Annotated in this window: 37 protein-coding genes and 2 pseudogenes; 15 read left to right on the top strand and 24 right to left on the bottom strand. The window is 65.4% G+C overall.

What is annotated here, in order from left to right:
* Positions 1–169: 169 nt before the first annotated feature.
* A pseudogene (locus ACFUEJ_RS21450) lies at positions 170–361 on the top strand (transposase); the annotation flags it as partial.
* A 157-nt stretch (positions 362–518) separates the two neighbouring features.
* Here the strand turns inward: ACFUEJ_RS21450 and ACFUEJ_RS21445 are convergent.
* From ACFUEJ_RS21445 to ACFUEJ_RS21430, 4 genes are all read right to left on the bottom strand, one after another.
* On the bottom strand, positions 519–1,649 hold the full coding sequence (locus ACFUEJ_RS21445; RefSeq protein WP_137809386.1) for a PIN-like domain-containing protein: 1,131 nt from the start codon (positions 1,647–1,649) through the stop codon (positions 519–521).
* Positions 1,650–1,707: 58 nt separating this feature from the next.
* Positions 1,708–2,739: a nucleotidyl transferase AbiEii/AbiGii toxin family protein gene (locus tag ACFUEJ_RS21440; protein ID WP_055476913.1), complete on the bottom strand. Its 1,032-nt coding sequence runs from the start codon at positions 2,737–2,739 to the stop codon at positions 1,708–1,710.
* Complete coding sequence (locus ACFUEJ_RS21435; protein ID WP_055476912.1) at positions 2,739–3,407, bottom strand: type IV toxin-antitoxin system AbiEi family antitoxin domain-containing protein; 669 nt, start codon at positions 3,405–3,407, stop codon at positions 2,739–2,741. Before ACFUEJ_RS21435 ends, ACFUEJ_RS21440 begins: the two co-directional genes overlap by 1 nt.
* Positions 3,408–3,532: 125 nt before the next feature.
* The gene (locus ACFUEJ_RS21430; RefSeq protein ID WP_388031707.1) at positions 3,533–5,302 is read right to left on the bottom strand and encodes a DNA cytosine methyltransferase; all 1,770 of its coding nucleotides are present in this window, start codon (positions 5,300–5,302) and stop codon (positions 3,533–3,535) included.
* A 105-nt stretch (positions 5,303–5,407) separates the two neighbouring features.
* Between ACFUEJ_RS21430 and ACFUEJ_RS21425 the strand changes: the two genes are divergently transcribed.
* Complete coding sequence (locus tag ACFUEJ_RS21425; RefSeq protein ID WP_277244805.1) at positions 5,408–5,785, top strand: hypothetical protein; 378 nt, start codon at positions 5,408–5,410, stop codon at positions 5,783–5,785.
* 125 nt (positions 5,786–5,910) lie between these two features.
* The gene (locus ACFUEJ_RS21420; RefSeq protein WP_084813133.1) at positions 5,911–6,147 is read left to right on the top strand and encodes a helix-turn-helix domain-containing protein; all 237 of its coding nucleotides are present in this window, start codon (positions 5,911–5,913) and stop codon (positions 6,145–6,147) included.
* A 464-nt stretch (positions 6,148–6,611) separates the two neighbouring features.
* On the opposite strand, the gene ACFUEJ_RS21415 is transcribed toward ACFUEJ_RS21420, so the two are convergent.
* Positions 6,612–6,764 carry a hypothetical protein gene (locus tag ACFUEJ_RS21415; RefSeq protein ID WP_187346440.1) on the bottom strand — a complete coding sequence of 51 codons (153 nt, stop codon included), beginning with the start codon at positions 6,762–6,764 and terminating at the stop codon, positions 6,612–6,614.
* Between the two features lie 491 nt (positions 6,765–7,255).
* Between ACFUEJ_RS21415 and ACFUEJ_RS21410 the strand changes: the two genes are divergently transcribed.
* The gene (locus ACFUEJ_RS21410; RefSeq protein WP_075862490.1) at positions 7,256–8,212 is read left to right on the top strand and encodes a M56 family metallopeptidase; all 957 of its coding nucleotides are present in this window, start codon (positions 7,256–7,258) and stop codon (positions 8,210–8,212) included.
* A gap of 57 nt (positions 8,213–8,269) precedes the next feature.
* On the opposite strand, the gene ACFUEJ_RS21405 is transcribed toward ACFUEJ_RS21410, so the two are convergent.
* The gene (locus ACFUEJ_RS21405; protein WP_075862491.1) at positions 8,270–8,938 is read right to left on the bottom strand and encodes a DUF305 domain-containing protein; all 669 of its coding nucleotides are present in this window, start codon (positions 8,936–8,938) and stop codon (positions 8,270–8,272) included.
* A gap of 282 nt (positions 8,939–9,220) precedes the next feature.
* On the opposite strand from ACFUEJ_RS21405, the gene ACFUEJ_RS21400 reads away from it, so the two are divergent.
* Positions 9,221–10,144: a M23 family metallopeptidase gene (locus ACFUEJ_RS21400; protein WP_075862500.1), complete on the top strand. Its 924-nt coding sequence runs from the start codon at positions 9,221–9,223 to the stop codon at positions 10,142–10,144.
* Between the two features lie 51 nt (positions 10,145–10,195).
* On the opposite strand, the gene ACFUEJ_RS21395 is transcribed toward ACFUEJ_RS21400, so the two are convergent.
* From ACFUEJ_RS21395 to ACFUEJ_RS21375, 5 genes are all read right to left on the bottom strand, one after another.
* A complete protein-coding gene (locus tag ACFUEJ_RS21395; RefSeq protein WP_035755503.1) occupies positions 10,196–10,519 on the bottom strand; it encodes a metal-sensitive transcriptional regulator in 324 nt (107 codons plus the stop codon).
* A 34-nt stretch (positions 10,520–10,553) separates the two neighbouring features.
* The gene (locus ACFUEJ_RS21390) at positions 10,554–12,764 is read right to left on the bottom strand and encodes a heavy metal translocating P-type ATPase (RefSeq protein WP_258325146.1); all 2,211 of its coding nucleotides are present in this window, start codon (positions 12,762–12,764) and stop codon (positions 10,554–10,556) included.
* Positions 12,761–15,106 (bottom strand): cation-translocating P-type ATPase, encoded by a 2,346-nt coding sequence (locus ACFUEJ_RS21385; protein WP_258325145.1) that lies wholly within the window; start codon positions 15,104–15,106, stop codon positions 12,761–12,763. Before ACFUEJ_RS21385 ends, ACFUEJ_RS21390 begins: the two co-directional genes overlap by 4 nt.
* Positions 15,107–15,152: 46 nt before the next feature.
* Entirely contained in the window at positions 15,153–16,112 is a 960-nt protein-coding gene (locus ACFUEJ_RS21380) for a hypothetical protein (protein ID WP_075863794.1), read from the bottom strand.
* 90 nt (positions 16,113–16,202) lie between these two features.
* The gene (locus tag ACFUEJ_RS21375; protein ID WP_075863793.1) at positions 16,203–16,409 is read right to left on the bottom strand and encodes a heavy-metal-associated domain-containing protein; all 207 of its coding nucleotides are present in this window, start codon (positions 16,407–16,409) and stop codon (positions 16,203–16,205) included.
* A gap of 432 nt (positions 16,410–16,841) precedes the next feature.
* On the opposite strand from ACFUEJ_RS21375, the gene ACFUEJ_RS21370 reads away from it, so the two are divergent.
* A complete protein-coding gene (locus tag ACFUEJ_RS21370) occupies positions 16,842–18,824 on the top strand; it encodes a cytochrome c oxidase assembly protein (protein WP_388031699.1) in 1,983 nt (660 codons plus the stop codon).
* Here the strand turns inward: ACFUEJ_RS21370 and ACFUEJ_RS21365 are convergent.
* A complete protein-coding gene (locus ACFUEJ_RS21365) occupies positions 18,762–20,507 on the bottom strand; it encodes a heavy metal translocating P-type ATPase (RefSeq protein WP_258325156.1) in 1,746 nt (581 codons plus the stop codon). The two genes, ACFUEJ_RS21370 and ACFUEJ_RS21365, sit on opposite strands and share 63 nt — an antisense overlap.
* Before the next feature lie 297 nt (positions 20,508–20,804).
* A pseudogene (locus ACFUEJ_RS21360) lies at positions 20,805–20,960 on the bottom strand (heavy metal-associated domain-containing protein); the annotation flags it as partial.
* A gap of 214 nt (positions 20,961–21,174) precedes the next feature.
* On the opposite strand from ACFUEJ_RS21360, the gene ACFUEJ_RS21355 reads away from it, so the two are divergent.
* Entirely contained in the window at positions 21,175–21,546 is a 372-nt protein-coding gene (locus ACFUEJ_RS21355) for a BlaI/MecI/CopY family transcriptional regulator (protein ID WP_388031696.1), read from the top strand.
* A 4-nt stretch (positions 21,547–21,550) separates the two neighbouring features.
* Positions 21,551–22,483: a M56 family metallopeptidase gene (locus ACFUEJ_RS21350; RefSeq protein ID WP_075863791.1), complete on the top strand. Its 933-nt coding sequence runs from the start codon at positions 21,551–21,553 to the stop codon at positions 22,481–22,483.
* A 316-nt stretch (positions 22,484–22,799) separates the two neighbouring features.
* Here the strand turns inward: ACFUEJ_RS21350 and ACFUEJ_RS21345 are convergent, their stop codons facing one another.
* The 3 genes from ACFUEJ_RS21345 to ACFUEJ_RS21335 all read right to left on the bottom strand — a co-directional run bounded on the left by ACFUEJ_RS21345 (position 22,800) and on the right by ACFUEJ_RS21335 (position 25,888).
* Complete coding sequence (locus tag ACFUEJ_RS21345; protein ID WP_211540770.1) at positions 22,800–23,075, bottom strand: hypothetical protein; 276 nt, start codon at positions 23,073–23,075, stop codon at positions 22,800–22,802.
* Positions 23,072–24,862, bottom strand: coding sequence for a cytochrome c oxidase subunit I (gene ctaD / locus ACFUEJ_RS21340; RefSeq protein WP_211540771.1), 1,791 nt, complete (start codon positions 24,860–24,862; stop codon positions 23,072–23,074). Before ctaD ends, ACFUEJ_RS21345 begins: the two co-directional genes overlap by 4 nt.
* A 231-nt stretch (positions 24,863–25,093) precedes the next feature.
* A complete protein-coding gene (locus tag ACFUEJ_RS21335; protein WP_258325144.1) occupies positions 25,094–25,888 on the bottom strand; it encodes a M23 family metallopeptidase in 795 nt (264 codons plus the stop codon).
* Positions 25,889–26,420: 532 nt separating this feature from the next.
* Here ACFUEJ_RS21335 and ACFUEJ_RS21330 point away from each other — a divergent pair.
* From ACFUEJ_RS21330 to ACFUEJ_RS21320, 3 genes are all read left to right on the top strand, one after another.
* Positions 26,421–27,041 (top strand): TlpA disulfide reductase family protein, encoded by a 621-nt coding sequence (locus ACFUEJ_RS21330; protein WP_084813247.1) that lies wholly within the window; start codon positions 26,421–26,423, stop codon positions 27,039–27,041.
* On the top strand, positions 27,038–27,850 hold the full coding sequence (locus ACFUEJ_RS21325; RefSeq protein ID WP_211540772.1) for a cytochrome c biogenesis CcdA family protein: 813 nt from the start codon (positions 27,038–27,040) through the stop codon (positions 27,848–27,850). The genes ACFUEJ_RS21330 and ACFUEJ_RS21325 overlap by 4 nt, the downstream gene beginning before the upstream one ends.
* A gap of 206 nt (positions 27,851–28,056) precedes the next feature.
* Positions 28,057–28,998, top strand: a complete 942-nt coding sequence (locus ACFUEJ_RS21320) for a cation diffusion facilitator family transporter (RefSeq protein WP_127964025.1) — start codon at positions 28,057–28,059, stop codon at positions 28,996–28,998.
* Between the two features lie 97 nt (positions 28,999–29,095).
* On the opposite strand, the gene ACFUEJ_RS21315 is transcribed toward ACFUEJ_RS21320, so the two are convergent.
* Together ACFUEJ_RS21315 and ACFUEJ_RS21310 are read right to left on the bottom strand one after the other, a co-directional pair.
* Positions 29,096–29,668 (bottom strand): vitamin K epoxide reductase family protein, encoded by a 573-nt coding sequence (locus tag ACFUEJ_RS21315; protein ID WP_211540803.1) that lies wholly within the window; start codon positions 29,666–29,668, stop codon positions 29,096–29,098.
* A 65-nt stretch (positions 29,669–29,733) separates the two neighbouring features.
* The gene (locus ACFUEJ_RS21310) at positions 29,734–30,378 is read right to left on the bottom strand and encodes a thioredoxin domain-containing protein (RefSeq protein ID WP_075863778.1); all 645 of its coding nucleotides are present in this window, start codon (positions 30,376–30,378) and stop codon (positions 29,734–29,736) included.
* Between the two features lie 217 nt (positions 30,379–30,595).
* Here ACFUEJ_RS21310 and lnt point away from each other — a divergent pair, with 217 nt between their 5' ends.
* Positions 30,596–32,098: an apolipoprotein N-acyltransferase gene (gene lnt / locus ACFUEJ_RS21305; RefSeq protein WP_211540778.1), complete on the top strand. Its 1,503-nt coding sequence runs from the start codon at positions 30,596–30,598 to the stop codon at positions 32,096–32,098.
* 16 nt (positions 32,099–32,114) lie between these two features.
* On the opposite strand, the gene ACFUEJ_RS21300 is transcribed toward lnt, so the two are convergent.
* The 4 genes from ACFUEJ_RS21300 to ACFUEJ_RS21285 all read right to left on the bottom strand — a co-directional run bounded on the left by ACFUEJ_RS21300 (position 32,115) and on the right by ACFUEJ_RS21285 (position 36,878).
* The gene (locus tag ACFUEJ_RS21300) at positions 32,115–34,307 is read right to left on the bottom strand and encodes a cation-translocating P-type ATPase (RefSeq protein WP_258325143.1); all 2,193 of its coding nucleotides are present in this window, start codon (positions 34,305–34,307) and stop codon (positions 32,115–32,117) included.
* Positions 34,300–34,716, bottom strand: a complete 417-nt coding sequence (locus ACFUEJ_RS21295) for a helix-turn-helix transcriptional regulator (RefSeq protein ID WP_258325142.1) — start codon at positions 34,714–34,716, stop codon at positions 34,300–34,302. The genes ACFUEJ_RS21300 and ACFUEJ_RS21295 overlap by 8 nt, the downstream gene beginning before the upstream one ends.
* Positions 34,717–34,830: 114 nt before the next feature.
* Positions 34,831–36,003, bottom strand: a complete 1,173-nt coding sequence (locus ACFUEJ_RS21290) for an Ig-like domain-containing protein (RefSeq protein WP_211540786.1) — start codon at positions 36,001–36,003, stop codon at positions 34,831–34,833.
* 284 nt (positions 36,004–36,287) lie between these two features.
* Complete coding sequence (locus ACFUEJ_RS21285) at positions 36,288–36,878, bottom strand: class I SAM-dependent methyltransferase (protein WP_307848128.1); 591 nt, start codon at positions 36,876–36,878, stop codon at positions 36,288–36,290.
* Positions 36,879–36,973: 95 nt separating this feature from the next.
* On the opposite strand from ACFUEJ_RS21285, the gene ACFUEJ_RS21280 reads away from it, so the two are divergent.
* Both ACFUEJ_RS21280 and lspA read left to right on the top strand, forming a co-directional pair.
* Positions 36,974–37,363: a metalloregulator ArsR/SmtB family transcription factor gene (locus ACFUEJ_RS21280; protein WP_249146435.1), complete on the top strand. Its 390-nt coding sequence runs from the start codon at positions 36,974–36,976 to the stop codon at positions 37,361–37,363.
* A gap of 50 nt (positions 37,364–37,413) precedes the next feature.
* Positions 37,414–37,857 carry a signal peptidase II gene (lspA, locus tag ACFUEJ_RS21275; protein WP_211540795.1) on the top strand — a complete coding sequence of 148 codons (444 nt, stop codon included), beginning with the start codon at positions 37,414–37,416 and terminating at the stop codon, positions 37,855–37,857.
* A 26-nt stretch (positions 37,858–37,883) separates the two neighbouring features.
* Here lspA and ACFUEJ_RS21270 read toward each other — a convergent pair whose 3' ends face one another.
* A complete protein-coding gene (locus ACFUEJ_RS21270) occupies positions 37,884–39,116 on the bottom strand; it encodes an Nramp family divalent metal transporter (protein ID WP_249146426.1) in 1,233 nt (410 codons plus the stop codon).
* Between the two features lie 390 nt (positions 39,117–39,506).
* Here ACFUEJ_RS21270 and ACFUEJ_RS21265 point away from each other — a divergent pair, with 390 nt between their 5' ends.
* Positions 39,507–41,162: a cytochrome c biogenesis protein ResB gene (locus ACFUEJ_RS21265; RefSeq protein WP_249146427.1), complete on the top strand. Its 1,656-nt coding sequence runs from the start codon at positions 39,507–39,509 to the stop codon at positions 41,160–41,162.
* 139 nt (positions 41,163–41,301) lie between these two features.
* On the opposite strand, the gene ACFUEJ_RS21260 is transcribed toward ACFUEJ_RS21265, so the two are convergent.
* A partial coding sequence (locus ACFUEJ_RS21260; protein WP_388031686.1) for a hypothetical protein occupies positions 41,302–41,500 on the bottom strand: 199 nt, incomplete at its 5' end.

The following is a 41,500-nucleotide window of genomic DNA, read 5'->3' as shown; positions in this document are numbered from 1 at the left end:
TCGACCATGCCCGAGGCCTCCAGCGCCTCGGCCACCTCCGCGGTCGAACGCGGCTCAGCCAACTCAGGCAGCTGCTGACCGTCGTCGTGCTGCTTATCGTCTAACGCCATGCTCATAGATTGTCCTCTCACTGATGAGCACTGGACTTACACAGACCATCTGACACCCCCTGCTCGCGTTCACCGATCACCCTGCTCGCCGGTGGGAACCCAAGCGACTGCGCCACCGCGTGTTCTCGATCGCGGCCAAGATCAGCCGCCACGCCCGGCGAACCCGCATGAAGCTGGCCACCCACGCTCCGCACGTCGATCTGCTACTCGACGGGCTAGCAAGGCTTGCAGCACTTCCAGCGCCGGCCTGACCACCAGGCCGACCAACCTTCGATCCAGAAAGGACATTCACACCTCGGGGCCGTGAAACCCGACGCACACCGACGCCTCGGACAACACCACACGGCCCACGCCCGAAATCCGGTCCTCAGACCACCCAACCGGGCCACTCAACAAGGGACCGCCACCTCACGAAACATCGAGGTTAGATGCCGGATTGCCTGGCCCGTACATAAACTTCTGGAACGACTTAGATGCGGGATTGTCTTCCCCGTACATGAAGTTCCGGAACGCCTCGGAGCGCAGCGTCGTGTCAAACGCCTCGTTGGTGCGAACCCATTCCCTCAGGCGCTCCATAGTCTCTTCGGGCAGAACGATCCTCGAACCAGAATCGGAGACAGAAATGCGTGCATTCTTGACCTCGTCGATCACATCGTTGTCCACATCGGCGTCGAGATAGGTGTTGAGGTCTTCGAGGAAGGTGTCCGAGTTCACGTGGTGGTATCGCTGGCCGGTTTCGTCAGCGAACTCACGCAGAAGGTCAGGTAGAGGCCCGAAGTCCTTGTCGTCAACGATCTGACGCCAGTCTGCCTTCATGTCGTCGCTCACAAACAGCACGTCCTGCTCGACAGCTCGGGCCAGGTCCATCATCTCCATCCAGATGAGTGGGTCACCGATCCCGCCGTCCCGCTTGGACTCATCGACTCCGGTCCCGGGGGGCATGGCAGCGGCGAGCCGAGCACGTGCCTGGTCCTCCCATGCCCGGAGGTCGGTCGATGTCCGCCGACGACCGATCTGACCGGCATCGGTGAACAGCTTCTCGATACGATCCCGGATTGGGTCATCTGTCTGAATTTGTTTGGGGTGGAGGATATTCGACTCACGCTCTGCCCGTATCGCTCCGTCGATGGTAGTCGCGGCTTCCTTGAATGCCGTGTCCGCCGCGTCGAGTAGTCGTTTCTGTACTCCGGTGTCCTTGACTTCCCTGATAGCCGCGCGAAGTTCCTGCAGGAGCTGACTATTGACGCCTTTGCCCTTGACTCCCGAGATGATGTTCGTCGCTCTGGTGTATTGCTTGGCGTGATCGGCTGCGACGGACAGTCGTTGACGGTGGTATTCGAAGCCGGCGCGGTAGGGAAGGAAGAGGCGCGGACGGATATCGTCCCGTTCGAGCTGGACGAGGATCTTCTCGCGGGACTCCTTCGATATCCGGTACAGGCCCAGCAGGACGTTGGCATCCAACGCGATTCTGGCCTTAGTGACGAAATCGCGGCGCTCATCGTCGCCATCGGAGTACCACTCACCGAACACATCACGCATCGCGTCCTCCTGCCTTCGCTGCGCCATTCCCGCTTTGCGGCGGGGCCGCTGGTCAAATCTAAAGCTCGGGTCCGTGGTCGCGGGAGCGTTCTGTGCTACGCGACGATGGCCGCGGGGAGGTCCCCGGTGCCGGTGTGCGCGGTGCCGCCTGTGCAGCACGGGTGTCGGCGAGCAGTTCTCCAATCGAACGTGGCCTGTCCGAAGTCCAGACACCGTCGTCGGGGTTCCACTGGCCGTTCTCTGTCGCGCCCGTCAGGATCGGTTCGATGAGGCTGTTGGCGGCCGTGAGCGCGGCGTCGGCCTGGTGCAGGTGCGCCGGCAAGCCGCTGTGCGCGGCGCGCTCTGGGTAGTCGCGCTCCCAGGTCGGGTTGGGCAGCACCAACGGCGCAGGGATCGTCAGGTCGCGGCGCTGTTCTTGGTGGCAGATCGCAGCATGCAGCTGCTCGGCGTCGAACGACTGGGTGCGGGCGAGGATGACGAGGTCGACCAGATCGTGGGCGCGGGTCGAGGGGCTGTCGCCGTGGGGGCCGTGCAGCTCGTAGAGGGCAGCGACTTTGTCGGCGACTGCCTCGGCGGCGGCCTGCATCCGGATCACGGGCATGGGGTCGAGTTCGTCGAGCGCGAGCACCGGGCGCGGGCTGATCGTCTCGGGCGGTAGCAGCATCTCCCGGTGGGTCGCGAGGTCGAGCGTGGCGTCGGAGAACCGTTGTCCGGCAAGGTTGTAACGGATACGCCCGGCGAACAAGCCCGGGCTACGAGTCGCGGTGATCGTGATGTCGAACTCGCCGAAGTCGCCGGGTCCGGGGTGGGCGGCCTGGCGCAGCGAGTGCTGCATGTGTTCGGCGTCGAGGCGGGTCGCCAGGTCGGCGTCGGCGGTGGGGCGGGCCTGGGTCGGCGCCCGGAATTGCAGGGCGGTGCCGCCGGTGAGGATCCACTGGTCGGCGTCGGGGGAGCGGAACAGCCGGGCCAGGAACAACTGGAGGGTCACGGTCTGAGCGAGCTCGTCACGGCTGAATCTGCTCGTCCGAGCCTCGGCGGACAGGCGGGCTTTCAGCCCGGCACGGAAGGCCTCTTCGGACGCATACGCCATCAGCCGACCAGCACCGGTTCGGCCGGCATCTGGGCCTGATCGAGCAACGAGGCGAACAGCTCAGCACCCGAGGCGTACTTCCAGCGCGGCGCGGCCCGATCACATGCCGCGATCAGCTCGTCGGCGTCGACCAGCGATTCGGTCAGGCAGGTGTGCAGCGCGGTCCCGATGTGCCCGCCGTCGCCGTGGGTGAGCAGCAGGTCGACCACGGTGCGCGCGGGTGTGGTCACCGGCAGTCCGTCGACGAGGTCCCAGTCGCGGCCGCGGTCACCGATCGGCCGGCGCCAGGTGCGCACCGACGGGTCGCGGACGTTGATGCGATGCGGGCTGCTCAGCTCGAGCCCGGATGCGGTGATCGTGCCCAGCCGAAGGACCTGGGCGGCGGCGGCGTGGCTCACCACGCTGTCAGGGTGGGTGCGGCGGTCCTCGATGTCAGCGGCGGGGTGCAGCGCCAACCACTGTGCCGCCCAGTCACCGAGCGTGGTCCAGGCCGAGGACTCGGGGACCTCGTAGACACCGTGGTGTACCCGGACGATGGCCTCACGGGAAGCGAGGCGAGCCAGGACATACGGCGCGACGCCGAGGTTGCGGGCCTGGGCGGTGGTGAACAGCCCGAACTGGCGATCCGCCAGGTCGCGGATCGCACCCCACCGGCCAGCGTCAATCATGCAGCAATAATAGCAACGGGCGTGATCGGTGAGGCTTTCCGAGCTGTCCGAGCGCGGCCCGTCCGTGTGGACTGGGCCGGATGCCCCGGCACAGTGGTCACGGTGTGCCGGGGCGGTCGACGTCATCATCCGCTGGTGGGGTGCAGGACTTCGCGTAGGCGGGTGCCGATCCACAGCGGGACGGGTGGGGTGACGGCGTTGCCGTAGCCGTCGATCTGGTCGCGGCCTTTGCCCCAGACGGTGAAGGTGCCTTTGTGGTCGCCGAAGTCGGGGTCGAATCCGCAGCCGCGGCCGACCTCGTGCGGGGTCATCATGCGGAAGAAGCAGTCTTCCAGCGGGATGTCGGCGAGGGCGTCGCGCCAGTGAGTGGCCAGCAGGGCGGTGGTGTCGCGGCTGGTCAGGGTGCCCAGCGGATCGGTGAGCGGGTGCGCGGCGGTCTCGGTGCCGGTGCTGCCGTTCTGTTTGAACCAGCCCGCGAGCAGCGCGGGGTCGCCGGTCGCGGTGAGCAGGCCCGGGGTCTGTTCGGCGGTGACCGTCGGCATGGCCTGGGCGTGGCTGGTCGGGGTGGTGTGCTTGCGGAAGGGCACCACACCCGAGGACACGACGCTCAGCGTTTCCGAACCGCCCTGGGTGGGCAGCGCCTCATCGAGGCCGCGTGGTGCGCCCTGGAAGTTGTTGATGGCCATCGCGACCGGGGGAGTGAGCAGGCCGGTGGCGTTGGTGGCGGGCTGGGTCCACAGCGGCTGCCCCAGGGTTCGGGTCCGGCACTGCGATCCGGGGCGCTCGAAGGTGTTTCCGGCCGCGACCATGATCGCGCCGGTACTGAGCAGCGCGGTCTCTTGCTGCGAGGTCTGGGTGGCCATCGGTTGCAGCGGATGACGTTCCACGCCGCGCTGGGCCTTGGCCGGCATCAGCACGGCGGGGAACTCGGCGAACTTCTGACGGCACCGCTCCGCGCGGGCCATGGTCGCCGGGGCCAGCGGCTTGGCCCGCTCGCCGATCCGGGTGCCCAGGTGGCTGAGGTCCAAGGCGGTCAGCGACGGTGTGGCGGTGGGGGAGACCTCACCGAAGCAGCGCGGGCAGCGGTAGTTGTACTGCTTGCCGTAGCGCACCGATCCGCTGGCGGGCACGCCGGTCTTCCACGCCCACATCGCCTCGACGGCCTCATCGCAGGGGCCGCACCACGCCTGGGGGCGATGGTCGAGGTCGGGGGCGGGCAGTGCGCGGTCCCAGAACACGATGTAGAGCCGGTCCCGGCTCTGGGGGACGCCGAAGAACATCGAGTTGAGGTAGAGCACCTTGTGCTCGTAGCCGAGCTTGGTGATCTCGCGCAGCCACCACCGATACGTCGACCCGTCGCCGACCTTGCGTCGCCCGGGCACCGCTGGACCCCAGGACTGCAACTCGGTGGTGCATTCGACCAGGATCAGCAGCGGGTGGTGCTGATCGGCGTAGTGCAGCACGCAGTTGGCCGTGGCGCGGTCCCGCTCGGACCGGGTGGCGCGTTCCTCGAACTCGGGGTCGTCGAGGTCGAACAACGTCAGACCCTGTTCGTAGGCGCGCTGGGTGTTGGCCTGGGAGTGGTTGGTGCAGGTCACCCCCGCGACCAGCAGGTCGGCCGCCGGGAGTTCACGCACCGAGTGGTAGGTGTCGGAGTCGGTGTTGATCAGATCAGCGATCCAGTGCTCGACGTGCGGGTGGTTGGCCTCGTGCACCTCGACCTTGTAGCGGTTGTGGTTGGCCCCGACGATGGTGTCGAATCCGGCGGCCTCGATGCCCTGGGTGAATCCGCCGAATCCCGAGAACAAGTCCAGCGCGGTCGGGTTGTCGTGGCGGAATCGTCTGCGGCGCAGCGCCGGACGGTGTTCCGCTGTCTTCGAGATGATGTGCCCCATGATCGTCGCTTCCTCGCTCATTCCATCCTTAGTGGTTGCCTATAGACTACCATTAGCGGTAGCCTATAAGCAACCATCAAGGCACGGAGCAAGAAGGAGCAGCACATGGCAACGACCACCGAAAACAACTGCGCGGCAACACCGATGAGTAGTCATGCGCGAGCGATCGCCGCAAGCATCGAGCAGTGGCGCCAAGCCTGCGACCTCGCAGGCAGTGTCGACGCTGAACATGACGCGGCCGCCGCCCTCGTCGGGCTGGTCGAGCAAGCGATGCCCGAGCTGGCGCGCACCGAGGTTGTCGAGCGGTCGTATCTGGTCCGCCGGGTGCAGCGCTACGTCGGCCCGCTGCCCGAGCAGTGGGCAGCGATGGACGATTCCGACCGCGACCAGTACGTCTGCGACCACTGGCTGGCCATCGAGGAGTTCGACGAGCACATCGACGACGACCAGCTGACCCTGACGATCGTGAAACCCGCGCAGTGAGCAGCTGTCCCGCGCCGACCGGGCGCACCGCCGTCGCACTGCCGTATGCGGCGACCTCGCCGGTAGGCTCAGCCACGCCGAGTGCGTCCGCCGACCTGGCGGGCGACAGGGGAGGAGGAGCCGTCATGGCCGTCGACATCGACGAACCCGCGTTGCTACGCGCTCTCGGAGAAGCGATCACGACCCGCCGCGAGGAACTGGGCCTCAGTCAGCGGGCCCTGGGTCTCGAGGCCGGCGTCGAGCGCAACATGCTGCGCGGAGTGGAAGACGGATCGCGCCGCGCGACGATCATCACCTTGGCACGTATCGCCAAAGCTCTGAAAATGCCGGTCTCGCAGCTACTACACCAGATCGGGCACTGACCTTCCCTGCATGGGGTGACACGCGGCCTCGGAGCCAGGACGGAGGGGAGAGGGGCTGCACAGTAGGGGGTCTCACCGCCCTCCCCTCCGATCCTGTGAGAAACGGCCTTCGGCTGAGTGTGGCAACTCAGAAGAACGCGTCGCCACATTAGCAAACCGGATCTTTGCTGTAGTCGACAACTGGGCAAGCATGTTCGCGGCGCGCGAGCCAGCTGCGGTCAGACGCAGTCACAAGTAGCCAAAGCTGTTGGCGTGCAACGAACAACATCACCATCGGCGCGCTCTAAGAGCCACCAATGTGATCCGGTTCGCTGTTGCGAATGTACATCAGCCGGGGCGTTCGGCCCCGTGATTCCCGTTCACTTTCGTCACTGGTGACGGAAGATATTGCTACACAACGCAATTCGCCGACAATTTACCTTATGACGTCGTAGCTGGTGATCCGCTGTGCTGCCGCTCCGCCATCAGAGGTAGCGCGGGGGATCGACTCTTGGGTCGTCGTCGACGGTATCGATGCTCGAGTCGGTAAGGATGTCGGCGATTGCGGCGGCACTGGCACCGATGGTGGCGAAGTGCGGGTCGACGACGCACCATGCACGATCGGCCGGCCATGTCACCTAGGGCAGGCTCGAATCCTGGCGGCAACGCCAATCGCTGCGGCCGTGTGGTGTATCGATCCTCGATTGTCGCCGAGCTTCGCCAGCTGGCGCGCCATGCCTAGATGAGCGGTGACGTGCCGTCGGCGGTTGGTCGTGCAGAGGCCATGTGCTTCGGCGAAGAAAGTGTGCGCTGAGTGGGGTGTTGGCGCCCGCCGGACGTCTCGCATGGCCTTTCGGTACCGGCGCTGCTCATCATCGACGTGCTCAAAACCTGTGACCACCGAAACACTCCCTTGTCGGCGAGGTTCACTATGACCCCTGTCCACATCAACTCTAAATACTATCTCCATTAGTAGGCAGCGTTCTATGGGTTGCGATGCCGAGTTCCTGGGGCATGCAGGCGGATGTTCTGGTCATACTTGGGTGCTGTGCCGTGTGGCGAGGGAAGAAGGATTGATGGAGAAACGGTCCCAGCGAGTTGAACACCGTCGGCGCCTGGGTAGGCGCTGATGAGCATGGCGGTGGTGCTGGTGGCTGCAGCGGCTCTGCTGGGTTGGTGGTGGCCGCGGTGGATGGTGCGTATCCAGCCACGCATCGACGCTCGGTGGGTGTTGGTGGCGTGGCCGGCCGCCCAGGCGATGTTCACGGCGTTATGGGTCGCTGCGGTGTCGGTGCTGGTGGTGCCGAACCACTTCGGCGTGCATAAGTTGTCAGCGGTGGCCTCCTGCCTGCGTGTGTTGTCTCACGGCGCGCCGGCCCAGGTGGAGACCGTGGCTGGGGTAGCGGTGCTGGCCAGCACGGTGGCGGCGGTCGTTTGGGTGGTGGCCCTGGTGGCACGTGCTGCGGTCGCAATGCGCCGGGCACGCGATCACTATCTGCAATCGTTACGTCTGGTTGGCCAACGTTGTGATCGGTTTCCTGATGTGTGGTGGCTCAGAGATCAGCGGCCGATGGCATTCTGTTTGCCGGGCCGCAACGCGGGGATCGCTGCGACGACGGGCTTGCAGGACGTCCTGACCGGCGCTGAACTGAATGCTGTGATGGCTCACGAACGCGCACACCGACGCCAGCGGCATCACGCGATCGTGTTGCTCGCTGGGGTTCTGGGCCGAGCGTTGCCGTTCATTCCGCTGTTCGCTCGCGGTGCTGATGAGGTGGCGACACTCGTCGAGCAGGCCGCTGATGCACGGGCGGCCGAACAGGTCGGCACCCGGACTGTGTGCTCGGCGTTGGGAACGCTGGCCCGATCGGCCGGGTCGTCGGATTCTCCGGCGGGGGCGTTGTCGATCAGTGACTTTGCGAGTGTGGCGCCGCGTTTGCACCGGCTATATGACGGTCGGCGATGTGTGTCACGTGGTCACCACGCAAAGGCCGCTGCCACGGTTGCAGGGGTTGTTGTCCTACCTACCGTCATCACCGCCACCGGCGCCGTGTCGGCGCTGGTGGCGGTAGCTTGCCTGCTGTGATGGTGATAGCGAGCGTGTCATCTGCTCGAGGCCGTCGGGCGGGTGCGGCTGGGCCACTTACAGGCCGGCTAGCAGTCGCTGCATCTCGGCGATCTCTGATTCCTGGTCGGAGATGATCTTTCGCGCCAGTGCGATGGCTTCGGGGTTCTTCCCGTCCTGGATCTCGGTCTTGGCCATGGCGACGGCGCCGCGGTGGTGCTCGATCATCTGCGTGAGGTAGAGGCGAGCCGCCGCGGTCCCCTGGGCCTCGCGCAGCTGTTGGAGCTGCTGTTCGGTCATCATCCCGGGCATGTCGTGACCGCCCATTGATGGCGACATCGATTCCCCGGCACTCATCTGACCCATGTCGTGGCCCTGCGAGCTCGAGCTCATTGAAGCCCCCCACGTGGTCACCCAGGACTTCATCTGGTCGATCTCGGGCTGCTGGGCGGCTTTAATCTTCTGGGCCAGTCGGACGACCTCGGGACTGATGTCGCTCTTATCGAGCAGGATGTTGCTCATCGTGATCGCTTGTGCGTGATGGGAAATCATCTCCTGGGCGAAGGTCATGTCGGCCGCGTTGTGTTCACCCATGTCGGCCGCAGACGATGGTGCCGCTATCGAGGTGGTGGTGACCATTTCCGTCATCGAGGAGTGGTCTTGCCCCTCGGTGTCGGAACAGCCTGCCAACACCAGCAGGCCCGCCGCTGATGCCCCGATCATGATCCGCGCGCGCTTTGTCGACATCAGTCCTCCTTGTTTCAGACGCCACACAAAGGTGGCGCTTCGATAACAATTCTACTAGCCACGATAGTAGTTCGGTGCGGTTCGGGCCCTCGCCTCTTCCCTACTGACCTGCGAGAAGCATGTCTCGCGACGAAAATCACGGCTGAAGTCGTGGAAACCTGTGTGACTGGTGGGACTAGTGGTGTGAGTGGTGTGATGCTGGGCGTCGCTCTCTCGGCGTGGACTTTCGGCATCGATCCGCCCGAGTGGTGGTCGACGTCGACGTCAGAAGGGTTCGACGGTATGCACATGGTGGCTTCGTTCGCGGGAGCTGTGAACAGGCGGTGGATGCTCATGGTGGTCGCGGTGGCGACGGCAGTGGGTGTGGCGTGGGCGCCGGTGCTGCCCGCGGCGGCCGCACCCGATGACCATGTCGCCCGGGAGTTGGTGGTTCTCGTGCAGGACACGGTCAAGGCGGCGCTGGGCGGTGCGGCGGCAGCAAGCTTGGGTGAGCCGATCAAGCATGCGTCGGCGTGTTTACGCGGTCATGCGCAGTCCGGGAGCAGCGACGGCGGCAGTGTGGCCGCGTTGGAGTGTTTCGGCGCGTTTTCCTCGACGGTCGATCCGCTCAGTGGCTTTCGCATCATCGATGCGTTGCCGCTGGCTCGTCTGGTGGCAACGTTGGTGGCAGCGTTGGTGCCGCACGATCCCAGCGTCCCGCATGGGCCGCAACCACAACCGGGGGCTCCGGGTGCTGCGGTGCCGGGGAGCGGTGGCGCGGTGGCGCCTACTGCCGGCTCGATCACCTCGACGTTCGGGGATGGGCGCGGCCATCAGGGCATCGACATCGGCAACGATCTGGGTGCTCCGATTGTCGCGGTGGCTGATGGGGAGATCATCACCGCAGGCCCAGCGCAAGGCTTCGGCTTGTGGATGCGGATCCGCCACGATGACGGAACGATCACCACCTACGGCCACAACGATGAGAATCTGCTCGAGCAGGGCACTCGGGTCCGGATGGGCCAGATCGTGGCCACGGTGGGCAACCGCGGTGTGTCGACCGGCCCGCACCTGCATTTCGAGGTTCTCGATCCCGCCGGTGTGAATGTCGATCCCGCACAGTGGCTGGCCGAGCGTGGGGTGGTGCTGGCCGTTGATGCCGAGGCCGAACGCCCGGCCCCGGGCGGGCCGGTGGTGCCGCAGTGGGTGCGACAGCCACGGACGTGAGCGGATGCGTCCGCACCGAGGGTCGGGCGTGATCGGTTGTGCGGGTGGGGATCAGGAACGGACGAGTCGGGCGATGGCGGCGGAGGCTTCGGCGATCTTGTCCTCGGCGGTGGCGCCGCCGGCCTGGGCGGCGTCGAGGACGCAGTGTTTGAGGTGGTCGTCGAGCAGGCCGAGCGCGACACCTTCGAGCGCCTTGGTCAGCGCCGATATCTGGGTGAGGATGTCGATGCAGTATTGCTCTTCATCGACCATGCGGTGGATTCCGCGGGCTTGGCCCTCGATGCGTTTGAGTCGCGCGAGGTAGCGGCTTTTGTCACTGATGTAGCCGTGCGCGGTGTGTGCGCACTCGTTCTCCGGTGCGGACGATGTCGTCATCGGACAATCATCTCCTTTTCAAGGGTCTGTTTCCTTACCCGGTGCTGGCTGTGGTGCGGGTGTCGTGCAGCGCGTGGGTGGTGCTGGTCTGCGGGCGTAGGTCCAGGCGGCGCAGGAGTTGGGCGTTGAGAGCCACGACCACCGTGGACGCCGACATCAGGATGGCACCGACCGACATGGGCAGCACGAATCCGATCGGGGCGAGGATCCCGGCAGCCAGAGGCACCGAGATCAGGTTGTATCCCGCTGCCCACCAAAGGTTTTGCTTCATCTTGCGGTAGCTGGCCTTGGACAGTTCGATCACCGAGAGCACCGAACGCGGGTCATCGCTGGCGAGGATGACTCCGGCCGAGGCGATCGCGACGTCGGTGCCCGCGCCGATGGCGATGCCGACGTCGGCTTGAGCGAGTGCGGGGGCATCGTTGACGCCGTCGCCGACCATGGCGACTTTGCGGCCCTCGCGCTGCAACTCGGCGACCTTGTCGGCTTTGTCCTCAGGGCGCACCCCGGCGAAGACCCGGTCGATACCGAGGTCTGCGGCGACGCTGTGCGCGACCGCTTCGGCATCACCGGTGATCATCACTACCGCCACCCCCACATGGTGCAGGGCGTCGACGGCTTGGCGGGACTCCGCACGTACTTCGTCGGCGAGTTTGATCGCGCCGACGACCTCGTCGTCACGCACGACGTGCAAGATGATGGCCCCGTCGGCGCGCCACTGCTCGGCGATGGCGAGTTCGTGCCGGCGGTGCTCCTCGAGCATGCGCGGCCCGCCGACCCGCACGACCGTCCCTTCGACATGGGCGCTGACCCCGACCGCGGGTGAGGAGGTGAACTCGGTGGCCGAGGGGATCTGCTGGGCCCGGTCTCGGGCGGCGGCGACAATCGCCCGGGCCAGGGGGTGTTCGCTGTCCGCTTCGGCGGCGGCAGCGGCGGCCAGCACGTCGACGGCGTCGCTACCAGGGGCGGGCTCGACGGCGATCACAGTCGGTTCCCCCTTGGTGAGGGTTCCGGTCTTGTCGAACAGCACTGCGTCCACGGTGCGCATAGCTTCCAGGGCGAGGCGGTCTTTGATCAACACCCCCCCGCGGGCAGCGCGTTCGGTGGCGATGGCGACCACCAGCGGTATAGCCAGGCCGAGCGCGTGCGGGCAGGCGATGACCAGCACGGTGATCGTGCGGATGACCGCGTCATCGGGTTGACCGATCACCGTCCACACGATCGCGGTGATAACCGCAGCGGTCAGTGCGAACCAAAACAGCAGCGCGGCCGCGGAATCGGCGAGGCGTTGCGCACGTGACGACGAATTCTGGGCGTCGGTGACCAGCCGCTGGATACCGGCCAGCGCGGTGTTCTCACCGGTCGCGGTGACTTGCACGCGCAAACCGGAATCGGTGGCCACCGTTCCAGCGACGACCGGATCACCCCCGCCACGGCGGACGGTGCGCGATTCACCGGTCACCATTGATTCGTCGACCTCGGCGGTTCCGTCGATGACCAGGCCGTCGGCGGGAACGCTGGCACCAGGGCGCACGATCACCACATCCCCGACCTGCAACTGCGCCGGGGCCACAATGCTGATCTGTTCACCGTCGACGCGTTCGGCCTCATCAGGCAGCAGTGCCGCCAACGAGTCCAGCGCCGAGGTCGTCTGGGCCAGCGACCGCATCTCGATCCAATGCCCCAGCAGCATGATGACAATCAGCAGGGCCAGTTCCCACCAGAAGTCCAGTTCATGGTGCACAACCTCGAGACTGGCTCCCCACGAGGCGACGAAGGCCACCGTGATCGCCAGAGCGATCAGCAACATCATGCCCGGTGTGCGCGAGCGCACCTCGCTCACGGCCCCCGACAGGAACGGACGCCCGCCCCAGGCGAACATCACCGTGCCCAGTACCGGGGAAATCCATTGCACCACGACGGTATCGGGCAGCTGATAGCCGATGAGCATGGCAAACATCGGTGAGAACGCGACGACCGGCACCGCGAGGACGAGCATGATCCAGAACAACTGCCGGAACTGGCCCACATGGTCACCATGCCCGCCGTGCCCGTGACCGCCGTGACCACTGTGACTGTCGTGGCCGGCGTGGTCGCCGGAACCGTTATGGCGTTGTCCGGCAGAGGAATCGGGGTGGTGGTGTCCGGTGTGATCGAGCACCGCCTCGTGGTGCTCAACCTGGCCGTGGTGGTGCTGATCGGCGGCCGTGTGACCGGCGTGTTCAGCAGAGGTGTGCTCGTTCATGACGCCACCTTATACCCCTGGGGGGTATGTGTCGAGGGTGTGTGGAAGGGGCGGTTCTCGTCACCGGGTGTGGTGCGTGCGGTGAAGGCACGAAGCCGCAGGCTGTTGCTGACGACGAACACGCTGGAGAAAGCCATCGCGGCGCCGGCGAGCATGGGGTTGAGCAACCCGAGTGCGGCGAGGGGGATGGCGGCGACGTTGTAGGCGAAGGCCCAGAACAGGTTGGTCTTAATCGTCGCCAGCGTCTTGCGGGCCAGGGCGATCGCGTCCGCGGCGGCGTTGAGGTCGCCGCGGACCAGGGTGATGTCGGCGGCTTGCATGGCCACGTCGGTGCCGGTGCCCATGGCCAGGCCGAGGTCGGCCGAGGCCAGCGCTGCGGCGTCGTTGACCCCGTCGCCGACCATGGCCACGACTTTGCCGTCGTTCTGCAGTGCGGTGACGGCCTGGACTTTGTCGGCGGGTAGGACTTCGGCGATCACGGTGGAGATGCCGACCTCGCGTGCGACGTGTTCGGCGGCCTTCTGGTTGTCACCGGTGAGTAGGACCGGAGTCAACCCCATGGCCTTCAGTCGGGCGACGGCTGCGGCGCTGGTGGGTTTGATGGCGTCGGCGACGACCAGCACCGCACGGATCTGGCCGTCCCAGGCCACCATCACTGCGGTTTGTCCTGCAGCTTCGGCGGACTCGCGGGCAGCTGTCAGATCGGGATCGTCCAGCGACAGGCCCCAGTCGGTGAGCAGGCTGTCGCGTCCGACGAGGACTGCGTGGCCCTCGACGGTGCCCTGCACTCCCATACCTTCGATGTTGGTGAATTCCTCGACCTCGGCCAGGGCGCCGAGCTCGGCGCGTGCCGCGCCGGCGATGGCAGTGGCGATGGGATGCTCGGAGGCGTCTTCGAGCGCACCGGCGAGGGCGAGTACTTCGCGGTCGGAGGTGCTGGCATCGGTGTGCACGTGCAGCAACGTCATCTGACCGGTCGTGACGGTGCCGGTCTTGTCCAGGACCACGGTGTCGATCGTGCGGGTGGTCTCCAAGACTTCCGGCCCCTTGATGAGGATGCCGAGCTGGGCTCCCCGTCCGGTACCGACCAGCAGGGCGGTCGGAGTGGCCAATCCCAGCGCGCAGGGGCAGGCGATGATCAGCACGGCCACCGCAGCAGTGAACGCTGCCTCGATTGGATAACCCGCCCCGATCCAGGCGCCCAGGACCGCGACAGCGATGGCGATGACCACGGGCACGAAGATGCTCGAGATGCGGTCGGCCAGCCGCTGGGCGTGGGCCTTGCCGGACTGGGCGTGTTCAACCAGGGTGGCCATCTGGGCTAGCTGGGTATCGGCACCGATGCGGGTGGCGCGTATGCGCAGCCGCCCGCCGGCGTTGACCGTTGCCCCGGTGACGGTATCGCCCGGACCGACTTCGACCGGCAGCGATTCGCCGGTGAGCATGCTGGCGTCGATCGCCGAGGTGCCCGACACGATCTCACCGTCGGTGGCGATCTTCTCTCCCGGCCGCACGATGAACTCCTCGCCGACCGACAACTTGTTGATCGGGATCCGTTGTTCGTGGCCGTCTTTGATGACAGCGACGTCTTTGGCGCCGAGTTCCAGCAGCGCCCGCAGCGCTGCACCGGCCTGCCGTTTGGAGCGTTTCTCGAAGTAGCGGCCCGCGAGTACGAACATGGTGACCCCGGCGGCCACCTCGAGGTAGATGTTGCCCGCTCCGTCGGAGGGCGCCACGGTGAAACTGAAGCCATGGGTCATCCCGGGTGTGCCGGCGGTACCGAAGAACAGGGCGTACAACGACCACAGCAACGCCGCACCGGTACCCACCGAGATCAGGGTGTCCATGGTGGCGGTGCCGTGACGCAGGTTCACCCAGGCCGCGCGGTGAAACGGCCACGCCGCCCACACGATGACCGGGGCGGCCAGGGTCAACGAGGCCCACTGCCAATAGGTGAACTGCAGCGCCGGGATCATCGCCATCGCGATGACCGGTACCGACAACACCACCGCGCCGATCAGACGAGTGCGTAATGCCTGCAGCTCGAGGTCCCCGGCGGCCTCACCGGTCGCCGCCGCGCTCGCATCGTCACCGGTCTGCGCCGACGGCGGAAGCGTGGCCTGATAACCGGCGTTCTCGATCTCGGTAATCAGCAGCTGCGGATCCAGATCACCCGAGGTGGTGATACGCGCCTTCTCGGTGGCGTAATTGACTGTGGCAACGACACCGTCGAGCTTGTTGAGTTTGCGCTCGATACGCATCGCGCACGACGCGCACGTCATTCCGCTGACGGCGAGTTCGATGTCAGACCCGGTCGAGCGGGACGGGGAAGTGGTGGTCATGAGGACTCCAAGACGTGGGTTGAGCCGGCGGGTGGATGACGGGCGGTCAGTGCCCGGCGTGCTCAGGCGGGACCGACGCCGGAGACGACGAGGATGTCGCGCTTGCTCGACCACGCTCTGCAGCGGTGTCGACGACGAACGTCGCGGTGTGCACCTGACCGTCGACCTGGAAGTCGAGATAGAGCAGGTAGCGGCCCGGTGTCGGTGCGTTCGTCGCAAACCTCACCTGCGGCCCGGACAACTGCCCTGGCGTGGGTGCCGAGCCTTCGGGATGCACGTGCAGGTAGGCCAGGTCGCCATCGCGCAACGCCACCAGATGCCCGAAGGCACCCAGATACGGCTGCAAGGTGGTGACCGGCTGACCGTTGCGACTCACGGTCACAGTCAGCTCTGAGTCGGCGCCAGCGCGCAGCTCACCGGTCACCTCGACCTGGAACCCGGCCACCTCCGACCGCCGCGACTCACCGGCTGGAGGGCGGGGTTGATAGTCTCCACCCACCTCGAGAGTGCGTGTCAGCGTTAAGGTTTCACCGGTCGCTGCCGGAACGAAATCGGCATACACCCGGTAGGTGCCGGCCGTCTGCCACTGCCACGGAATCGACCACCGCCCAGCAGCATCCACCGTGGGGTGCACGTGGCGGAATGCGGTGCCGTCAGACCGGACCACGATCAAGTGCAGTTGTTTGTCGTGTTCCACCATGTAGTCGGTGACCGCCGAACCGGCGGAGTCGGTGATCGAAAACGTCAACACGCCCGCCTGGCCGGCCTGCGCGGGCGCTGCGAGTCCAGACAGCAGATAACCCCCCGACCCGACGGTGACCCCGCGCACACCCGGCGCCGCGGCGGCAGACGAAGCCGGTGCGCTCTGGTGTCCGGCGTGCGCCGGTGAGTCCGACCCAGCAGCGCCTGACCGGTCCGGGGCCACCGCGGCTGCCACAGTGTAGGCGGCCACGAAGACCACCGCCAGCGCACCAGCGAAAAGGCCCAGCCTAGAAGGCACGTTCATTGTCATGATCCTGTCTGTCAGGAGATCGCCCAGCGACGCTGCGCTGCCGAGGAGAGCCGGGCCACCACCGGGGCGGCCCGGCCCGCGACCTCACTCAGCGAGTTGATAACCGGCTTCTTGCACTGCGCTGCGGATAGCGTCACGCTCCAGCGGAGCGGAGCTGTCGATGGTGACCTGGCCGCTAGCCACGTCCACGGCGACATTGGTGACACCGTCGAGGGTGCTGATCTGTTCGCGTACCGACGAGGCGCAATGTCCGCAGGTCATCCCGGTGACAGTGACGGTAGACGTACTCATAGTGATGCTGCCCTTCCCTTCTGGCGATACCCCGGGCGGCCATACCCCGACCCACCCACGGCAGTGACGACTGAGCCACTCCCACCTTGGTACCATACCCCCCTAGGGTAATCAACGTTCGACGCTGATCCGACACCGATCTCGAAGGCGGACCAGCGTCACGGCGCACCCGGGGGAGCGGAAAGACCGGGGATGAGGAGTGGGCGCCCGAACCGATCCTGCGAAAGATTGGATAGGGCCCGCGCGGACGCGGCCCCGCGGCGAACCGAGGCGGTGGCAAGCAAGCCGAGAATCAGCCACGACTACCCGTTCTACAGTCCGTGCGCCGTAATTACTATGCGCAGTAGTAGCATGTAGGTGGTGGGTGATATGAAGCCGTCGACGGAGGCGACCGCACCGTCAACTCCGCGCGGCGTAGCCGTACCCCGGTTGATGGCTGCACTGCTGGTCGGTGGGCTAATTGTGGCGCTGGTGATCTACGCCTGGATCTCCGGCGCCAGTCGCTACGTCGAAAGCGCAGATCCATATCCTGGGGCGGGCACAGCTGTCGCCGATGTGGTCGGCAACTTCGCTGGCTTTGCGTTGGCTGCGGTGATGCTTGGGGGACTGGTCTCGATGGTGCTCACGGCCGTCCCTGACTCGCAAGGCTTCATCGACGCTGCGGTCTATCCAGTGTTTCGCCGCGTCCGTCGCGCCGCGGGGTGCTCTGTGGTCGTTGCGCTCTTCATGGCTTTCACCGCGGCCGCAGACACCACCGGTGTGTCTGTGGGCACGATGGTCTCGAGCGGCAAAGTCGGTTACGCGTTCAGTGTGAGTTTGCCGGCGCTGGCGTGGCTGGTGGTGGTGGCTGCGGGTGTCGTGGTGCTGATCGGTTCGGTGTCGCTGCGGTGGTCGATGCAGGCGGCGCTGGTGGTTCCCGCGGCGATTTGTGTGCTCGCGCTGCCCGTGGTCGGCAATGCCGCGCAGGGTCCTGACCACGATTACACGACCGGCGCGGTCATTGTCTTCGCAGTGAGCTTGGCGTTGTCGGTGGGGCTGCGGTGGGCTGATCGGTTCCGGGTTCGTGGTCTGGGGTCGGCGACCATCGACGAGGCGGCCGACCGGCGTGTTGGTGGCGTTGTCCTGGGCGCCGATGTGATGGCACTGGCGGGCGCGGTGGCTGTGACGCTGCTGCTGCGGACTCCCGATGTGTGGTCGTCGGCGTTCGGTCGCGCTGCGGGGCTGTTGGTGGCTGTACTGACGGTGCTGGTGGTGGCCGACCTTGTGCGCCTGCGCCGGGGCGTGGTGACGCCGGCAACCGCTTCTGTCCTTGCCGCGTCGACCGCACTGGTGGCCGTGGCCTGCTGGGCGGTGATGGACACCAGGGTCGCACCCGGGTTGATTGCCCACCCATTCACGGGCTGGGATGTCTATCTGGGTTATTCCCTTCCTGGCCCGCCCGATGTCGGTTCACTGGTCTCGCTGTGGCGTGTTGATCTCGTGGTGGGTGTGGCGGCGGTGGTGGGTGTCGTGGGCTATCTCGTCGCCGTCCGGCGGGAGCGGGCAAGTGGACACCGGTGGCCGATCCGGCGAACGGTGTCGTGGGTCGCGGGGTGCGCTGTGGTGGTGGTGTCCACCAGCTCTGGGCTCAAGGCCTACGGCAACGCGTTGTTCAGCGTGCACATGGCCGAACACACGGGTTTGACCATGATCGCACCCATCCTGCTGGTGGGTGGTGCACCGATCACCTTGCTGTTGAGGGTGCTGCCGACGACCGGAACCACCGGTGGCGCGGCGTGCCGGCGGGCGCTGCTGATCGTGCTCAGCTCGCGGGGCCTGCAGCTGCTGCTCAATCCGATTGCCGCGTTCGCGTTGTTCGTGGGCTCGTCGTATCTGGTGTACTTCACACCGGTGTTCGACGTGCTCGTCCGCTACCACTGGGGGCACGTCGTGATGAGCGTGCTGTTCCTGGCCACCGGCTACCTGTTCTTCTGGGTGACTGTGGGGATCGATCCTGGACCCAAACAGTTACCGTTTTTGGCGCGGCTTGGTCTGCTGTTCGCCGTCATGCCTTTTCACGCCTTCTTTGGTATCGCGCTGATGACCTCCACCACGGTGATCGGCGAGTCTTTCTACAGCCAGTTGCAGCTGCCGTGGAATCCCGATCTGGCTCGCACGCAATGGGTGGGCGGTGTGGTGGCTGCGGTCATCAGCGAGATTCCGATGGTGCTGGTTTGCCTGGTGCTGTTGGCGCAGTGGGTGCGAGCCGAACGCCGACCCGATCGGTCCGAATCCGCCGACATCGATGCCGGCACCTCCCACACCGTCGCTGCGATGGTCTCGCAGTTGGCCCAACCCCAGCCGCTGTCGCCCTCAGCGGTCTATACGCGCGAAGTTCTGCAAACGCAGGCTGTTGGAGACGACGAAAAACGATGACAAAGCCATTGCGGCCCCGGCGATCAGAGGATTGAGCAATCCAGCGGCAGCCAGCGGCAGCGCGGCGAGGTTGTAGCCGAACGCCCATGCCAGATTGGTGCGCATCGTGCGTCGCGTGGCCGAGGCGAGTTGCAGCGCCAGAGCGACGGTGGTGAGGTCATCGCGCACTAACACGATGTCGGCGGCGCCGATAGCAACATCGGTACCGCGTCCGATCGCAATGCCCAGATCAGCCGACGCGAGTGCGGGCCCGTCGTTGATGCCGTCGCCGACCATCGCCACACCGGCGCCACTACTGCGCAGATTGTCGATGATGGCCACCTTCTCGGCCGGGAGCACCCCGGCGATCACGTCGTCGATGCCGATCTGCTCCCCGGTGCGCTGCGCTGCGCCGGCGTTGTCACCGGTGACCAGGAACGTGCGAATTTCCATGCGGTGCAACTCATCGACCGCCTGGCGGGCAGAGGGTTTGATGCCATCGCGAATGTCGATCAGGCCCCGGACTGCATCATCGGCTGCGACATAGACCGCGGTGCCCCCAGAGCGCTCGATGTCAGCGCGCCGCGCGTCGATCACGGCGGGCACCGCGGCGCTACGGGCGATCCATGCCGGGGAACCCACCTGCACCGTCACTCCGTCGATCACCCCTCGCACGCCGCTACCCACGTCGGTGACCACCGCGTCGACCGGTGCGGCAAGCGACTGCGGACCGGCTGCGGCAGCGATAGCGGTGGCGATGGGGTGGCTGGTGTGCTGCTCGAGTGTCGCCGCCCAGCCCAGGATCAGCTCGGCACTGTCGTCGTCGACGGTGTACACGCCGGTGACGTGTGGCTGCCCGTTGGTGAGGGTGCCGGTCTTGTCGAAGACCACCACGTCGATCGTCCCGGACAGTTCCAACGCGGCGTGTCCTTTGAGGAAGATGCCCAGTTGGGCGCCTCGCCCGGTAGCGATCACCAGCGCCATGGGCATGGCCAGGCCCAGCGCGCACGGACAGGCGATGACCAGCACGGCCACCGCGGCACTCACGGCGTGCTCCCATGACGCCCCGGTGAGCGACCAGCCCACGACAGTGGCTGCGGCTAGGGCGATGACACACGGAACGAAGATCGCGGCGATACGGTCGGCGACGCGTTGAGCGCGAGCCTTGGCTGTCTGCGCGCTGTCGACGAGCGCGATCATCTCGGCCAGGCGGGTGTCCTCACCGACTGCGGTGACTTCGACGCGTAGTCGCCCGTCGAGGCACGTCGTGCCCCCGACGGCGGTGGAGCCTTGCTCGGCTGACACCTGAACCGGCGTCGTCTCACCGGTCATGGCGCTGAGGTCCACAGTGGCGGCGCCCTCGATCACCTGCCCATCTGATGGAATGGTCTCTCCCGGCAGCACGATGAGTCGTTGCCCCACTTTGAGTTCCGCGAGGGGTATGAGCATGGTCGTGTCCCCTGCGCACTCAACTCGGGCGTCGGTGGCACGCAGGGCGGCCAGCGCCGTCAGTGCTTGAACAGCTTGTGTCCGGGCACGCGCCTCGTAGTAGCGTCCTGCCAGCACGAAGACGGTGACACCGGCGGCAACTTCGAGGTAGATGGAGTCACTGGAGAAGATTGCCGACCACACCCCCTGGCCTGCGGTCGACGTCGTCTCGGCCGAGAACATTGAGTACACCGACAGCGCGGTCGCGGCCAGCACTCCCAGCGAGACGAGGGTGTCCATCGTGGCCACGCCGGTCCGCAACGTGCGCACCGCGGTGCGGTAGAAGGGCCACGCGCAGTAGGTCACGACCGGCGCGGCAAGCGCCACCAACACTGCTTGCCAGCCGGGGAAGCGAAGGTCGGGGACGACCGCAAGCACCACGGAGAGGTTGGCCAGGGGCACGAACAGGGCTAGCGCGACGATCAGCCGAGTGAACAGTGCCTTCGCAGTCGCTAAGTCTTCGTTGACGGCAGGGGCCTGCTCGGACAGTTCCGCAGCCGCATACCCTGCTGTGTGCACGGCGTCGATAGCATCGGCGACGTGTGCGTGGGTCTCGAGTTCCACGGTGGCTCGCCGAGTGGCGTAGTTGACCGAGGCGCGCACGCCGTCGAGTTTGTTGAGTTTGCGTTCCACCCGAGCTGCGCACGCACCGCAGGTCATTCCGCCCACATCGAGTTGGATGCGGCGTGTCGGGTGCGTGTGGTCAACGAGGTCGGTCACGGGTGGGCGCTTTCAGTAGGCGGTGAGGGCACGGCACCGCAGGAGATGCGAGAGCCCCCATGGGGCAGTGAGACAGCAGGGCTGAGGCAACCAGGCTTCGGCTACTAAGCAGGGTAGTTTGTTCTAGACTGGCAGCAAATACGAGGCGATCAGGCAGGCGACGGTGACTCAGTTGGGTTCGTTGGAACGCGCGGTGATGGACGTGCTGTGGGGCGCTTCGGCGGCGATGAGTGTGCACGACATCGTCGATGCGCCGGCCGACCGCGACTTGGCGTACACGACGGTGTTGACCGTGGTCATCAATCTGCACAAGAAGGGCTTCGCGGGTCGCGAGAAGATCAGCCGCGCCTATCGGTACTTCCCGTTGCAGTCGCGGGAGGAGGCGACGTCTCAGACACTGCGGCAGGTGCTCGATGCCAGCGGCGATTCGACGGCGGTGCTGATGCACTTCGCCCGGATGGTTACTCCCGAGGAGCGCGCGGTCCTCAGCGAGCACCTGTCCCGGACGCGGACGGATCGTCCGAGGAAGCGCTGAGAGTGTGAGCGTCGCATTGGCCCACCTGGTGGGCGCGGCCGTGCTGGGCGTGTTGGGTCCCTACGTTCTCGACCGACTGCCCCAGCGATGGTCACCGCGGGTACTGATCACCGCATGGGTCAGCAGTATCGCCACGGCGGTGGGATTGTTGTTTCTATCGGCGCTGTCGGCGTTGTGGCCGGACCCGCCGCCGGCCGAGCGCTTCGTTGACACCTTGGCTCGGTGCGCGGGAGCTGTCCTGCACGCGGTGCGCGACGATTTCAGCCAGGTGTACGGCATTGCCGTCGCCGTGGTCCTGATCGCCGTGGTCGCGCGCACCGCGATGTCGTGCGCTCGGCACACCCGCGACGTGCATCGCGTGCACCGTCTTCATCGCGACGTCGTCGCTGTGGTGGGCAGTACCGAACCCGACACCCCCGACGTGCTCTGGATCGATCACCCCCACCCCATGGCGTACTGCGTCGGCGGGCGCAGTGGCTTCGTAGTGGCAACAAGTGCGCTGCGCACAGACGTGCCCGCCGAGGCGCGGGCCGCAGTACTAGCGCACGAGTTCGCCCATCTGAGGTCCCGGCACGACCGCGTTCTGGCGGTCTGCGATGTGATGGCACGAGCTCTGCCCTTTGTGCCGCTGTTTCGCCGGGCGCCGGCGGCAGTCGCGACCTTGATCGAAGCAGATGCCGACATGTCGGCTGCTCGGGTCACCAGCACAGCTGCCGTGCGCAGCGCACTCGCGCACGTGACCAGTCAGGGCGTAGGCCCCGAGACCCCCATGCCCCGCTCGACGCGCTACCGATTGCTGATGCTCGAGAACGGCGCGATCGAGCCAACGAAGTCGACCTACGCTGCGGCGAGCGTGCTACCCCTCTTGGGTGCTGCGTTGTGTACGGCTGCGGCACTTCCGGTGTTGTCAGTTCTCGTACATGGACTCACCGCGTAAGTCCCCGTCACGCCATATTCGCTCGACAGGGGCTGCTACTGCTCGACACCCACGAGCGTCGCGTCTGTTTGCGCCACCGAGAGCAGCGGCCGCTGACCGGCGCTCGTCGCAGCGTGTCGATCGCAGCCCGCGCGTGCCTTCGCGACATACGCCCAAGCCGGTCGCGCGTTATCGCGGCACCCTGCGTGATCGGTACCTAGTGCACGATGGTGGCCTCAGTCAGGCCCGGTGATCTTGGAGGCCCTGGTGGCTGCGGGTCTCGCCGCCGCGCGGTGCGACGAGTTCTCCACCTGGGGATGGTGGTGAGTTTCTTCGCCTAGGGTCGCGCCGCACGGCCTCGTGCTGGCCTCATCGCTCGGGTCGCGACGGCGGCCGCACCGCGGGCCGCACACATTGCCGCGGTCGCCGCGATCAGCCACAGCAGCAGTGGAGTGCCCTGAGCGAGGACAGAGCCTGCGAGCAGGGTCAGCGCAAAGGTCATCACCGCGGTGTAGCCGACTGCGAGGATGGCGAACCACCGCGGAACGGTCAGCGGGCGGCGCGATCGCGGGACGGGGGCCTGGTCGAGTGCTGGGTAGGGGTAGTTGCTCACGGTCGGCTCTCCGGGTCGGGATCTGTAGATGCTTCGTGGTCTCCGGTGGTCAGCGGCGCACGGCGGACTTCTTCGGCCGCCTCGCTGGGTTCACCGTGCCGTGTGCCGACGTGGGCTTCGGCGCGCATCCGCTCCACCATGTGCGGGTAGTGCAGTTCGAACGCCGGACGTTCTGACCGGATGCGGGGCAGTTCGGTGAAGTTGTGGCGCGGCGGCGGGCAGCTGGTGGCCCACTCCAGCGAGTTGCCGAAGCCCCATGGATCGTCGACGGTCACGACCTCGCCGTAGCGGTAGCTGCGGAAGACGTTCCACAGGAACGGCAGTGTCGAGACGCCGAGGACGAACGCGCCGGCGGTGGAGATGATGTTGAGCGTGGTGAAGCCGTCTGAGGGCAGGTAGTCGGCGTACCGGCGGGGCATGCCTTCGGCTCCGAGCCAGTGCTGCACCAAGAAGGTGAGGTGAAAGCCAATGAACGTCAACCAGAAGTGGATCTTGCCCAAGCGTTCGTCGAGCAGTCGGCCGGTCATCTTCGGGAACCAGAAGTAGATGCCGGCGTAGGTGGCGAACACGATCGTGCCGAAGAGCACGTAGTGGAAGTGGGCCACCACGAAGTAGCTGTCGGAGAGTTGGAAGTCGATCGGCGGACTGGCCAACAGCACACCGGTGAGTCCGCCGAACAGGAAGGTGACCATGAAGCCGACCGAGAACAGCATCGGGGTTTCAAAGGTCATGTGGCCGCGCCACATTGTGCCGATCCAGTTGAAGAACTTCACGCCCGTGGGTACCGCGATCAGGAAGGTCATGAAGGAGAAGAACGGCAACAGCACGGCACCGGTGACGTACATGTGGTGTGCCCACACCGCGACCGACAGGGCGGCGATGGCGAGGGTGGCGTAGACCAGTCCTGAGTACCCGAACAACGGTTTACGGCTGAAGACCGGGAAGATCTCGGAGACGATGCCGAAGAACGGCAGCGCGATGATGTACACCTCGGGGTGACCGAAGAACCAGAACATGTGCTGCCAGAGAATGGCGCCGCCGTTGGCTGGATCGAACAGATGCGCGCCGAACTGGCGGTCGACTTCGGCGCCAAGCAATGCCGCGGTGAGCAGCGGGAACACCAGCAAGATCAGCACACTGGTGACCAGGATGTTCCACGTGAAGATGGGCATGCGGAACATCGTCATTCCCGGTGCGCGCAGACAGATGACCGTGGTGACCATGTTGACCGCGCCCAGGATGGTGCCCAGACCAGACACGGTCAGTCCGAGAAACCACATGTCGGAGCCGACGCCGGGTGAGTGGATGGCGTCGCTGAGCGGGGTGTAGGCGGTCCAGCCGAAGTCCGCGGCGCCACCCGGGGTGATGAAGCCGGCGATCGCGATGGTCGAACCGAAGACGAACAGCCAGAAACCCAGTGCGTTGAGTCGCGGGAAGGCGACGTCGGGAGCGCCGATCTGCAGGGGCAGTACGAAGTTGGCGAAGCCGATCACGATGGGGGTGGCATACATCAGCAGCATGATCGTGCCGTGCATGGTGAACAGCTGGTTGTACTGCTCGGTCGAGAGGAATTGCATGCCCGGCGTCGTAAGTTCTCCGCGCATCAGCAGCGCCATCAATCCGCCGATGAGGAAGAACCCGAAGCACGCGACGATGTACATCATGCCGATCAGCTTGTGATCGGTCGTGGTCAGCATCGTGTAGATGAATGACCCTTTGGCCTTTCGCCGCTCGGGATAGGGCCGCGTGGCGACCACCTCGGGCGGGCGCGGGGACACCGCGGTCATGAGGCCTCCATCTGACTCGGAAAATGGTGGCCCTGATCGAAGCAACACGCGCATCGTGCGTGCGACTTCCCGGGCCGTTACTACGGACTGTAGTCGATTAACTACTAGGTAGCATAGTTGGTACTGGAATCCCGAGTCTCGACCGGGAGGCGACAGAACCGCGGCGAAACGTCGCCTCCCTCATTGAGTTCGGCCCGACCGGTAAGTCGCGACCGTGCGCCGCAGCCACCCTTACCGCCAGAGGTCTGCGCTTCCGGTGCTCGGCGGTTCGTTGGGCGTGATAGTAGGTTCGGCGTCGCTGTCGGAGGGCAGACTGACGCCGCGTTCGGCGAGCCATCGCACCGGGTCGAGGGCGGCGCCGGATGCATCAGCAACCTCGAAGTGCAGGTGAGGCCCGGTCGAGTTGCCACGATTGCCCACCGTGGCAATGGGTTGACCGACCGTGACCGGTGCTGTCGCGTTGATGAGATTGTCGTCGTTGTGGCCGTAGGTCGTGATTGTTCCGTCGGCATGCCGGATGCGTACCCACAACCCGAAGCCTTCAGCTGGCCCCGAGTTGATCACTTCGCCGTCGGTGACCGCGAAAATCGGTGCCCCCAGGTCGTTGCCGATGTCCATACCCTGATGGCCGCGGCCGTCACCGAAGGTGGAGGTGACTCGGCCGTTCGTGGGAGCGACCACCGACCCCGGCGACGGCGACGAATAGACGGGTGGACCGGCTGGTGCCGGGTGCGCAGCCGCGGGATCATGGGGACGCATCTCGAAAGCCAGAAGCGCCAGCAACCGCCCGATCGGCAGCGCGTCGACAATCAGTTCGGCGGCTGCTCGTCCCGCACCGAGCACGGCGGCGAAGCATCCCACCGCAGTGATGGGATCCTCGGCTGGCACTGGCGGCTCGACTGGGCGCGCTCGGTCGGCCAGACATGTGCTGACTGTTCGGATCTCGTCGGCGAGGGTTCCCATCGCCGGGCCGCCCAGTGTTGCCGAGATCGTCTCGGCGACCAGTTGGGCGAACTGCTGAGTCACATGGGCGGTATCGGCGTCGGCTCGTGCTCGAGCGTCGACCGAGAAGCTCAGCAGAACCGCAGCAACGATTCCTGCGACCCCCAGTCTCAGACAAGGCCGTGGAGCGCCGCAGCGGCGGGTGAGGGACGACATAGGCATGCCAGCGAGACCTTCCGGAGACGGGCGCGACGCACTGACGTTCAGCACCACACGCCAGGTGCACATGAGGCCACGATCGGCAGCCCTCCGTTCGAACCATAGGCCCCACAGGTCACAGCAGTAACACGATCTGATTGAGTGCCCATCGCAATCGCGGGGCCTCTACTACTAGGTGATGTAGTTGCGGATGGGCAGTGACTGCCGAGTCGGGAAACACGCCCGAGTCCGAACGTATTAGCAGGTGGGCGTTCCTAACGCACTCGGTGAACGTCACACATGTACGCCGCAGAAAGTCGGCCACCGGTCGGGTGAGGGCCACAAAAACTATGCCTATGTTGACAAGTCGAATGGTGATCTACCACGCTGCGTAGTAGATCAACGTCGAGGAGTGCTGGTGCAGCAGGGGAGAAGGGTATCCGCGGTGCGGGCGGCGGTCCTGGCGCTGATATGCGTGGTGCCGTGGGTAGCGTCGGGTTGTGGTAGCGCTGGCGACGACGCCGTTGCGCAGGGGGGAACCTTTCAGTTCGTCTCGCCCGGCGGGCAGACGGTCATCACCTACGATCCGCCCGCGAGCCGTCAGAGGATCGCTACCGTCTCCGGCCCTGACGTGGTGACCGACCAGACCATCGGACTCGACGACTTCGCAGGCAAAGTCGTCGTCATCAACGTCTGGGGTTCGTGGTGCGGACCCTGCCGGGGAGAAGCCGACGACCTCGAGCATGTCTACGCCCAGAACAAGGCCTCGGGAGTCGAGTTCCTCGGTATCAATCTGCGCGACAACCGGCAGGCAGCGAAGGACTTCATTATCGACAGAAAAGTCGCCTTTCCCTCGATCTACGACTTTGCCGGTCTGACCCTGGCTGCGCTGACCACCCCAACGTCGGTGGTGCCGACCACCATCGTGCTCGACCGCGACCACCGTCCGGCCGCGGTGTTCCTCAAGGCCATCACCGCCGACGAACTCGGGTCAACAGTTCAGCGAGTTCTCGCCGAGCCTGTGGCACCACCCCAATGACCCCGCAGTCGGTCGAAGTGCAGGCCGCGGTCGGCGAGACGTTTGCCAACCTCGTCGCCAGCGGTCCGCTCCTACTGGCGCTGCTCGCGTGCGTGATCGCCGGACTGGTGTCGTTCGCCTCACCGTGCGTGGTCCCCCTCGTTCCGGGGTATCTGTCGTATCTGGCTGGCGTGGTCGGCGCCGAGGCGCCTGCGGTGTCGGTGGGGGAGCCGAACAAGCGGGGTCGTTCGCGCGTGGCGCTCGCCGCAGGCCTGTTCGTCCTCGGTTTCACCGTGGTCTTCGTGGCAGCGACCGCCACCGTACTCGGAGTCACCACCACTTTCGTGGTGAATCGTGAAGTCCTCCAGCGCATCGGCGGCGTGGTCACCATCATCATGGGTCTGGTGTTCATCGGGCTGGTGCCGGCACTGCAACAGGAACGACGGTTCGCCCCCCGCCGCGTCTCCAACATCGCCGGCGCTCCGCTGCTCGGCGGGGTCTTTGCACTCGGGTGGACCCCATGCCTAGGGCCCACGCTCGCGGCGGTCATTGCTACGGCCAGCGGCACCGAAGGTGCCACCGCAGCGAAGGGCGTCGCGCTGATCGTGGCGTACTGCGCGGGCCTTGGTATTCCTTTTGTCGTGCTTGCGTTTTCCTCGGCGTGGGCGTTGCGCAGCCTCGGCTGGTTGCGGACCCACGCCCGCATGATCCAGATCGTCGGCGGCGCCATGATGATCGCGGTAGGTATCGCCTTGATTACCGGCCTGTGGGATCAATTCATCGTGTGGGTCCGCGACGCGTTCATCACCGATACCCAACTACCCATCTGAGGCCTGTAGTGGCGGCGCCGTTTCGACGGACCCAATACCACCGGCATCACGCCGCCGACGTCGGGCCATCTCAGCACATCCCGATTCAGTCGTGACGTGATCCGCCGGTTCCGTTCCGCCCCGATCTGTCATATAGTCACATGCGCATGTATTGATATATGTGGACAGCGTAGCTATCTGGGTGTGGATGAGAGGGAGTACGACGCATGGGAGCCGGACACAATCACGGACCAACCGACCCCGCATCCAGCGACTCGTCGCTGCGTGTCCGGTTGGCGATCGCGTTTGCTCTGACGGGGATCATTGTCGTGGCCCAGCTTGTCGGGTCGGTGATCACGGGAAGTCTGGCGCTGCTGACCGACACCGCACACGCCGCGACAGATGCGATCGGTTTAGCGGTCGCGCTCGTCGCAGCAACCGTGATGCACCGCCCGGTCAGCAAAACCCGCACGTGGGGATTGCGGCGCATCGAGGTCATCGCCGCTCTGGGGCAGGCCTCGCTGCTGCTCGCTGTGGGCCTCTACGCTGCTGTCGAAGGCGTACGACGACTGTTCTCGCCACCCGAGGTGCCCTCGACCGAACTCCTGCTCTTCGGAGTCATCGGGCTCGTGGCGAACATCGTCGCCATGCTTGTGCTCGCCTCGGGACGCGGCGCCAACTTCAACATGCGAGCGGCGTTTCTGGAGGTCCTCAACGACGCACTGGGGTCGCTGGGTGTGATCGTCGCCGCAATCGTCATCGCTACCACCGGTTTCCAACAAGCTGACGCGCTGGCCGGGTTGTTCATCGCCGCGCTCATCGCACCCCGCGCCCTCAAACTCATGGCCGAGACGACGCGGGTGCTGATGGAATTCACCCCGAAAGGGATCGATCTCGACGACGTCAGGGCCCACATCCTCGAGATGGATCGTGTGCACGACGTGCACGACCTTCACGCATCGACGGTGGCCACGGGCCTACCGATCATCAGCGCTCACATTGTGGTCGATGACGACTGCTTCCAGGACGGCCACGCCCCCACCATCTTGGATGACATCCGGACCTGCGTGGCGACCCACTTCGCCATCTCCTTCGAGCATTCCACCTTCCAGCTCGAGACCAGCGCCCAGCGCCACCACGAGGAAGCGTTAGCCACCCATCACCCGTGAGGGATCACATCGGCGTCACACCACACCTGCGGTCTGCGCGAGTGCAGATCTCTGCTACACGAGTCTGCCGTCTCGGCCGGGCGCTGCCGCGGAGGTGTCACATCAGCGTCGACCAGTACCACCAGAAACGGTGGGCGATAAGGGCGATCACTGCCAGCACCCACACCAGCGGTACCACGGTGTGCACCGTGAGGATCGCATCGAGGGCTCGGCGTGCTGTCCCGGGTGGGCAGAAATGGTCGGCATTGCGCAGGCTCACATACCAAAAGGCAACCACGACAACCACCCACACGGCCATGCAGTACGGACAGAGCGCGTTGATTCGGTACAGGCTCTGGAAGATCAGCCAATGGACGAACACCACCGCACCCGTCAACCCACTCTGCAGCCCGATCATGACCCAGGTGGGCGGCCGGCTCCCCATCAGGACCGCGACAGCAATCAGCGCGGAGAAGCCGGCAATTCCGATCAGTGAGTTGGGAAACCCGAAGACGACCGCCTGGGGGGTGTCCATCACCGATCCGCAATTGACGATCGGGTTGATACTGCAGGTCGGTGTGTACGCCGGATCGGTTGCCAGTTCGAACTTTTCAACCGTCAGCGTGAACGCAGCGATGAGCCCGATACCTCCGCAGACCGCAAGGATCCACCCGAGCAGTCGCGGAGACACTGGGAATCGTGTCACTGGCGCCGAGGGTGAGGATGGCGAGGCCTGGCGGGGTGGTGGTGGGACGGTCACTGGCGTACTGCGGATTCGAGCGCCGAGCTCAGATCGCCATAGCTCTCGGGTTTGATCAGTTCATCGTTGATGAAGAAGGTGGGTGTACCGGTGACACCCAGCGCTTTGCCGTCAGCGACATCGCGGTCGATGAGTTCGCGGGTGGCCTGCGAGTTGTAGTCGGCGGCGAATCGATCCATGTCCAGACCGAGCTCCTGGGCATAGGAGAAGAACAGATCATCCAGCGGTACCCGCTGCTCACCCCAGCTGCGTTGGGTGTCGAACATCTTGCGGTACATCGGTTCGAACTGACCTTGCTCGGCCGCGGCAGCCACGGCCCGTGCCGCGCGGTCAGCGTTGAAATGCCCGGGGAGCGGGAAGTAGCGGACCACGAAAGTGACCTGATCGCCGTATGTTTGGCGAAGCTGCTCCACCGCCGGGTATGCCGCCCCGCACCCTTCACATTCGAAGTCCAGGAATTCCACGAATGTTGCCTTGGACTCGGTCGGAGTCGATAGACGTGGGGAATCATCCCGTACCGTCATGCTCGCCTGGGCGGCAGCCTGTTCGCTGTCGCCGGCCCGGGACACCACGAACACCACTGTCAGCGCCAGGCAGAACACGAACACTACGGCGAGTGAGATCTTGACGGTGCGGCTCACCGGGGCATCCTCGACTCGAGTCGAATCTTCAGCGCTTGACCTGCCACGATGTTCACTCCCGTCAAACTACTACTACGTTAGCTAGTAGTTTACAGGCGCGCGGCCCCGGCCGGGCGACCGCGGGCGGATCGGTGCGCTCGACAAATTTCGGTGAGGGGTGCGGTGCGCGGTGGTGAGTTCTTCGGGTGCTCGGCGGGCCGGTGCGTCGTTTCCACCGATGCTTCATCCGGTGCTGCGCAGCGCTGCTGCCGTCGGCGCCGGCGGCATGCTGTACGTGAGTTTCCCTCCGCGTCAGCTGTGGTTCCTCGCCCCGTTGGCTATCGCGGTTCTGGTGGTGACGCTGCGGGGGCGGTCGTTGTGGGCGGCATCCGGCTATGGCTATCTGGCTGGGCTGGGGTTTTTCGTGCCTTTGCTGCCGTGGGTCGGCATCTATGTGGGTGCGGTGCCGTGGCTGGTCTTGGCAGCAGTCCAGGCGGTGGCGTTCGGGATCTTCGGGGCGTTGGCAGCGGCACTGGGCAGATGGCGCGGCGCGCCGGTGTGGTTGGCAGGCGCCTGGGTGGCAGTCGAAGCTATTCGTTCCCGGATACCGTTTGGCGGTTTCCCCTGGGGCCGAATCGCATTCGGTCAACCGGACGGGTTGCTCCTGCCGTTGGCGGCGCTGGCCGGCGCGCCGGGGTTGTCGTTCGTTGTGGTGCTGCTCGGCGCGGCCCTGGCCGCGGCGGCGGGGGCCGTGGTCCGCCGGCAGCCTCAGACGTTGGCCGGGCCTGCGGCCACGGTTGCCGTGATTGGACTGCTGGTGTGGACGATGACGCCCGCGGGGGGAGGCGATGACGCGGGGGAGCGGTCGGTGACGGTGGCAGTGGTGCAGGGCAATGTGCCGCGGCTGGGGTTGGATTTCAATGCTCAGCGACGCGCAGTGCTCGACAATCATGTCCAACGCACCCTCGACCTGGCCGAGGAGATCCGCTCTGGGCGGGTCGTGCGTCCCGATGTGGTGGTGTGGCCGGAGAACTCATCCGACATCGACCCGTTCGGTAACCGCGATGCTGCGGCGCAGATTGATCGTGCCGCGCGGGCGATCGGGGTGCCGATCCTGGTGGGAGCGGTGATCGCCGGGAGCAACGGCACGTCCCGCAACACGTTGGTGGTGTGGGATCCGGTTACCGGTCCTGGTCAGGAGCACGACAAACGTCAGCTGGTGCCGTTCGGGGAGTACTTGCCGCTGCGGGAACTGATGACACAGCTGTCGTCCTACGCCAGCCGGGCCGGCAACTTCGTTCCTGGCACGGGCAATGGTGTCGTCGATCTTGCAGGTGTACCGGTGGCGGTAGCGACCTGCTACGAAGTCGCGTTCGACGATCTGGTGACCGACTCGGTGCGCGCCGGCGCGCAACTGATCGCCGTGCCGACCAACAACGCGACGTTTGGGCGCACCGAGATGACCTACCAGCAACTCGCGATGTCGCGGGTGCGGGCAGTCGAGCACGGTAGGGCGGTAGTCATCGCAGCAACCAGTGGGGTGAGCGCGATCATCGAGCCTGATGGGGCCGTTGCACAACGCACAGCGCTGTTCACCCCCGATGTCCTCATCGCGCGGGTGCCGCTGAGGACAACGACGACTCTGGCTACGCGGATCGGAGCAGCAGGAGAAGGGATCTGTGCTGCCGCGGTCCTGGCGGCACTGGTTGTACGCACGTGGAGATCACGCCAACGCACCTGACGCGGCGTGATGTGCCTCAGTGGCGTTCGCGATGAGGCGTTGGTGAGCTACTCGGTGTGTCATCGGCGTCATCCGACGGGCTCGAACAGCAGCTGCACCCTGGTTCTGTTGTGGCAGCACAACTCGTGCTGGTCGCCGCGCCGCGTAATCGTGGAGCCGGCAGCAGGGGTGCCTCGGGCACCGGCCGTGGCTGATCGGTGGTGGTGGCTGATACCGGGGCGCAGCAGGCGTCGCCTGTGTCGTGGTAGGCCGCCACCGAGATGTTGAGCTTGCCGGGGGTTACCCGGTGCACGGCGCCGGTGCCCGGCAGTGCTTTCGTCCGGGCGGCGCGAATCGCGTTGGCGATCACCAGCACTTCTGCGAGTTCGTGGACGAAGACCACTGTGGCCAGGCCGAGGACGCCCGTGGCGGCCAGCGGAATCAGAACACCGATGATGGCCAGAGAGAATCCTATGTTCTGCACCATGATTCGGCGTGCGCGCCGAGCGTGGGACAGCACTTGTGGGAGATGGCGGAGATCTTCGCCCATCAACGCCACATCGGCGGTTTCGATGGCGACGTCGGTACCCATCGCTCCCATCGCGATTCCGACATCGGCGGTGGCCAACGCTGGGGCGTCGTTGACGCCGTCGCCGACCATGGCGATCGCCCGCCCGCGCGCCAGTGTGGGCAGCAAGTCGGCTTTGTCTTCGGGAAGCAGTTCGGAATGGACGGTGCTGATTCCGGCCGCCGTGGCCAAGGCGTGTGCGGTGCGATCGTTGTCCCCGGTCAGCATGACCGAGTTGACACCCAGCGCCGTCAGCTGAGCGACCGTTTCAGCGGCCTCGGGGCGAAGCTCATCGCGGACGGCGATGGCGGCGACGACGGTGCCATCGCGTTCGATCAGCACGACGGTGGCACCGTCGCTCTGCAACCGGGTGACATCGCCGGCGAGCGCGCCAGGATCGAGCCACCCGGGTTTGCCCAGGCGCAGTTGCTGTCCGCGTATCTGGCCGGTGAGTCCGTGACCGGCGATCGCGGTGACGTCCTCGGCAGGTGAGCCCAGAGCAGGTGCGGCCGCGAGAATCGCACTCGCCAGCGGGTGCTCGCTGCGTGCCTCGAGCGCGGCGGCATAGGACAACGCGTCCTCGCGGGTGATTTCGGGGGTGCTCACCACGGCGATGACCTCCGGAGTGCCGCGGGTCAAGGTGCCGGTTTTGTCCAGTGCGACGACGCGGACCCGTCCCAACTCCTCTAGTGCAGCACCGCCTTTGACCAATGCGCCATGGCGGCTGGCGGCGCCGATCGCGGCGACCACCGTCAGCGGCACCGCGATCGCCAACGCACACGGGGACGCGGCAACGAGGACTACCAGGCCGCGTTCGAGCCACAGCAGGGGATCACCGAGCAGCGCACCGATACCTGCCACGAGCGCCGCGAGCACCATGATGGCCGGGACCAGGGGGCGGGCGATGCGGTCGGCGAGACGTTGGCCGGCGCCTTTGCGTTCCTGCGCTTGCTCGACGATGTGAACGATGCGGGCCAGGGAACTATCCGCGGCGCGGGCGGTCACGCGGACTTCGATCGCACCGCCACCGTTAATCGCGCCGGCGTAGAGCAAGTCGCCCGGACCCGCCTCCACCGGAACAGATTCGCCGGTGATCGCCGACATATCCACGCTGGTAGTGCCCGCGGTGATCGTCCCGTCGGTCGACGCGCGCTCACCGGGACGCACCACCAGCACATCGCCGATGATCAACTCATCAGGGGACACGGTGATCTCGCGACCCTCACGAATCACCGACGCGGTCGGTGGAACGAGCGCGAGCAGTGCCCGCAGCCCGCGCCGGGTCTTGGTGACCGCGTAATGCTCGAGTCCTTCAGCGACCGAGAACAAGATTCCCAGCAGCGCAGCCTCGGGTATTTGGCCCAGCGCCACAGCCCCGATCGCGGCGATCGTCATCAGCGTTCCGACACCGATGCGCCCGTGGCGCAGCGACATCAGCGTCGACGGCACGAACGTTGAGGCAGCGACGACGACCGCGACCAGTTCCACGACGATGCCCGCGGTCTCTGATAGAGAGTCTCCGATGATCCAGCCGAGCGCGAGGAACACTGCTGCGGCGGCGGCGAAACGCAGCTCGCGCACCTGCCACAACCGAACCGGGCCCTGATCGACCTCGGCGTCGAGGTCGGCGGGATCTGATGGCCCGCAGCATGCGTCAGCCATGAGCTCGCCCCTGCACTGTGGCCGCCGACGGTGTCGTCGTGGCTGCGGTGGAGAGTCCTGCAATCGCGAGAACCGCTGTCACGAGAGCGTGGCCGGAGGGGGTCAACGCGTACATCACTAACCGTCCGTGCCGGCGCCCGGTCACCAGGCCGGCGCCCTTGAGTAGGCGCAGATGGTGCGAGACAAGGTTCTGCGCCAGGCCTACCACCCACGCGAGGTCGCAGACGCATAATTCCTCGCCCGACAGCAACGCCGTTGCCACTCGCAGCCGGGTGGGATCACCGAGTGCGCGAGCTCCGGCGGCGGCACTGTCGACCGCGGTCACCTCGGGTAGCGCAGTCCGGATTGTTTCTGCGTGCGGTAGATCGAGGCACAGCAGGTCGCATGTGTCCACCGACTCCTGAGTCATATCAACATCCTTACGTTTATTGATATGGCTTACTATAGGCGTGCCGGCGCGAATACCTCAACACCCATCGATATGGCGAGTGGCGTCGACAAGCTCCAGCCAGGCGGGGGGCGCCTAGGTGTCGGTGTTGCCCTTCTTCCACTGTGACCACGGGATGTTCCAGTCGCCGAGTCCATCGACTCCCGACAGTGTGTCGGCGTTGGTGTTCTTGACCGTGACGGGGTCACCGCGCAGGGTGTTCTTGACGAGCCATTCCGCGTCTGCGGGACTCAGGTTTGGGCAACCGTTGCTGACGTTGCTGTTGCCTTGCGCCGACATCGACCACGGTGCGCCGTGCATGTAGATGCCGCTGTAGGACATTTGCACCGCCCATTGAACGGGTGTGCGGTATCCCGCTGCGGACTCGACAGGCACTCCGTAGGTGGACGAGTCCATGATGATGTGCTCGACGCGATCTCCGATCATGTAGATGCCGCGGGGCGTCGGAGTGCTGTCTTTGCCGAACGAGGTCGGCATGGTGCGGATGACCTTGCCGTCTCGTTTGACGACGATTGTTTTGGTGTTGTCGTCGGCGACGATTTCCTGAGCTCTGCCAATGGTGAAGTCGTAGGACAAGTTCTCGTCGCCGTAGAGCCCGTCGCCGAGGTCGACTCCGTAAATGTTGACGGCGACACTGACTTTGGTGCCCGGTGTCCAGAAGCGTTCGGGCCTCCACCGGACCTCGGAGTCGCTGATCCAATAGAACGCACCCTGCATCTGGGGGTCAGACGACACGGTGATCGCCGCCTGTGCCTTCTTTCGGTCGGGGATGGGATCGGCGAACCGCACGCCGATCGTGTGGGCGATCCCGACGGTTTTCTCGCCGAGGATGGCCGCGCTGGTCAACGATTCCGGTGAGGTCGTGGTGAAACGCTGCGAGACGACCGATCGACCGCCCACGCCCACGGCCTCGGCTTGAACCACGTATCGCTTCGAATACCCCAGGGGCTGGGTGCTTGTCCACGTTGAGCCGTCCTCGCTCAGGGAGCCCGCCAAGGGACGGCCGCTGGCTGTGGGAATACGGACGTTAGTCAACGCGCCGCGACTGGCCGTGACAACAATAGGAAGCCCAGGTTCGACGACCGCGTTGGGCGCAAGTCGCCCGCCACCTTCAGTGGCCACAGCGATGGAAGGTTGTGTGATGTCGGCGAAGCTGTCAACGGCCCGAATCTCGTTGCTGAAGGCGGCACCTCCGGTCGAGCTGCACGAGGTCAACACCATCACCACCGCCGTCAGCGTTGCGAGCATCAGCAGTCGCGGGATACCGGCCCGGACCGACCCGCGGCATTCACGAGAGTCCGAGCACTGCGGCCGCCCACCGTGAGTCGATCGGCGATCACGTGGCTCTTCGGTAGCTCGAGTCCCTCTTACGCGGCCCATCGATTGTCGAACCCTCCCACTCGGCGCTGGACTAGGTTTACTAACCACGATAGTAGTTGAAGGCTGTGCGCTCCTCTAACCACTGCACCGCGTGAGAGAAGGTTCGAAACGTCGTCGTGGTGGGCGACCGCCGAGACACCACGTCGACCTCACTATTGCCGTGTGGCGACACCCAACAGGTAGTCCCCGCCGATGCGTGTTCGCCACCGCTCGCCGACCTCGAGACCGTGGTGGGACAACTCGTGCAGGAATTCACCGGCGGTGAACCGATCCTCGCTCGGATGGTCAAACAGCACTTGGTAGGTCGGCCGAGCAAGGGCGGTCGCGGTGACCTCGTCAAAGAAGAACCGCCCACCCGGTTTGAGTACGCGGGCCACCTCGTCCAAGGCTTCCCGCCAGTTCGGGATGTGGTGAATGATCGCGAAGTCGAAGACTGCGTCATAAGTACCGTTCTGCCCGCCGCCAACGTCGTGCAATGCTGAACGCAGGTCCGTTGCGCTACCTCGGGCGAGGTGTGCCCTGCCGGTGTGGCGGCGCAGGCGGTGGCGAGCGCGAGTAATCATCGCCGGATCGAGGTCTACCGCGTCGACGCGCGCGGCGCCGAACTCGTCGAGGATCAGCCGGGTGCCGTACCCCGACCCGCACCCCAGCTCGGCAACGTGCGCCCCCGGGGTCCGTCCGCCCAACGCGGTCAATACACGCGCCTCGTAGCGCTGCAGCCACCGCCGGGGCGGCGAGTTCACCAGAACAGTCTCCACGCGGTTCATCAACATTGGTGACCACCCTCCCACATTCATCGGCAGCGACCGCTTATTATCGTCTGGTGACGATCAATAGCATGGATGGGTGTCGAACGTCGAGAGCCGGAACGAATGTGGACGCGGCGGTGGCGTTGTTTCACAGCCTGTCCGATAGCACCCGTTTGTCGATTGTGCGTCGTCTTGCCGGCGGGGAGGTCAGGGTCGCCGACCTGGTAGGGGAGTTGGGTTTGGCGCAGTCGACAGTGTCGGCGCATGTGGCATGTCTGCGCGACTGCGGGCTAGTTGAGGGACGCCCACAAGGTAGGCAGGTGTTCTACCGCCTCACTCGGCCCGAGTTGATGGATCTGCTGGCCTCGGCGGAGACCCTGCTGGCGGCCACTGGTAGCGCGGTAGCGCTGTGCCCGAACTATGCCGGCGACGCCGCCGCAGCGTCAGCGAGTCCTACCCCGGCTGGAGCCTTTACGTGACCGACGCGACGCCGGCAGTGACGAAAACACTCCACCCCCGAGGCGTTCTCATGGCCCTGGTTGTCGTGGTGACCTCCGTCGGGCTGGCAGTCAACTCCTTCGTTGTCAGCCGACTCACCGAGGGCAGTGCGGCCGATCTGGGAGTGCTCCAATTGCGGTTAGCGTTCAACCCCGGTATTGCATTCAGCCTCGGTGATCGGCTGCCCAGCTGGGCCATACTCGCCGTGGCCGGGTTCATCACCCTCGCACTGGCCGGCTACGCAGTGCACGTCGCACCCGACGCGGGGGTCGCCGGCCGGATCGGATTTGCCGCGGTCCTCGGCGGCGCACTCACCAACCTGATCGACCGCGCCGCCGACGGCGTCGTCACCGACTACTTCCATACCGGCTGGTTCCCCACGTTCAACCTCGCGGACACATTCATCACCATCGGCGTCGTCCTGATCGTGCTAGATGTGTTGCGGCAAGATTGGTCAGCTCCGCGCGACACCTAGGGGATCGAACCGTCGCGCGGACTCGCTTAACCGGTGACTGTCAGGTAGATCAAGGCGACGTTGAGCACGATGATGACCGCTGCAGTCAGCCAGGCCAGCGACGTGGTGAGTCGATTGTTCACATCCTCGCCCATCAGCATCCTGTCGCTGGTGAAACGCACTAACGGAACCAGTGCGAAGGGGATGCCGAAGGACAGAACGACCTGCGAGACAATCAGAGCTCGGCTGGGATCAATTCCGATGGCCAACACTGTGATGGCAGGTACCAGGGTGATCAGGCGTCGGAGTATGAGCGGAATCCTGCGCTGCAACAGCCCGTCCATGATCATCGCGCCGGCGTACGCCCCGACCGAGGTTGATGCCAGCCCCGAGGCAAGAAGCCCCAGCGCGAACAGCAACGCCACCACTTGCCCCAAGGTGTCGGCGACCGCCGCATGCGCTCCGTCGATCGAATCGACCCCTTCACGGCCACGCAAAGTGGTTGCTGCCACCAGCAGCATGGACAGGTTGACCGCGCCCGCCAGCAGCATCGCCAGACCGACATCAATCTTCGTCACACGCAACAGCCGCGACCGGATCGGCCCCTCCGGTTGATGGCCGTGTCGATCCCGCACCAAACCTGAATGCAGATACACCGCGTGAGGCATCACCGTCGCACCCAACATGGCGGCCGCGATCAGCACGCTTTCCGTGCCATCGAACCGCGGCAAGAGGCCCCCCATGACAGCCCCGGGGGGAGGTGGTGCCACCACGGCGCTTGTCAGAAAACCGATGGCAATGACAGCCAGCAAGCCAATGATCACCCGCTCGAACGGTTGCTGCCCTCTGCGGTCTTGGACAAGAAGTAAGACCATCGACACCGAACCTGTGATGACGCCACCGATGAGCAACGGCAGGTCGAAGAGCAGATTCAGCGCGATAGCTCCGCCCACCACTTCGGCGAGATCGGTTGCCATAGCGACAATCTCAGCCTGCACCCAGTAGGAGAGCCTGGCGGTCCGCGACGCGCGCAGACGCACCGTCTCAGGCAATGACCTGCCCGTGACCACCCCGAGCTTGGCAGAAAGGAACTGCACCAACCCTGCCATCACGTTCGCAACCACGATCACCCACACGAGGAGGTAGCCGAACTGGGCGCCAGCGCTGATATTGGACGCGACATTGCCGGGATCAACATAGGCGATGGCTGCGACGAAGGCCGGACCGAGCAGTAGGGACCCAGACCGAGCTCGCGCGAACCGCGGACGAGCCGAAGCCATGACCTCTCGCATTGCCGCCCCTCAATCACAAAGTTCGGTCTACCGAATACAACTATTCGGTACACCGTAGTTGATGGGGCGGCACATGACGAGGCTTCGTGAGCTTGGTTGGTGGGGTGACGTCTTCGACGGCCTGCAAGTACGAGTGCGCCGCAGCGGGGCGCATCCCTGCTTGTCATCTGCGTGTCGAAATACTACGCTACGTAGTATTTTGATGTGGGCAGGAAGAGCAGGTGGGACCCGGATGGCGATGCGGGCGAGGAAGTCCCGGCGGCCGATGATGCTGGGAGTCGACTGGCAGACAGCTCAGGATCACGTCGCCGACCGCGCACTCTGTTCTCTCGCGAGGGATGACGACTTCCCGGGTGCGGCGTTACCCATACGACGACGATGATGCACACCGGCACCATCGAAGCGCCGACGCCGCGACGAGTACACCCGGCGCTTGGCCCCCTGCGCAGATTGTGGCGCTCGCTGACGTCGATGAAAACAGCACTCGTGCTGCTGTTCCTGTTGGCTGCGGCCGCCATCCCGGGCGCTCTGCTGCCGCAGCGCCCACTCAACGAGCAGAAGACTGCCCAGTACATTGCCGACCGCGGCGCCCTCGGCACTTGGATGGACAGACTGCAGCTCTTCGACGTCTTCGCCAGCTCGTGGTTCACCGCGATCTACGTCCTGCTGTTCGTGTCGCTTGTGGGATGCCTCACTCCCCGGATCCTCGAGCATCTGCGAGCGGTCCGAGCCCGTCCAGTTCCCGCGCCGCGCAACCTCACCCGCCTGCCGCGGCACCTCGAGGACACCGTAGAAGGAACACCCGAAGAGGTTGCTACCCTCATCAACGCCAACCTCCGGGGCTGGCGCCGAGCCACCACCACACGACCAGCGAATGCGCACCGACCCACCGCAGCCGTAGAGATCTCCGCAGAAAAGGGTTACCTTCGCGAGTGGGGCAACCTCGTGTTCCACTTCGCCCTACTCGCCTTGCTGATATCGATCGCGGCCGACAAACTCTACGGCTACGAAGGCACCCGCAGTCTCGTCGCCGATGGCACACAAGGGTTGTGCAACACCTCGACCGCGGTTTATGACTCATTCCGTGCAGGCAGCCTCGTCGATGGCACCGATCTCTCACCATTCTGTGTCCGCGTCGAGGGCTTCGATGCCCGGTTCCTGCCGAGCGGTCAGCCCGACATGTACGAAGCCGACGTCACCTACACCGGGGACGTGCGACAGTCCGATCCCGATACGTGGAGCACTGCACGCGTCCGAGTGAACGAACCGCTGCGAGTAGCTGGCGACCGCGTCTATGTCCTCGGCAACGGCTTCGCACCGACGTTCACTGTGACGTTCCCCAACGGTGAGCAACGCACTCAGACAGTACTTTTCATTCCCGACAACTTGCAGACGATGCTGTCCTCCGGCGCGGCCCGTTTCGATACCCCAGCCGGCCTCTACCCCGACCCAGACGAACGTCGCAATCGACAGATCGCGATCGAGGGCCTATTCGCGCCCACCGCAGCATTCCAAGGAACCCTGCTCACCTCATCGTTTCCCGTGCCGAATGATCCGTATGTGGCGATCAGGATCTACCAAGGCGACACCGGACTGGATACCGGTCGCCCGCAGAATGCGTACTCCTTGAACCGAGCGCTCATCGAGCAGGGTCGGCTCCAGCAGCGGGCACAGGTCAATCTCAGCCCGGGACAGACTCACACCATCGCCGATGGCACCGTGGTGCGCTTTGATGGGTATGAACGCTTCGTGTCCATGCAGGTATCACACGGGCCGGCACAGAACTGGGTTCTGTTGTCGGCGACCGTGATGCTGGCTGGGTTACTTGTGTCTCTACTTGTCCGGCGTCGCCGAATCTGGGTGCGGCTAGTGCCCGTCGAAGTCGACGGCCAACGACGCACCGCAGTAACAATCGCGGGACTGGCCCGCACCGATCAGGCCGGGTGGGGCGAGGACTTCGACCAGCAGGCGCGGCGATGGCTGACCCAGCCAGGGCCGACAAACCGCCGACCACGGCGCGCACATCAGCCATGAACTTTCACATCCGTACAGATCTCATCTCATGAACCGCCCCCGCTGCAGGACGCGGCACCGAGCCAACTGTCGCGTCACAATCCATCCCGATCGCATTCACCCCACACGGAGCCACATCGACCATGCGCACAAACACTTCTCACAGCGCCACCACCACGCCAGCCTCTTCAGCCAGATCCCTGGTCGCCATCACGCTGCTGTACAACGTCGCGCGCCTGTCCATGGCCATGAGAAAGTCCCCATTGGTGGCCAGGTCGAGGTCCCCGCTGGTGGCCAGATAAAAGTCCCCACCCTGTGTTCGTCGTGTCGACCCGGAACTGAGGGCCCAGGCGATGACG

It is taken from the genome of Gordonia sp. NPDC057258, from assembly GCF_042668985.1.
Lineage (GTDB): Bacteria > Actinomycetota > Actinomycetes > Mycobacteriales > Mycobacteriaceae > Gordonia > Gordonia hongkongensis.
Note: the sequence above shows the minus strand (reverse complement) of the source record. Positions and strands in the feature narration are given on the sequence as shown.

What these genes read in the sequence shown, in the direction of transcription:
- ACFUEJ_RS21265 (WP_249146427.1), top strand. Translation starts at nt 39,507, where the DNA reads ATGATGCACACCGGCACCATCGAAGCGCCGACGCCGCGACGAGTACAC.
- ACFUEJ_RS21400 (WP_075862500.1), top strand. Translation starts at nt 9,221, where the DNA reads ATGCACATGGTGGCTTCGTTCGCGGGAGCTGTGAACAGGCGGTGGATG.
- ACFUEJ_RS21375 (WP_075863793.1), bottom strand. Translation starts at nt 16,409, where the DNA reads ATGAGTACGTCTACCGTCACTGTCACCGGGATGACCTGCGGACATTGC.
- ACFUEJ_RS21380 (WP_075863794.1), bottom strand. Translation starts at nt 16,112, where the DNA reads ATGAACGTGCCTTCTAGGCTGGGCCTTTTCGCTGGTGCGCTGGCGGTG.
- ACFUEJ_RS21325 (WP_211540772.1), top strand. Translation starts at nt 27,038, where the DNA reads ATGACCCCGCAGTCGGTCGAAGTGCAGGCCGCGGTCGGCGAGACGTTT.
- ACFUEJ_RS21300 (WP_258325143.1), bottom strand. Translation starts at nt 34,307, where the DNA reads ATGGCTGACGCATGCTGCGGGCCATCAGATCCCGCCGACCTCGACGCC.
- ACFUEJ_RS21320 (WP_127964025.1), top strand. Translation starts at nt 28,057, where the DNA reads ATGGGAGCCGGACACAATCACGGACCAACCGACCCCGCATCCAGCGAC.
- lspA (WP_211540795.1), top strand. Translation starts at nt 37,414, where the DNA reads ATGGCCCTGGTTGTCGTGGTGACCTCCGTCGGGCTGGCAGTCAACTCC.
- ACFUEJ_RS21410 (WP_075862490.1), top strand. Translation starts at nt 7,256, where the DNA reads ATGAGCATGGCGGTGGTGCTGGTGGCTGCAGCGGCTCTGCTGGGTTGG.
- ACFUEJ_RS21395 (WP_035755503.1), bottom strand. Translation starts at nt 10,519, where the DNA reads ATGACGACATCGTCCGCACCGGAGAACGAGTGCGCACACACCGCGCAC.
- lnt (WP_211540778.1), top strand. Translation starts at nt 30,596, where the DNA reads ATGCTTCATCCGGTGCTGCGCAGCGCTGCTGCCGTCGGCGCCGGCGGC.
- ACFUEJ_RS21280 (WP_249146435.1), top strand. Translation starts at nt 36,974, where the DNA reads ATGGATGGGTGTCGAACGTCGAGAGCCGGAACGAATGTGGACGCGGCG.
- ACFUEJ_RS21290 (WP_211540786.1), bottom strand. Translation starts at nt 36,003, where the DNA reads ATGCTCGCAACGCTGACGGCGGTGGTGATGGTGTTGACCTCGTGCAGC.
- ACFUEJ_RS21270 (WP_249146426.1), bottom strand. Translation starts at nt 39,116, where the DNA reads ATGGCTTCGGCTCGTCCGCGGTTCGCGCGAGCTCGGTCTGGGTCCCTA.
- ACFUEJ_RS21390 (WP_258325146.1), bottom strand. Translation starts at nt 12,764, where the DNA reads ATGAACGAGCACACCTCTGCTGAACACGCCGGTCACACGGCCGCCGAT.
- ACFUEJ_RS21425 (WP_277244805.1), top strand. Translation starts at nt 5,408, where the DNA reads ATGGCAACGACCACCGAAAACAACTGCGCGGCAACACCGATGAGTAGT.
- ACFUEJ_RS21385 (WP_258325145.1), bottom strand. Translation starts at nt 15,106, where the DNA reads ATGACCACCACTTCCCCGTCCCGCTCGACCGGGTCTGACATCGAACTC.
- ACFUEJ_RS21370 (WP_388031699.1), top strand. Translation starts at nt 16,842, where the DNA reads ATGGCTGCACTGCTGGTCGGTGGGCTAATTGTGGCGCTGGTGATCTAC.
- ACFUEJ_RS21405 (WP_075862491.1), bottom strand. Translation starts at nt 8,938, where the DNA reads ATGTCGACAAAGCGCGCGCGGATCATGATCGGGGCATCAGCGGCGGGC.
- ACFUEJ_RS21430 (WP_388031707.1), bottom strand. Translation starts at nt 5,302, where the DNA reads ATGGGGCACATCATCTCGAAGACAGCGGAACACCGTCCGGCGCTGCGC.
- ACFUEJ_RS21420 (WP_084813133.1), top strand. Translation starts at nt 5,911, where the DNA reads ATGGCCGTCGACATCGACGAACCCGCGTTGCTACGCGCTCTCGGAGAA.
- ctaD (WP_211540771.1), bottom strand. Translation starts at nt 24,862, where the DNA reads ATGACCGCGGTGTCCCCGCGCCCGCCCGAGGTGGTCGCCACGCGGCCC.
- ACFUEJ_RS21440 (WP_055476913.1), bottom strand. Translation starts at nt 2,739, where the DNA reads ATGGCGTATGCGTCCGAAGAGGCCTTCCGTGCCGGGCTGAAAGCCCGC.
- ACFUEJ_RS21435 (WP_055476912.1), bottom strand. Translation starts at nt 3,407, where the DNA reads ATGATTGACGCTGGCCGGTGGGGTGCGATCCGCGACCTGGCGGATCGC.
- ACFUEJ_RS21445 (WP_137809386.1), bottom strand. Translation starts at nt 1,649, where the DNA reads ATGCGTGATGTGTTCGGTGAGTGGTACTCCGATGGCGACGATGAGCGC.
- ACFUEJ_RS21295 (WP_258325142.1), bottom strand. Translation starts at nt 34,716, where the DNA reads ATGACTCAGGAGTCGGTGGACACATGCGACCTGCTGTGCCTCGATCTA.